Here is a 57,671-nt window from a genome sequence, read left to right on the forward strand (position 1 = left end):
ACATAGTCCACTGGAACACGAGCCGGAGGCAGGTAAGATTGAAGGGCCTGACCCCGGAGGAGTTCCGGAATCAGGCCCTCGCGGCCTAGTCGCTATTTAGGGCGTCCAAGATTTGGGACGCAGTTCAAGTGCGCAGCGGGGGCTTCCGACATGTCCGAGGACGATTGTGGGGCTAACGGGCAGGGGCCCGCCGAACCAAGTTAGGCAGCCGGGCAGATCTTCTTGAAGAGCTCGATGACGTCGTCGAGCGTCGCCTCGCGCGGGTTACCCGGGAAGCAGGCGTCAGCCATGGCGTCCTTGGCCAGGACCTCGATCTCGTCAGCCTTCATGGCCTCGCAGACGTGCGGGATGTTCACGTCGGCAGAGAGCTGCTTGACGGCGGCGATGGCGGCGTCGGCGGCCTCGTCGGTGCTCATGCCCGTGGTGTCAACGCCCATGGCGACGGCAACCTTGGCCAGACGCTCGGCGCAAACCGGCTTGTTGAACTCCATGGCGATCGGCAGCAGCATGGCGCAAGCGACGCCGTGCGGGGTATCGTAGTGAGCGGACAGGGTGTGGGCCATGGCGTGATCGATGCCCAAGCCGACATTGGAGAAGCCCATGCCGGCGACATACTGGCCAAGAGCCATGCCCTCGCGGCCGGAGCCGGGCTGGCCGGACTTGGCCTCGGCGACGGAGTCGCGCAGGTTCTCGCTGATCAGCTTAATAGCCTCAAAGTGGAACATGTCGGAGAGCTCCCAAGCGCCCTTGGTGGTGTAGCCCTCGATGGCGTGGGTCAGGGCGTCCATGCCAGTGGAAGCGGTAAGGCCGGCGGGCATGGAAGCCATCATGTCGGGGTCGACGACGGCGACCTCGGGGGCGTCGTTGGTGTCGACGCACACGAACTTGCGGACCTTCTCGGGGTCGGTGATGACGTAGTTGATGGTCACCTCAGCAGCGGTACCGGCGGTCGTCGGCACGGCGATAGTGAACACGGCATGGTTCTTGGTGGGAGCAACGCCCTCGAGGCTGCGGACATCGGCGAACTCAGGGTTGTTGATGATGATGCCGATGGCCTTGGCGGTGTCCATGGAAGAGCCGCCACCGATGGTCACGATAGCGTCAGCCTCGGCGGCCTTGAAGGCCTCGACGCCGTCCTTGACGTTCTGGATGGTGGGGTTGGGCTTGATCTCGGAGTAGAGGCTCCAAGCGATGCCGGCGGCGTCGAGCTCGTCGGTCACCTTAGAGGTAACGCCAAACTTGACCAGGTCGGGATCAGAGCAGACGAAGATCTTCTTGTAGCCGCGACGCTGGAGCTCGCCGGGGATCTCCTTGATGGCGCCGGAACCATGATAAGAGATGGTATTGAGAACGAAACGATTAGCCATTGATAGCCTCCTATCGTGTGCGGGGCACCCATTACGCCCCGCGCTATGAGTCCCATCCTAACGCTTTTGTAACAAAAAACACGCGAGAACATCAAAAGTGTTAAAGCGTTTCAACATATGATGAAAAATAATGCGGCGAAGGGACAGCCCCTTTGCCGCATTCGGTTACTTTCGGCAGCCCTCTTTCCAAGCCTCGGCCGCAACCTTCCAGCGTAAGCGCAAGTCGCGCTCGCGGTCGATGAACATGATGGCAAACGCGACAAACAGCAGCAAGCTCGCCACGACGATGGCGTGCAGGCCCATGCGCTCAATGCACCAGTTGCCCAACACGGCGCCAAACACAAAGGTAAAGATCACGCCAAAGTACAGCAGGCCGTTTTCCAAAAAGCCGCGCCTGTGGGTGATGATGTAATCATCCACGTTTTGTAGCGCGTTGCGCAAGTTGCCGATGCACATGGTCGTAGCGATGCCGTGACCGTGGATCTTGCGGAAGCTCTCTACCTGCATACCGCAGGCAAACGAAGTGAGGCAGTTGGCGAGCAGGTTGTAACCGCCGCCCGGGATAAAGCTCACGCCCAGCAAGATAACGGCTTCAAAAAACACCGTCACCTGGCGCCAGTGAATCACACTGCCAAACCGCTCGTGAACCAGGTCGGCAAGCATAATACCCACAGCAAACGACACCACAGGGAAGAAGTAGCGCCCCGCCAGCGCCCAGTTGCCCTCCGAGATGCTCACGCCCACGAGCAGGATATTGCCCGTCTGCGCGTTTGCGAAAACATGATCGCGCCCAATGTACGAATAAACGTCCATAAAGCCACCGGCGAGCGCCAAGATGATGCCCAGCTCGATGGACTCCGATATCTGTTTGGCACGCTGCATCGTCGTGCATCCTCCTTGTTGACGACTCTCTCGTGCGTTGGCGGAAACATAGCCGCCGTTCATACTGTAACCCATTGACAACATGGCATGCGCGCGAGACGGGCTCCCCAACGCGCAGATACACAGTCTGGAAACAAACGGCACCCGCATCGATACGCCGATCCGCCAACCCATGTACTCCACCAGTCTTTTTAGCCCCGTCCCAAAAAGACTGGTTACAATTACGTGCAGCATACAAACACCGGGAGGGATCGTGGCAAAAAAGCCTCAGCACGCTCAGAACAACCAGCGCAGTCAGCAGGGCAAACAGGGCCAGCAGCAAAAGCGCGGCGGTAAGGCGCAGGCCACGGTCGCCCGCACCAAGCATTCCCAAGCGACGCCCGCCCGCCCCTGGCGTCCGGGCCGCGATAAGTTTCTCCCCGTCAGTCGCGCCGACATGGATGCGCGCGGCTGGGACCAGTGCGACTTTGTCTACATCTGCGGCGACGCCTACGTGGACCATCCCAGCTTTGGCATGGCCATCGTCAGCCGCGTGCTCGACGCGCACGGCTACAAAGTGGGCATTATCTGTCAGCCCGACTGGACCGACCCCGCCAGCATCACCGTGCTCGGCGAGCCGCGCCTGGGCTTTCTCGTCAGTGCCGGCAACATGGACTCCATGGTCAACCACTACTCGGTGACCAAGCATCGTCGCCACACCGATGCCTACACCCCTGGCGGTAAAGAGGGGCACCGCCCCAACCGCGCCGTCACGGTCTACGGCAACCTCATCCGCCAAACGTTCAAGGACGCGCCCATCATCATCGGCGGCATCGAGGCGAGCCTGCGTCGTCTGGCCCACTACGACTACTGGCAGGACAAGCTCAAGCGCTCGGTACTGCTCGACTCGGGCGCCGACATCCTCATCTACGGCATGGGCGAGCACGCGATCGTCGAGATCGCCGACGCGCTCGACGCGGGACTGCCCGTCGATCAGATCACCTATATCAACGGCACCGTCTACCGTACCAACTCGCTCGACGAGGTCTACGACTACGACCTGCTGCCCAGCTGGGACGACCTTGCTGCCGACAAGCTCAACTACGCCCGCAGCTTTAACGTGCAGCAGCAGAACATGGATCCCATCACCGGGCATCGCCTGGTAGAACCCTACCCCAACAGCGTCTATGTGGTGCAAAACCCGCCGTCGGCGACACTCACCACCGACGAGATGGACGAGGTCGCCGAACTCCCCTACGCACGCGATTGGCACCCCGACTACGACGCCGCGGGCGGCGTGCCGGCCTTTGCCGAGATCAAGTTTTCCATCAGCTCTAACCGCGGCTGCTTTGGCGAGTGCTCGTTTTGCGCGCTCACCTTCCACCAGGGCCGCGTGCTGCAGATGCGCAGCCACGACTCGATCATGCGCGAGGCCGAGCTGCTCACGCGCGATCCCGAGTTTAAGGGCTACATCAACGACGTTGGCGGACCGACGGCTAACTTTAGCCGCCCGGCCTGTGACAAGCAGCTCAAGCACGGCGTGTGCAAGAACAAGCGCTGCCTATGGCCGAGCGTGTGCAAGAACATGGTGGTCGACGAAAGCGGCTACACGCAGCTGTTGCGCGATCTGCGCCAGTTGCCGGGCGTCAAAAAGGTCTTCGTCCGCAGCGGCATCCGCTTTGACTACACCATGGCCGACGCCTCGGACGAGTTTTTGCGCGAGCTGTTGGAGCACCATGTCTCGGGCCAGCTACGCGTGGCACCCGAGCACGTGAGCGATGCGGTGCTCTCCGTAATGGGCAAACCGAGCCGCGCCGTCTACGATGCGTTCTGTCGTAAATTTGAACGCTTGAACCGCGAATACGGACTCAAGCAGTACGTAGTACCGTATCTGATCTCGAGCCACCCCGGCTCGACGATGAAGGAAGCGGTGGAGCTTGCCGAGGCTGTGCGCGACATGGGCTACATGCCCGAGCAGGTACAGGACTTCTACCCCACCCCGTCCACGATGAGCACCTGCATGTACTACACCGGCGTTGACCCGCGCACCATGCAGTCGATCTATGTGGCGCGCGACCCGCACGAGAAGGCTATGCAGCGCGCGCTCATCCAATATCGCAAGCCCGAGAACTACAAGCTCGTGCGCGAGGCACTGGAAAAGGCTGGCCGTCGCGATCTGATCGGCTACACCAAGCATTGCCTGATTCGCCCCGTGCCGCCACGCCCGGGCGAGACCTCTGCCGGCGGCGGGCATGGCACCGGCAAGAAGGGCGGCAAGGCCCACGGTGGCGCCGGCAAGGGCCCCAAGGGCAGCAAGGGGCACGGCGGCATGTCGCGTGCGCAGAACACCGCCGGCCGCAACCGTGCAGCTCAGGGGCGTCAGGGCGCCAACGGAGGCGGACGCCGCAATTAGGGCAGCGGTGCTGTCGCTATGCCCATCTCGCATGCGTGGCGCAGTGAGCGCATCGCCTCCACGAGGATGATGCCGGCGATGGTGACCGTGATTACCACGTCGAACGGCGTGTTCACAAACCAGAGCAACGTCATGAGATACGACCCGGCATTAAAGGCAAAGTGTAGCAGGATCGTGTAGCGGAGCTTCCCGGTCGTCACGAGCACCCAGCCAAAAATGAGGCCGGCAGCGCCCGCATAGCAGCCCTGCACCCAGTTCATGTGCATAAAACCGAAGATCGCCGCCTGCAGCACGACCGCCGCGGCGATACCCCACGTGCTCGGGGCCGCCCAGGGCACCATGGCGCCGTCCTGCGCGTTCGCGCGGCGCCGGCGTTTCCAGAGCGGACGGCACTGCGGGTTAAACGCTCGGAGCGAAAACTCAAAAATGATACCGCGCACCAGCAGTTCCTCGCAAAACGGAGCGCCGAGCACCGTGGTCAGGACGGCCAGATAGCTCGTGTCGCCCATGCCCGTCTCCTCGACAAGCTCGCTGTAATCGGCCGCCGCCTCGGGCAACAGCGACAGCACGGCGTCGGTCACGTAGCCAACGACCACCTGCAGGGCAAGGCCGATCACGATAACGCAGGCGATGCGCCTCCATGCTTTGCCTGCTCCCCCGCCAAGCGGGCGCTCGCCCTGCCAGCGCACCATAAACGAGCGCGGCCACAGATAACGCCACCACAGCAGCGCCATCAAAAACGATACCGTCTGCGCGACGGCCTGAAGCAATTGAATGTCGAGGTCATCGATTGAAAAACCCATGAACACCGATGCGACGCCAAGGGCGGAGAACAAAACGACGCTCAGGGCTATATCGGCAGCGACGACGCCAAAACAGGCAAGCGCCCAAATCATCGCATTGAGCATGCCAACCTCCTCAAAACCGTTCCCTAGTTCTACCACAACTCGGCAGAGAGCTGATCCCATGGGGATGGAGGAAAACGGATCACTTATTGATGAGAATCAGGCGCAGTGCCAAAGGCCCCGTTGGGCGAAATGTCGAACGGGAAGGTGCCGCAGCGATTGAACGCGGCGATAAACATGCGGATGGCGTTGGACGGCGTGGTGCCCACGAGCTGAGTTGCCGCCGCGAAGGCCGCCTTTTCCTCGGGCAAGACCTTCGCGACAACCGGGGTCATGTGTTCTGCCATGGCGCTTCCTTTTTGAAACGACGGTGGTGCGGATAGATGCGGGCCACGCGGCTGGGCGACGGACTGTGAAGGCAACCCGATTGGCCCGCATCCTGAGTTTGTTTCTACGGCATTGGTATTACTTGGTATTCCTAAGTATTACCCCGCAGATAGAATACCACACCCGCCCCATGGGGACGGAGAAAAACGGATTATTATGTTGCTGAGTAAGTATTTAGAGCGTGATGATGTCCGAGATATTGAGGGCCCGAGCGTCAGCGGCATCGTGTGTGGCGAGTAGGAGCGTGCGACCGTCGAGCAGATCGAGCACGACCTCGGCCGTCGCATCGCGCGCGACGACATCCAGGCCGGTAAAGGGCTCGTCCAGAATCACCGCGCCGCCCGGGCACAGCAGTGCTCGGGCAATCTCGACGCGACGACGCTGCCCACCCGAGAGCTCGGCCACGCGAGCATGCAAATCGACCCCCGGCACCAACAGGCGCAGCAGGGCCGCGGCACCCGAGGCGTCCACGCGCGCGTCGGCGCACACCAGCACGTTTTCCAAAGCCGAAACGTCCTCAACCAAGCGCACGTCCTGAAACACCATGGAGCACGGCGCGCACTCCCCCGCAGCCAGCGCAAGCAACGTCGACTTGCCCACACCCGAGGCGCCCATCACGCAGGCGCGCCCACCGGCGGGCACACGGAGTGTCAGTCCGTCGAGCGCCGGAGCCCAGGGCGCCCGCTCGCCCACGGCGAGCGCAAGCTCCGCCGCAGCGCCGCCCCCGGCAGCCCCCGCACGCCCGCGAGCGCCGCGCCCATGCGCCCGCACGGCCACGCGCCACGCCACGGGTCCCGAAACCCACAGCAGCCACACCAGCACGCGCTCACACGCCCACGAGACGGCAACGACCAGCACGGTCCACGCCAGCAGATCAGCCGTCTCGATCAAAAGCTTCGCCTGATAGATGCGCTCACCCACGGTGCCCACCGCCATGCCGATGAGCTCGGCTGCCACGCCGGCCTTCCAGCTCATGCCAATCACGGCACGCGCACACGAAAGCACAAACGGCAGGACTTCGCGCCAGGTATGGGCGCAAAACAGTCGCCAGCCGCGCACGCCATGCAGACGGAACATCTGCTCCAGCGGTTTATTCACCTGTGCCAAGCCCTCGGCCAGCGAAAAATACACGCCCGGCAGCGCCATCAAAAAGACTGCCGCGATGCTCACGCGCGCCGACCCCAGCCAGATTAGCAACAGGACCACCACGCAGGCGACCGGTGTCGCCTTTACAAACGACAGCGCCGGAGCCACCAGGTGCGCAAACGCCCGCGAACGTGACGAAATCCCGGCAAGCACACCACCACACACCGCGGCAAGCGCCAGCCCGCCCAGTATCCGCGCGCCCGAGCCCGCCAAAATCGCCCAGGTACCGCCATCGCACACCAGGCGCAGAAGCGCCAAGGCAACAGCACCCGGCCCCGGCAAGATCAGCGGCTGCGCCACCAGCGACGCCGCAAAGATCCACACGGCAAGCCAAAAGGCGGCGACGGCACCTGCTGCCGCCACCGCCTTCATACGCTCTGTCATTTGTCGAGCAAACGCACGCACGGGCTACTCCAAGTAGCAGAAATCGTCAGCCGGAAGTTTACCACCCACGGCACTCGCGTCCGCGTCGGACAGCACCTGCAGATACCCGCTAAGTGCCGCCTTCATATCCTTGCCCGTCTGGCAGACAAGCATGCACCCGGGAATCGCCTTCTCGGCGATCTTGGCATTGTCCACGATGCCGGCATCGACCACGGCCTGCGCCCAGTCTGACGGCGCCGCATTGACAGCCTTCACGCTCGCCTCGTGGCAGCTCAGGAATTCCGCCACGGCCTCGGGATGTTCCTCGGCAAACGCGCGGCGCACCACGGTCACACCCGTCAGCAAGCGCGAGCCCGTGTCTCCTGCCAGCTCGTCCCACACATCGGTCAGGCTCACCGGTGCCGACAGCTTGCCCTCGCTCTTGGCGATAGCAGCGGTCTTGAACGGCTCCGGCAGCACGCCCACGGCAGACGGATCGGCAAGCAACGCCGACAGCACCTCGGTGGGCTCGCTCTTAAACTCGAGCGTCACCTGGCCGGTCAGGCCCGCGCGCTCCAGCAGGTAGTTCATGACGTACTCCGTCATGACGTACTCCGGCGTCGTGCCCTTGCCCGTCATGTAGACGGTGCGACCCGCCAGGTCGCCAAACGAGGCCACACTCGCATCGCCCGTCACAACGTTCAGCACGCCCAGCGTGTTGATGTCGATGACCTGCACCGCGCCCTCGGTCTTGTTGTAGAGCGCGCTCGCCACGTTGGCTGGCACCAGGGCAATGTCGATATCGCCCTGAATGACCTTGGGCACGATCTCGTCGGCGGCGGTGTTGATCGCAAAGTCGAACTCGTTGTCCGTCTCGCCGCTCGCCGCCTGGTCCATAAACCTCACCAGACCGATCGACGTCGGGCCCTTGAGCGAGGCGACGTGCACCTCGACCGGCCCCGCGGCGCCCGCAGCCCCGCCGGCAGCCGAGCCCGCGGCGGACCCGGCACCGGCAGACCCGCCACCACAGCCAACCAGCGCAAGCGACAACGCACCCGCGGCAAGCGCCGAGGCAAACCCCCGGCGCGTCATCTCAACAGTAAACGCGCGCATCGTTAGCACGTCCCTTCGTTAGGCATCGTCCATGCGTGATGGTCGGTGTGCAGCAGCTCCTCGGCCAGCGGCGAGAGTGGCTCGCCCAAGAACTCGCGGTAGCACGCCTGGACATCGGGATTCTCGTGCGAGAAGCGAATGTCCGCAGCGGCATCCAGGCCCCACAGCACCTGGCCGCGCTCAGCTGCCAGCTCGCAGCCGTCGTGGATGGGCTGACCGCCGCCACCGACGCAGCCGCCAGGACACGCCATGACCTCGACAAAGTCATAGCTCACGCAACCGTCGCGAATCGCGTCGAGCAGGCGGGCGGCATTGCCCAGTCCGTGCGCCACGGCGACGCGCACCCTGGTGCCCTCGATATCGGCCACTGCTTCCTTCCAGCCGTCCAGACCGCGCACGTCGGTGAAGAAGTCGGCGTCGGGGTTCTTGCCCGTCACCAGGTAATAGGCCGAGCGCACGGCGGCCTCCATCACGCCGCCCGTGGCGCCAAAGATCACACCCGCGCCCGTGCCAAAGCCCAGCGGCGTATCAAGCGGCTCCTCGGTAAGCGTGTCCACGCTCACGTGGCTCGCGCGGATCATGCGCACCATCTCGCGCACCGTCAGTGCAACGTCCACGTCGGGCGCGCCGCCCTCGCCCATCATGCTCGGCAGCGCACGCTCGGCCTTCTTGGCCGTGCACGGCATAACGGACACCACGAACAGACGCTCGGGCTCCACGCCCAGCACCTTGGCGTAGTAGGTCTTGGCGATGGCGCCGAACATCTGCTGCGGCGACTTTGACGTGGACAGGCTGTCGACAAACTCGGGGTAACGTGCCTTCACAAAGCGTACCCAGCCCGGGCAGCAGCTCGTGAACATGGGCCAGCCGTGGGTGTCGCCCTCGCCCTTGACGGCCTTCCCTAGGCGCTCGAGCAGTTCGGAGCCCTCCTCCATAATGGTGAGGTCGGCCGAGAAATCGGTGTCGAACACGTACTCAAAGCCAACGCGGCGCAGGGCGCAAGCCAGGCGCTCAACGGTGGCCTCCTCGCGCGGAATGCCGAGCTCCTCGCCCCAGGCGCTACGCACGGCCGGCGCAATCTGCACCAGTACGATCTTGTCGGGATCGGCGATGGCGTCGAACACGGTCTCGGTATCGTCACGCTCGCGCAGGGCGCCCGTCGGGCAATGCGTGATGCACTGACCGCACGCGACGCAATCGGTCTTGCCGATCGGCGCACGCCCGCGGGTGCCCACGGCGGTATGCGTGGCGCGGTTGGTCAGGTCCCAAATCCCTAAGCCCTGCACGCTCTCGCACACCTTGATGCAGCGCATGCATTTGATGCACTTGTCGTTATCGCGGATGATGGGGAAATCGAAGTCCCAGCCCTCGCGCGCCAGGTGCTGCTCGTACGGCAGATAGAAGATACCCAGGTCGTTGGCGATGGTCTGCAGGTTGCAGTTACCACTGCGCACGCAGCTCGTACAGCGCGAGTCGTGCTGGGACAGCAGCAGCTGCACGTTGGTGCGACGCGCCTCGCGGGCCTTGGGGCTGTTGGTGTGGACCACCATGCCGTCGAGCACGTAGTTGTTGCAGGCGGCAACCAGCTGGTCGCAGCCCTCAACCTCGACCACGCATACGCGGCAGCCGCCGATCTCGTTTAGATCGCGCAGGTAGCACAGGGTGGGAATCTGGATGCTGACGGACTTGGCCGCATCCAGGATCGTGGTGTGCTCGGGAACCACGACCTCGCAATTATCGATAGTGAGCTTGACCATGTTATGCGCTCCGTTTTCGGTGTTGTCGCTGACGGTGGTGTTGTTGGGCTCTACCATTCCAGGTTCCTCCCTCCGCGGAACGCGCCAAAGCCAAAGTGATCGCAACGCAGGCAGCGGCTCGCCTCCTGGCGCGCCTCCTGCTCGGTGAGACCCTGCTCGACCAGATCCCAATCGTGAATACGCTCGCCGGCCTCGCGCTCGCCCAGCTCGCAGCGGCCGCACTCATGCTTGCCCTTAAACTGGACGGTCGGCAGCTCGACCTCGAGCTTGATCTTGTGGTCAAAGCCCAGGTAGCGGTCGATATTTGCCGAAGCCACGCGGCCGGCGTTGATGGCACGGATGACGGTGGCGGGACCGGTCTGGCAGTCACCGCCGCTAAAGAGGCCATCGAAGTTGGGCACGGCGCCATCCGAATCGGTGACCACGCAGCCCCACTTACAAGCGATGCCCATGTCCTCAAACGGCCTGGAATCGATGTCCTGGCCAATGGCCACAAACACGCGCTCGCAGGGAATGACGCGCTCGGGCGTGGCGGCGGCACGCGGGGCCGGACGCCCACGACGGGGCTCGCCGATAATCTGCGGCTGCACGCGCAGGCCACTCACGCGACCTTCCTCGCCCGTCTCGATAGCGAGCGGGGCGGTCAACTCCAGCACCTCGCAGCCCTCGGCCTGGGCGCCGGCGATCTCGGCGTCCTGGGCCGTCATGTCGCAGATGCGACGGCGGTAGACGATGCTCACCTTTTCGGCACGGCAGCGCACGGCGGAGCGCGCCACGTCCATGGCCACGTTGCCGCCGCCGATGACGCACACGCGCTGGCCGCTCAGGTCGGGCAGCTCGTCGTCGCCGATGGCGCGCAGCATCTTGACGGCCGACTCCACGCCGAGCGCTTCCTCGCCCGGAAGGCCGAGCTTCTTATCGCTGTGGGCGCCAATGGCCAGGTAGACGGCATCGAACTCGTCGCGCAGGCGGGCAAGTTCCTCGCCGTTGACGGAGTGATCGAGCTCAACGTCGATGCCGGCGCTCAAGATCCAGTCGATCTCGGCCTGCAGGCGCTCGCGCGGCAGACGATAGCTGGGGATGCCATAGCGCAGCATGCCGCCCAGGTGGTGGCGCTGCTCAAAGATGGTCACCTTATGGCCCATCACGGCCAGGTAGTAGGCGCAGGAAAGGCCGGCCGGGCCGCCGCCGATCACGGCGACGCGCTTGCCGGTGTTGTCCACTACATGCGGCTTGTGGTCGTTGAGGTCACTGTGCTCGACGGCAAAACGCTTGAGGGCGAGGATGTTCATGGGGTCGTCGACCATGCCACGGCGGCAGTGCATCTCGCAGGGATGCTCGCACACCAGGCCGCAGACGAGCGGCAGCGGATTGTTCTTGCGGATGACCTTGACGGCGTCGGCATAGCGGCCGGCCTCGACCAGCGAAATGTACCCGGGAATGTCGACGTGCGCCGGGCAGCCCGAAACGCACGGGACGCGGGCCTCGCGGTCAAAGCCGCAGGAGTGCTCGCGGATGTGATGCTCAAAATCGTCGCGGAAGCCGCGAATGGCCGTGAGTGCCATGGCGCCAGCTTCGTAGCCGATGGCGCAGTCGCTCGAAAGGTAGATGGTGCGGGCGGTGCGCTCAATCAAGTTGAGCGTGGACTCGTCGGCGCGGCCCTCGAGCACATCGGCGAGCAGGTCGCTCAGCGCGCTCAGGCCCACGCGGCAGGGCGTGCACTTGCCGCAGCTCTGGGTGGAGCACAGATTGACGAGCGCTGCCGTAAACTCAACGGGGCACGGGGCGAGCGAACTCACCGCCAGACGGCGTCCGAGCGCATCGTGCAGGTCGTCCATGACGGCCTGAGCGTGGCTGCGTTCCATTACGTGCAGTCGAGCCATAAGATCCCCTCTCACATGGCAGCCCGGAGGCGAGGCCGGGCGAAGTTGCTACACGCACAACACTGACCTAAAAAGTTGTTAGGTCTCCATGCAGTTCGGCAGGCGGTATGAAATGTCACCCTCGGCGGTGAAATAGAACATTACTGCAGATAAATGCCATATTTGGTAAAACGCGTTACCAAATGACAATGCCCCGCCCACGCAATCACGTGGACGGGGCATTGCTCCAGGTATGCGGCCAGCGACCCTGTTGCTTTTACTTAAGCTCGGGCCAGTAACCCTTGTTGGCCTCGATCATGTCGTCGAGAACCTCCTTGGCGACCTTCATCGAAGGCACGGTCTTGTTCAGCGTAAAGGCCTTGAGCGCCTTCTCGTAAGAACCCTCGATCGTAGCCTCGACCACGAGCTTCTCGGAGTTCAGCTGCTGCATCATGAGGCCCTGTTGGAACAGAGGAATGTTGTCGCGGCTGATGACCTCGGGGCCATTCTTGCCAATGTAGGCAGGCAGCTCGACCATAGCGTCGTAGGGCATGTTGGGGATAGCGCCCTTGTTCTCGCAAATGACCAGGAAGCGCTGCTTGGTGTCGTTCTTCAGAGCGATAGCCAGATCGGCAATCCAGTCGCCGTGGCTGCCCGCATAGAACGTGCTCTCGTCGATCTCGCCCGTCTTCTCGTAGTGGTCGATGCCGTCGAAGAGGTTCTTCTCACGCGTCTCCTCAACCTCGTTAGCACGGGTGCGCTCGGGGTTGGAATGCTCGACGAACTCCTTCTGCTGCAGGTAGTAGTTCAGATACGTGTTGGGCAGGTACTCCGGGAAGCACTCCATGATCTCGTACTCGCCCTTCCAGACGTAGTACCAGCTGCCCTTGGTGTGGCGGTTCTGCTCGGGGTGCTCGTCAGTGGCCTCCTCGGGCTTCTTTGCCATGAGCGAGCCCATGCCCTTGAGGTAGGAGTCGGGCAGCAGAATCTCATGCTCCTTGATGTACTCGCGCAGCTGCGGGAGCACCTCCTCGCCCTTGTGGCGGATCGAGGTGAACCAACCAAAGTGGTTGAGACCAAAGTAATCGTACTCGACATCCTTCTTGTCGATATCGAGTGCGGCGCAAACCACATCGATGATCGCGATCGGCATGTCGCAGATGTTGATGATGCGAGCATTAGGACGCAGCACGCGGCAGCCCTCGGACACGATGGCGGCAGGGTTGGAGTAGTTGAGAATCCAGTAGTCCTTCTTGGCGTACTTCTCAACGTCATCGATCAGCTCGACCATGGGGAAGATGGTGCGCATGCCGTAGGCAAGGCCGCCGCAACCGCAGGTCTCCTGGCCCACGCAGCCATGGCGCAGCGGAATCTTCTCGTCCTGCTCGCGCATGGCGTAGCCGCCCACGCGCATCTGGGCAAACACGAAGCTCGCGTCGGCAAAAGCCGTCTCCTTGTCGGTGGTCACCGTGAGCTTGATGTCCAGGCCGAGGTCCTCGTGCAGAATCCAGTCCACGAGCACGCCGATCTTGCGCTGGCGCTCCTCGTTGATGTCGTACAGACGAATCTCGTCAACGTCGAGTTCGTCCTTGCGCAGAGCGATGGACTTGACGATGCCAGGGGTAAAGGTGGATCCGCCACCACACAGAGTAATGATCATTGTTTACTGCTCCTTCTCAATTGCGTTTTCGACCTTGTCGCGCATCTCGGCGACCTTCATGCCAAAGATGATCTGGATATTGTTGCCGTTGCGGTTGATGCCGCTGTTGGGCACGTGGTTGATGAGGTTCTCATCGATGAGGTCCGGGTTCTTAACGTTCACGCGAAGACGTGTAAAGCAGTTCTCGAGCTCCTCGATGTTGTCCTTGCCGCCAAGACCTGCGACCAGGTCGGCAATACCTGCATCGACGCCCTCTGCGGGAGCTGCGGCAACAGCGCCCTGCTTCACCGCGACAGACGCGGCGGCCTCGCCCTCGGCAACGGACTCGGCGAGCTCGGACTCCTCCTCGCGGCCAGGCGTGTGGAGGTTGAGCTTCTTAATAAGGAAGGTGAAGAGGAAGAAGTACAGAGCGGCGTTGACGACTCCGAGCACGAGCATCATCGGCCAGTTGGTCTTATCGACACCAAGGACCAGGTTGGAAACCACGATGTTGATGATGCCGCCTGCAGTCGAAGCGGGCACGGAGAGGACCTTGAGCAGGACCAGGAAGATACCGGAAAGAACCGAGTGAACAACAAAGAGCACGGGAGCGGCAAAGACAAAGAGGAAGTCCATGGGCTCGGTGACACAGGAGAGCACGGCGGTGATGATCAGCGGGATGATAACGGCCTTGGTCTTATCCTTGTTCCCCTTGTAAGCGGTGAAGATAAAGGCGAGACCGATACCGATGTAGGGCCACAGGTTGTTGAAGGTGTAGCTGTTGAAATAGGTGCTATCGGAGAAGGGCTGGCCCGTCATTGCCATCTCGGCAACACGGATGGGATAGGCGCCGGCGATAACCTGATCGCCCAGCGTCAGGGTGCCGCCCACATCGGAGAACTGGAACGGGGTGTAGATGAGGTGATGCAGACCGGTAGGAACGAGCAGCTTGTTGAGCATGCCGTAGATAAACAGACCGATGTTGCCCGACTCCTTAATGATGCCGGCAACGGAGGAGATGGCACCCTGAACCGGAGGCCAAACGATGCAGAAGCCAGCACCCATGATCCAGGAAATGATGATCATGATCAGGAACGGAAAACGAACGCCCGAGAACATCGAAAGGGCAATGGGGAACTGCTTGTTCGAGTACTTGTTGAACACGGCACCGGTGATGCAACCAAGAATGATGCCGCCAAACACGCCGGTATCGAGCACCTGAATGCCCATAACGGTGCTCTGGCCGGTTCCGGTAAGACCGAGCATGCCGCTCGCTTCGGCAAGAGAGCCGGTGGCGTTGAGCACGATGTTGTTAGCCTGCAGGAACAGGAAGAACGACATCAGGGCAATCAGCGAAGCATGGCCCTTGTTCTTCTTTGCCATGGCGCCGGCGATGCCCACGCAGAACAGAATCGAGAGGTTGTTGATGATAAACATCAGCGACTGATAGACAACGGTGCCCACAAGCTGGAACGGACCGGAGCCCAGTACGGGGATCAAGGCGCAAATGGTCTTGTTGGTCAGAATAATGCCCACGATGAGCAGAATGCCGGCAACCGAGAGATACATCATCGGCTGGACGATTGACTTCGCGAACACCTCCAACGGCGCTTTGAAATTGAACTTCTTTTTTGCGGTCATAGCGGTACTCCCCTTCCTTTTCCGCAAATTAAGACAGATGTGCCCTAGACAAGACCGTGAGCCCTGCCTTATATCAATCGATGTGTGGGCACGTTATGCCTAGAGACCAGGTTCTCCAAGCAGGTTAACAATGTGATATGCGAGATAACTCTTCTCGGCATCGGTAACGACAACGTTATAGGTAGACGACAAGTGGGCAGCTATGGCGTCCGCGCACGAGAATGCGCACGGATACGCCGTTTCATCGATTCGGAACAGCGCGTCGCCATTGATTTGCCCGGCCGCAGGATCGAGCGCTCGCTGTGCGAAAAACTGCAGGTGACGAACGAAACGCTCATAGGGCAGCGAGGTGTCATCGAGGGTCGTAGCATAGCGCTCGGAAACAATCGTGAGCACGTCGCGAACAAGCTGGACCGAGATGATGAGACGGTCGGAGCGTTGCGGCATGGTGGCGTTGACGATATGCAGCGTAATAAAACCCTGCTCTTCTTCGCTCATCTGGATGCCCATATACTCCTTGACAATCTGCAGCGCACGGCCCGCAAGCGCATACTCCTTGCGATAGAACTGCTGGATCTCGAGCTGCAACGGATTCTCGCAGGGGACGCCCTTGCGCTCGCGCTCCAAAGCAAGGCTGATATGGTCTGCGAGAGCAATGAGAATCTTGTCGTTGATATCAACATTGAGCTCTCGACGAAGCATCTGAACGATGTCCTCGGAAATCACGAGGTTGACGGTGGGGATGGACTCTAAAAGATGTGCCAAGCGGTCAATCGTACGCGAATCCTGAGAAGTTCCCTCCTGCAACGCGTAGGTCTTTTCGACCGATGCCTCGTCGATGGCATCGCCGGCATGACGGCCAAAGCAGAGGCCTCGACCGATGACGATGAGCTCAGAGCCATCGTCCGAAGTGACCATTGCGACGTTGTTGTTGAAAACTCGCTTGATAACCACGGTACCCACCACAAGAATTTACTCGGAAAGCCAGACGACAGGCTCTTTAACAGCAACAGGGCCGGAAGCGTGCTCACGAAGAGTCGAGTTCTCCGAACGCTCGCACACGATAACGAAGACCGTGGGATCGAAGCCGGCGGCGCGGACCGCGTCGAAATCGACCTCGACGAGGGGCTGGCCCGCGTCGACATGGTCACCCTGAGCAACAAGCGCATGGAAGCCCTTGCCCTCAAGTTTAACAGTGTCGATTCCGATATGCAGCATCACCTGAGCAGAGCTGTCGTCGGACATGATACCCAGCGCGTGCTCGGTCGGGAACAGCGCCGCGACGGTACCGGAGACAGGAGCGCACACCGTTCCCTCTTGGGGAACCACGGCAACGCCATCGCCCACGGCACGGCTGCTAAAAGCGGGGTCATTGGTTTTTTCCAGATGAACAAGCTCGCCGGAAACGGGAGCGAGGATTTCGAACTCGGAAGTTGCAGTCTTCTGCTCATCCGAACCGCCCATCAGGCGAGAAAAGAAACCCATGGTGGCATGTCCCTTCATAAATATAGCCCAACCAAAATCAAGCGAATGCGTCCATAGAGACACATCCGTTCAAAGACTTTGGTTAGGCCCACGTCCGAGGGACTCGGTAACCTTCCGCATTTCTTTTTACGGGAGCTATTGTAGACAAGCCCAAAGCCAGAACAATCATTATGACCGGTGAGCGGTATTTTTTCTTCGATAAACGGTATTTAAGCGGCACTTGGGGACGTTCCTTTTCTGCCGGCACCCAGGGACACTCCTTGCTCTGGCCCCATTGCACCAATTTCGTATGTGCTAGATGAAGAGTTCGCATTCCTTCCGCACGACGCAAACCTTGCTCAGCATCTGGGAAACAGCGGATAGCTTGTTGGGATCAAGCTTGCGAGCGCCTCGCGGACATACGGCGATGCAGCGCATGCAGGAGATACACGCCTCGTCAGCTGCTCGCTTGGGGTCGCCCTTGTCGATAGCGCAAACGGGGCACGCCGCGGCGCATGCACCGCAGGAGACGCAATCCTCTGTTGCCTCGGGTGCCATGCGGTGACCTCCAGCTTGTTTATAAGGACGATTGCCGGGAATAGAGGGCTCGGATGCATCCTCAGCCAACAGCTTCTGCTGAATTTGCTGCGCAAACTCTGCGAGCTGCGCCGCATCCTGCGCATCCGGTCGCCCAGCAGCAAACTGACGAGCAACGGAATGCTCAGCAATAGCAGAAACCGCTGCGACCACCCTAAATCCGGCGCGCTTCGCAACGTCCTCCAACTCTACGAGCGTGTCCTCAAACGCGCGGTTTCCGTATACACAAACCAAAACAGTCCGAGCCCCGTTGCCGCGCACTATGCCCAACCGGTCAGCCACCACAGCCGGGATTCTACCGGCATACGCCGGCACAGAGATTACGGCCACGTCGTCCTCAGTCATCGAGACGGCGCTGAAATCTAGCCCGCTATCGGTCAGATCGACGGTAACGGTATTTTTGTCCAGCGCCCCGGCCACAAGGCCAGACACCTTCCGCGTTCCACCCGTCGGACTAAGCACAATTTCGAATACGTCCATCGAGGCACCCTCCCCCTACGCCTGGCGACGCGTCAAGCCGTTTTCACATCCAGCCAGAGTATACGGTACGTGGGATCCACGTTTTGGTGCACCAAACACCCCAATGCACCCACCCTACGCTGTCTGCCTCTTCGTTTTGTATTTATTACGGTACAGATTGTATATATTTACGGGATACCGCCGTGTTCTCCTGAGGTACCCCATCCTGGCCCGTGCAAAAAACGGAGTATTCTGCAACGTGACCGCGCCAGCACCGCCGCGGGTGGGCAAAACTGTAGGGCGCCGTATCATTCTAAGTCCCGACATGGCGAGAATGACGCGCCCCTGCTCCGGAAAACGGCGAAATCTGACTCGGAACGCTCGCTAGGGATATCCGAAGGCCGCCGTTGGCAATACCGAATCGTATGCAACCAACTAGAGCTGCTGAATACTCCAAAAAATGCACGACGCACCCCATGGGACCCATTGCCGCATGACAGAAAATAGGTCCTCGGCATCCCCCAGATGCATTCCCGAGATAATCACGTTTGGATTAGCGATGGACACGGTAAACAAAAGGGCCCGAGCGTTGTTTGCTCGGGCCCTTTTGTTTGTCTCACGCTAGCGTGCGATGCGTATGTTATCTGCGCTTGCCGCCGCCGTCGCCGGGACGACGGGAGCTGCCGCCGCGATTGCCGCCACGATTGTTACCATAGCTGCCACGGTTATCGCGACCGCCGGCGCGACCGCCGCGGGAACCGGCCTGGTTGTCACCACGCCCGCCGCGGTAGCCGCCACGGCGCTCCTCGCGGGTGTCGTCGTAGTTGCGCCAATCATCGCGACGATCGCGGCTGGCACGCGGGTCGCGACGATCGCGCGACTCATTCGAACGACCGGCGCCGCTGCGGCCACCGTTGCCACGAGCACCCTCGCGACGCTCGCCGCCACGGACGCCGCGCTCGTCACGCGAACCACGGCCTTCGCCGCCACGGCCACTGCGCTCGTCATTGCGACCGGAACGACGACGGTCACCCGAGCCGCGCTTGCCGCCGCGCGAACCGCGGCCCTCGTCCTCGCGCTCAACACGACGACGGCCACCACGGTCCTCGTCCTCGCGGCGACGGCGATGCGCCTCGCCCTGGAACTGCTTGGCACGGCGCTCGGCACGGTTGCCGCGTGGGGTCTGCTCGACGGCAGCAGCACCCCCGCGCTCCTCGGCAGCTACCTCGCGGGCCACGCTCTCCACAGCCTCGTCCACGCGAGCCTGAACGCCCTCGCGCACGCGGGTCTTGCCGCCGCGCTTGGGACGGCCCGGACGCTCGCCGTCGCTGCGGCGCTCGTCGCGACCGCGGTTGGAACGACCGGCAACATCGCCGTAATCGTCGCCGTTGCGCTTGCCGTCGCGACGCGCCTGCTCAAGCTTCTTCTTGCTCTTGGACTTGCCGCGCTTGGTCTTCTTCTTCACCTTAAAGGCGGCAGGGTCGCGCTCGGGGTCAACCGCGGGCGGGTTGGGACCCACATGCAGGTCGCCGGCCCCGTAGATGTCGGCCGTCTTGTCCATGAGCTTCTCGATCTCGTAGAACTCATCGACATCCTGCTCGGTCACAAACGTGATGGCCCACCCCAGCTCGCCGGCGCGGCCCGTACGGCCAATGCGGTGGATATAGTCGGTCGGCTCGGCCGGCACATCAAAGTTCACGACGTAGCGCACGTCGCTGATGTCGATGCCGCGGGCGAGCACGTCGGTCGCCACCAGTACGTCGACGGTGCCGTCGCGGAAGGCCGAAAGCGCGCGCTCGCGCTGCGCCTGGCTGCGGTTGCCGTGAATCGCGGCGGCCTTGATGCCCTTACGCTCCAAGCGACGGCAGCAGCTGTCGGCGCGGTGCTTGGTGCGCATAAAGACGATAGTGCGCTCCGGGCCCTCCTTTTTGAGGAACTCGGGCAGCAGGTTGTTCTTGGCCTCGATGGACACCGGGAACACAAACTGGTCGACGGTGTCGGCGGTCGATGTAGCGGGCGCGATCTCCACGCGGGCCGGGTCGCTCACCAGGTCGGTGATCTCGCCCACGGCCTCCTCGTCGAGCGTAGCCGAGAACAGCAGCGTCTGGCGCTCGGCCGGCGTCTCGCGCACGATGCGGCGGACGGCGGGTAAAAAGCCCATATCGAGCATGCGATCGGCCTCGTCGAGCACCAGCACCTTGACCTCGTCCAGGTGGCAGGCGCCCTGCTCGATCAGGTCGACCAGACGGCCCGGCGTGGCGACCAGGATGTCGCAGCCGTACTTGAGCGCCGCGGTCTGGGGCTTGTAGCTCACGCCGCCCACGACGGTCACGGCAACATGGCCGGTAACGTCGGCGATCTTGCTCGCGACCTCGTCGATCTGCTGGGCAAGCTCGCGCGTGGGGGTGATGACGAGCATCAAGGGACCGCGACCGTTGCCCTCGGGCTTCTTGGCGCCGCGACGGCGGTTGCGGCCTCCGCGCTCGCGCACGGGCTTGGGCGGAGCGATGTGCTCCAGGTTGTTCATGGTCGGCAGCAAAAAGGCAGCCGTCTTGCCGGTGCCGGTCTGAGCGGCGGCAAGCAGGTCGCGGCCCTCGAGCACAACGGGAATCGAGCCAGCCTGGACAGGCGTGGGCGCCGTGTAGCCAAGGTTCTCGATGGCACGAAGCATCTCGTCCGAAAGTCCCAGCTCGTCAAAGGCGGGCAGGCTCTCGGTCGCGGACTCAACGGTCTCGGCGGCGCTGGCCTCGTCGGCAGCATCGAAGGCAGCCTGGGTCATGGCCTCGCGGGCCTCGTCCAGAATCTCGGCGTCCGTGACGTCGGATACAGAATTACGCATATGTTGTTGTTCCTTATCTGCACGCGTTATGGGCACGGCATGCGGCCGCGCGAGCGTGCTTGGTAGTGCGCTAATACATACAAAAACAGGTGCGCACAGAGAGGACGTTGCTCAGCACGCTGGCGATCGCTTTGGCAGCCCTATCACGCGCCGTCCAGACGCAGCGGCCCTAAGCGATGGAGCAGATTCGCCGCCGGTTAGTATACCCGCGCTTCGCATGCCCCCACGTAAACCACAGATGACGGGGCGGGCCCGGACCGATTGTCTCAATCTGTAACAATTACGGAGCAAAACCGGGTCTACATGTTACGGATCGAGACAAACGGTCGGCACGGTTCACAAACGTCTCAATCTGTAACAGTTACGGAGCAAAATCGGTCCCAATTGTTATAGATCAAGACAGAGGGGGATTTCCGTCCAGTCCAAACCAAATCTCTCGCTCTTCCTGCAATTTCGAACATGTGGCCTATAATGTTGCTTTGGTTACGCTACATATTGCGCAGCCATTTAATACGTCGCCCACCGGGGGCCATTAATTCCTATCGCCTTATTGGCCAGGAAGCAATCAAAGGAGGTATCCGTGGCAGCAGAGACGCCTTGCTCGGTCCTCTATAACGATATTCGCTCGTTCGGCGGTCTTAAACATCTCGAGATCGCCCGAATGCTCATCAATGGAAACTCTTATCTCGGCAGTACCCTGCTCGAGAAATGCTCTTCCAACCGCTCGTATCTCACCCGTTACATCGTCCATCGCGAGCCTGACCAGTGCGCGCCCGCCATCTACAGCGACTTTGCCGTCACCACGCTCAATCTTTCCGCGGCAATCTGCAGCAAGCTCGGCGGCGGCGAGTCCGCCTATCAGGCAATCGCCGAGCACTATCGCGGCCCGGCCGCCAACGAAATGATGTCGGCTCTCGCCAGCTACAAGTTGGACAGCCGCCTATATGCAAATGCCCTCAATCACATCGACAACTTTGACGGCAATGCCGTGCGCGAGAAGAGTACGCTTTACCTTATGCTCTTTGTGGCAACGGGGGCGCTCGCCGACCCCATCCAAGGCGTGGCTACCGTCGAGCGCTTTTGCGACAGCAAGACAGGCGGGCACTTTGGCACCACCGAAACTACCGTCGGACGTGGCTTTACTGGCAGCCTGGAGCAGCCGCGCACCGTCGCCCCCAACCTCGGTCTGCTCAGGACACATGCCGACAACTGCGTTGACATGCAGATCCACCCCCTTACGCGTGACCCGCGCGGCACGGTAATTGGGTCCTTGCCCAAAACCTCGCCCAGCATCACCGATGTAGGCGCCGACGCATCGCGCGAGCATCTCCGCATTTGGCTCGAAGGCGGACGCTGGTACGCCCAGGGCCTTGGGTCGACCAACGGCACAGTGCTCGAATCGGGTGCAGGCGACGGCGATATTGTGATTGAGCCGCCGCGCGACCAACGCGAGCCCGGCAAGATCTATCCCCCGGTGGAAATCGAAAACAGCGACAGGCTCCATCTGGGTCTCTATACGACATTCCTTGTCATTGTGGACTAGCGCGGACGGCGATCGAAAGACGGCCGCCGTCCGTCTTTTGTCTTCTACCTTCTGCGTCGTAAACGACAATACTCAGCGGTATACGTGGGCAGTGCGGTTATCATGGTACTTTACCGATATCCGCACTGCTCACGTATACGCGCGGCAACCCATGCCAGACAAAGGAACGCCATGGATACTACCGATAGCGCCTATGGCGACAAACTCATCCGTCTCGACACGTTCGATACCGCCGTGGCAGTCGACCCCAGTGCCGAGGACGACGCCAAGCGCCGGTTTATGACGCTTATTCTTCAGACGGCATACCGTGACGGCGGCAATATCGGGCACGTGCTGCGCGCGACCAACACGAGCGGCGAGGTCTTTGCCGTCAAGCTGCTCAAGGACAACGCCATCCTTTCCGACCAGACGCCCGATCGCTCTGCCGAGCAAGCGGCTGCGCACCTGGCCAGCACCGCCGCGCTGTTCGAGGAGTACCGTCATCTGTGTACCGTCTCGCACCTGCGCGGATTTCCGCGCGTCTATGGCTACGGATCGTGCGAGAACGACCCGCTCATCCTCATGGAGTGGGTCGAGGGCACCTCGCTCAAGCAGGCGCTGCCCTTGCTTCCGCACGACGCCTCGGGCGGGCTGACCACCCAGATGGTCGCCGCCGTCGGAAACGCCGTACTTCGCGCGCTCTTGATGACCCAAGGCCTCGTGAATCCGGTCATCCATCGCGACCTGTCGCCTGCCAATATCATGTTCCGCACCACCAGCCGAACGCTCGAGCAGCAGATTGCCGATTGCTCCTTTGACCCCTGCCTCATCGACATGGGCTCCGCGACCATGGCCCTCGGCGACGACACGATCACCCGGCGCGCCGACATCTGGCGCTTTGCCACGCCCGCATACGCCGCGCCCGAAATGCTCACGCAGGATATCGAAGGCATCGCGGCCCTTCGCCGCTCGCCCGCGATCGACGTCTATGCGCTTTCGAGCATTCTGTACCAGCTCTACAGCGGTCGCAAGCCGTTCGATGTTGAGTCGACGGGTGCCGCGGCGACCGGCTCGTTCTACCTCATAAAGACCAAGACCAAGCCGGCGCCGCTCGAGCCGCGCTGCGAGGGCGACAAAGCGCTTGTCCAGATCATCATGAAAGGCATTTCGGTCGAACAGGGCGATCGCCCTACCGAGCAGCAGATGCTCGAGGTGCTCTCGACATACCTCCCCGCTGCAGAATCTGAGGACCGCGAGGGTGCAGGAGACGAGGCCGCAATTGATATCGATTCTGGCACGCACCTTAAGGTCGACGTCGCCGGCGAGCGCGCGCGAGAGATCCTGGAGCAGGCCCGGCACGACGCCATGACCCGCCGTCGCTTTATTATCGGCGGCGTCGTTGCGGTCGTTGCGGGGCTCGGCGTCGTTGGCGCGGCAACCCATGGCTTTGGCATCCCCGACTACCTGGACGGCATCCGCGGTTCGCTTGACGACTACACTTGGGACCAGCTGCAGGAGATTTCGCTCAAGATTAAGGCCGCCGAGACCCGTAGCGAGGCACGCGAGATTGCCAAGCGCTACCACCTGCTCGACGCTGATGGGCATATCCCCTATCCGTGCACTAAGCGTGTGAAGCTCGCCAACGGGCTGGAGGTCGGCGCTCAGCTTGTGGGCATCCGCCACGACGAACTTCTGGACGGTACAGGCAAGGCCGGACTGACGTTTATGTTCGATGCGGGTATTGCCGAGCGCAACGCTGCGGCTGAACCGCCGAGCGCCGGCTGGGCAGATTGCGAGCTGCGGGAATGGCTCAACGGCGACGGCCTTAAGCTGCTGCCCAACGAGTTGCGCGCACTCATCAAATCCGTCAAAAAGATCTCAAATAACGTTGGCGCCGCCAACAGTGCATCGTGTCTGAGCGAGTTGCCCGCAACCCTTTGGCTGCCCGCCATGGTCGAGCTGTGCGGTACGCAACCGCCCGATTCGTTTGCCGAGGACTATCACTACCTGGCAGACATCTACAACGGCGAGGGCAAGGAGTACCAACTCTTCCGCGAGCTCAAGGTGAGCCCGTATTCCACGAACGAGACGATGGTCCGCCAGTGGAAGGGCAAGGACACTTGTTGGTGGGAGCGCACGGTGAGCCCCGACACATCGGAGAGCGAAGGCACGCTCTATATGAACCGCGTGGGGCACGACGGCGACGTCTTTACGTACGCAACGCCTGCGGAAAAGCCAAGCAAGCGAACCTGCGTGATCCCCGGGTTCTGCATCTAGGGAGCGGGCGTCTTGCCGTGACGGGACCCCTCCCCGGCAATTGTCTCGTTCTGTAACACTAGCTCGGCAGATACAGATCTAGATGTTACAGAACGAGACAAAACCCAACCCCGCGAGACAACATCTCAATCTGTAACAGTAAGGGGTCAAAAAACTCTCTAGATGTTACAGATCAAGACATTTGAGTTGACCGCGGACGCTCTGTCTCGATCTGTAACAGTTAGAGGTCATATTTGCTGCTAGATGTTACAGATTGAGACATTAAGTTTCCCGTCAACTGTTTGTCTAAATCTGTAACAGTTACGGCTCAAAAACCGGTTCAGACGTTACAGATTGAGATGTTTGGCAGAGACGGCCACCGATTGAGCAGCCGCCCTCATCTGTAATGAAAAGTCATACATTCCAACTATTACTGGACACCCCCAGGGGGTATGGGTGTATAGTATCGGCAGGTTAACAATTCCAACACCGAACTACAGAAAGGAGAAGCCATGGCTCAAGATAAGTTCGACGTGGGCGGCATGACATGCGCCGCCTGCCAGGCGCACGTGGACCGCGCCGTAAGCAAACTCGACGGCGTCCAAAGCGTCGCGGTCAACCTACTCGCTGGTTCCATGATGGTCGACTATGACCCCGCGCAGGTCTCCCCCGAGGATATCTGCACCGCCGTCGACCGCGCGGGCTACTCGGCCTCGCCCGTCGATGCGGGCACCGGCGCCGCTGGCTCAAACGGCAGCGTGCAAGCCAGGTCCGGCGCCGCCCATATGGAGTCGCCTACCAAAAAGCTGGAGGCCGCCGCTTCCGCCATGCGCACCCGCCTCATCGTCTCGATCGTATTCCTCATCCCACTGTTCTGCATAGGCATGGGGCACATGCTCGGTTGGCCGCTACCCGGCATTTTCACCGACCATACCCACAGCATGACGCTCGCACTCACCGAGTTCGTCCTGCTCATCCCCATCGTCTACGTCAACGACGCCTACTTTATCAATGGCTTCAAATCGCTGGTCCACGGCGCGCCCACCATGGACGCCCTCATCGCCGTCGGCGCCACCGCGTCCATTGCCTGGTCGCTCTACGCCATGTTTATCATGGCCGACCAGCTGGCCGCCGGGCAAATCCACGAGGCCATGATGACGAGCATGGGCAACCTGTATTTTGAGAGTGCGGGCACGATCCTGTCGCTCGTCACCGTGGGCAAATACCTCGAGACACGCAGCAAATCCAAGACCGGCGGCGCCATCGAGGCGCTGATCGACCTAGCACCCAAGACCGCGACCATCGTGGCAGAGGACGGCAGCGAGACCACCGTCGACGTCGACAGCATCCTTCCCGGCCAGGTCCTGCGCGTGCGCCCCGGCGAGTCCATCCCCGTCGATGGCGTGGTGCTCGAAGGCAGCTCGGCCGTGGACGAGAGCGCGCTCACCGGCGAGTCCATCCCCGTGGAAAAGACCGCCGGCGACACCGTCAACGCCGCCACCGTCAACCGCACCGGTTCGTTTACCTTCCGTGCCACACGCGTGGGCGCCGACACGTCGCTCGCCAAAATCATCCAGCTCGTCGAGGACGCCAACGCCACCAAGGCGCCCATCGCCCGCATGGCCGACAAGGTCGCTGGCGTGTTCGTGCCCGTGGTGTTTGTGATCTCGGCCGTGACCTTTGTGGTGTGGATGGCACTGACCGGCAGCGTGAACGAGGCACTCACCTCCGCCGTGGCCGTGCTGGTAATCAGTTGTCCGTGCGCGCTCGGCCTGGCCACGCCCGTCGCCATTATGGTGGGCACCGGCAAGGGCGCCGAAATGGGCATTCTGTTTAAGAGCGCCGAGGCGCTGGAGAACCTGCGCAGCGTGGGCACCGTGGTGCTCGATAAGACGGGCACGGTCACCCGCGGCAAGCCTGCCGTGACCGATATCGTGGTAGCCACGCGCGCCGACGGCTCGCCCGCCATGAGCGAAAAGGCGTTACTGAAGCTCGCTGCCGCGCTGGAGCGCTCAAGCGAACACCCGCTGGCCGAGGCGATTATGGCCGAGTGCGAGGCGCGCGGAATTGTCGCGCGCATGGTCGAGGACTTTGCCGCCGTGCCCGGTCGTGGCGTTACGGCGCGCGAGGGGCAAAACGCCATTGCAGCCGGCAACGTACGCCTGATGGACGAGCTCGGCGCGAAGGTGCCCGCCGACCTTGCCGAACAGTTCGCCGCCGAGGGCAAAACACCGCTGTTCTTTGCCAAGAACAGCGAGCTCGTCGGCACCATCGCCGTGGCTGACGAGGTCAAAGAGACGAGCGCCGAGGCCATCGCTGCGCTCCGCAAGCTCGGCGTCGACGTGCGCATGCTCACCGGCGACAACCGCGTGACGGCCGAGGCCATCGCCCGCCGCGTGGGCCTCGACCGTGCGCAGGTCATCGCCGACGTCCTCCCCGCCGACAAGGAGCGCCACGTGCGCGAACTGCAGGATGCGGGCGGCAAGGTCGCCATGGTGGGCGACGGCATCAACGACTCCCCCGCCCTGGCGCGCGCCGACGTGGGCCTTGCTATCGGCACCGGCGCCGACATCGCCAAGGAGGGCGCCGACGTGGTACTCATGCGCAGCGACCTCATGGACGTCGCCCGAGCCATCGAGCTTTCACGCGCCACGATCCGCAACATCAAGCAGGACCTGTTCTGGGCACTGTTCTACAACGGCATCGGCATTCCGCTGGCGGCGGGCGTGTTCTTCCCGCTCACCGGATGGCAGCTCTCGCCGATGTTTGGCGCCGCGGCCATGAGCCTGTCGAGCGTGTGCGTCGTAAGCAATGCGCTGCGCCTACGAACCTTTAAGCCTAAAGTGGCAAAATAGGTTCACCCTTAAGTCCATTTAGAACGGGTTTTCCAGGTGCCAGAGATTGACCTGAAAGAGGAGCGACGCGTACTTTGGTACGCGAGCGACGGCTTGAAGGTCAAGGTCGGGTGCCTGGGAAAGCCGACACAACAGAGAGGAATACCGATGCGATACACAATCAAGACTTCCGGCCTCATGTGCGGCCACTGCGACGCCACCGTCGAGACGGCGTTGCTCAACGTTGCCGGCGTGACCGACGCCGATGCCGATCACGAGACTCAGACCGTCCAGGTGGAGTGCGCCGACACCGTGACCGCCGAGCAGCTCGCCGCCGCTGTCGAGAGCGCCGGCGAGAAGTTCCACGCCCTATCCGTGACCGCCGCGTAGCAGCTACCAGAAGCATTCGACCCCATCGACCAGAAACGAGGACCCGCCATGATGGCAGACCACAAATCGGTGACCCGCATGCTCAAGACGGCACGCGGCCAGATCGACGGCATCCTGCGGATGGTCGAGGAGGACCGCTACTGCGTCGATATTTCCACGCAGCTCATGGCAACGCAGGCGCTCATTGCGCGCATCAACGCCGACGTGCTCAAGGCGCATATCGAGGGCTGCGTGACTTCGGCAATCGAATCGGGCGACGAAGACCTCAAGGCCGCCAAGCTCGCCGAGATCGAACGCGTCGTCGACAAGCTCTCCAAGTAATTGGGGCATTGGGGACGGACTGCTTTGCACCTTCTTGGTGCATCGGGGACAGGTATGTTTGCACCACCTTGGTGCAGATTGACCTGTCCCCCTTGCTCTAAATCGGGTATAAAGGCGTGCAGCATATCGAACGAAAGGCAATTTGCATGAATGACTTTATGAAGGGCCGCAATGGCGCCGATGAGCTCACCATCGTTATGGGCTTTTCCGGCATCGTCATCGCGATGATCGGATCGATAGCCCGCATCCAGTGGCTCAGCTGGATTGCCATCGCCGTCATCGTGATTGGCGTGCTGCGCGGCATGTCCAAAAATATCGATGCACGTCGCAAAGAGAACGAGGCCTTTGTCGCCGCGACTGCCAATGTTCCCGGCTTGGGCAAGTTCGTCGCCAGCTTGGGCAGCGGGGCCGCAGCGGCCAGCACCTCACGCGCGGCCGGCACCAGTAAGGAAGACTTTGAGCGTGCCAAGCGAACGGCCAAGAAGATGTGGAAGGGCCGCAAGACCACGGCATATCTCAAGTGCCCCAACTGCGGTCAGATGCTCTCCGTCCCCAAGGGCAAAGGCAAGATCCGCGTCACCTGCCCTAAGTGCCACGCCAAGATGGAAACCCGCTCCTAGCGCCCGCACGCGGGACAAATTAATCAGGTTTGTTTGTCCCAAATCTTAAGTATTTGTTCGATAAAAAAGCCGAGGCCTCGTGTTGAGACCTCGGCTTTTTGTATGCGGCAACGGTGCTGCCCCTTTGTCACATCTACGCCACACCGTCGCGGGCGAGCTCCTCGGCCAGCGCCTCGGCCGGCATGGCCATAATCGCGTCGAGCTCGGCATCCACCTCGGGGATGCGCTTCACCTTCAGCTTGCGCACCAGATCGCCGCGGCACATCACATGCATCGGCTCACGCAGAGCGCACAGGTCATCGAGCGGGTTCTTGCGCGTCACCAGGATATCGGCGGCCTTGCCGCACTCGATCGTGCCGGTCTCGCCGCCCAGCCCCAGCAGCTCGGCATTGACTTGCGTAGCCGTATGCAGCGCGAAGGCATTGCTCACGCCCACGTACTTGGCAAAATAGGCCACCTCGCGCCACATGTCGTACTGCGTCACGAACGGGCAGCTTGAATCTGTGCCAAGGCCCACCTTAATGCCAGCTTCCAGTGCGGCACGGGCGCTCTCGATGATGCCCGAGCACACGATGTCGCCGTTCTTCTTTTGCGTGTCAGTCGAATGAGTCTTTTCCGGATCGAGCAACACAAACGGCAGCGCCGGGCTGATCGTGCAGGTCACGCTCGGCGCGCGTCCCTCGAGCTGTGTGCCCGCGGCGCCGCGATACAGCTCCAGGATCTCGGGCGTCATCGGGGCGCCGTGCTCGATCGTGTCGACCCCGGCCTCAAGCGCGGCCTTCACGCCCTCGGTGCTCTCGACATGAGCCATGACCGGAAGGCCGACCTCGTGCGCCGCCTTGCATGCCGCCGCGGCGACATCGAGCGGCATGCGCAGCACACCCGGCTCGCCTACTTCGGTCGCGTCGAACACGCCGCCCGTCACGAACAACTTGATGACGTCGGCACCGCGCGCATACAGATCGCGCACCTGTTCGGCCGCCTCGGCGGGACTATTAGCCACCTGGGCGAACAAGCCCGCACCATGGCCGCCCGGCACCGTGACGCCCGTTCCCGGCGCCACCAGACGCGGACCCTGATACTTGCCGGCGTCGATGGCGTTGCGCACGGAAAGATCGGCAAACAGCGGGTCGCCCGCGCCGCGCACTGTGGTCACGCCGCTTGCCAGCTGCTGCTGGGCACTGCCCTTGAGGATGCGGCGGACGATGGCACGGCCCACGGGATTATCGAGTTTCTTCATCAGCGCTCCCGCATCGCCGGCCGAGACGGGCTTGCCCGAGCCGCACAGGTGCACGTGCATGTTGATGAGACCGGGCATGAGATACGCACCACCCAGGTCGATAACCTCGGCACCTGCAGGCGCCTGTGCCACAGCACTCGGCCCCATCCAGGTGATGACGCCGCGCTCAACAGTCACGGCCATATCGGGTTGCGGCTCCATATGTTCCGAACCATCCAGAATGGTCGCATTGATAAACAACGTGGAACGATCGGCAGATGCCATATCGAGCTCCTCCCTCACGATTAACTTGAACATTTGTCCATTATCACCTAGTCCCGCTGGATTGCTGCAGACGCATCGGTTAACGGAAGGAAGAGGGGATGTGGGGAGACGGAACACGTTGCAGTCCCACCCCAGCGACACCAGGGAAATGTCTCGATCTGTAACAGGTACAGGGTTATTGGGCCCCTTGATGTTACAGATCGAGACATTCGGTCGACGTTTCACCGGCTTGTCTCGATCTGTAACAATTACGAGCTCAAACAACCTCTAAACGTTACAGATCGAGGCAAAACCTCTCAGCGCCCATACCACTGGCATCTCCACTCCTCAGCCAATTCAACCTGCCGAGGAATACCCGCCAGCCTCATTTTCTCGACCAGCTTCCCCGGGTCTTTGAGTTCGCTAAACGTAAACCGAAGCACCTTATGCCCGAGCATTGTCAGATGAGATTCCCGCTGACGCTCTGCCACGAATGGGTCAACCGACTCCCGACCCTCGCCGCTCTGCAAGGTGTACTTCCCCTTTCCGTCGAGCTCGCCGATGACACACGTCCCGTCCTCGAGCCGCCAAAAATAGTCGACGCGAAACACCTGGCTCGGATCGAGCGGGTCGCGAAACTCCACCTGCAGCTCCGGAACCGGAAAGCCGTACGCAATAAAGAATGCTCGGAACCGAGACTCACCGCCGTTTTCAGACAGCCCGTCCGCATACGACGCAATCACCTGTGCCCTGCGATACCCTCGCCTGCCCTCGCAATCGGCGCGGAGGCGCTCGCACAAATCCCCACGTGATACGCCTTTCGCCCGCAGTGCAGAATCGGCAATCGCCAACCCGTAGGAGAACGGCGCACGCAGTAGGCAATCCTCCACCGTGCGCCAAAACGACGTCACCCGCACTCCATCAACATGCTCGAGTGCGCCCGCCATCTGCGGACGCAACAACCTGCACCCGCCGCTCAACGTCACCGAACAACCCGTCTTAACAAGAAAACGCGACCCAAGCAGATCATTCGGCACCTCCAGACCCCACAAAAGCGCCGCGTCATAGCCCCAAAACGCCCAATCGGGATGAAACTCTGCAAGCCCTTTGAGGGTACGCAGCGTTCGCTCCGCCGGCGTCAGCACACCCCAATCATGTTGAAAGCAGAACAAATACGGCTCGGGTTCCGCGATATCGTCGGTTCCAACATGACGCCGCAGCCACATGAGCTCGGCATTGTCATGCGTTGCGAGCAGCGCACCTTGCTCGGTCGCCTCCGTGAGTCGCGCGAGCATCCTATTCCGCGCCAACGTGTTGCGAGTCGTATGCTTGTGCTTGAAAACGGTATTAGACACTTCCATCACCACCACATCGGACAAATGGACCATCGTCACCGTTGCCTCCACCGACAAACGTCTTGATCTGTAACAAGAAGACCGATTTTTGGACTGTAGATGTTACAGATTGAGACATCCCCCCAGCCAGGTGCCAAACGTCTCGATCTGTAACAGTAAGACGTTCTCCAGGCCCCTAAACGTTACAGATTTAGACAAACCAGCGGCGCCCAAGCATTCGTCTCGGTCTGTAACAGATAGACTGGTTTTTGTCCCCAAACGTTACAGATCGAGACAAAAGGGCAGAAGGCAAGGCAGGCGACAACCGCCCATCCTCTACTCCCACTCCTGTTCGTAGATGTTGAGGGACTTTACGTACCGCCCCTGGGCGCCCATGATGTCGCGGACCAGACGCAAGAAGAAGCTGATGCACGAGGTGTCAAAGCCGTCCTGCAGATCCTCGGGATGCACCGCACCCGGTCCGTCGACCGCCGTGTCGTTCAGGCGCGCGATGTCATACAGGTAGAGCTGTCCCGCCGTAAGCCAGACATCGTCGACGCAGGCGAGGCGCACCGCAATCACGCCGTCGTTCCAATGCTCCTTCTGCACGATATGCGGGTCGTAGACATCAAAGCGATGATCGGTGCGCGTGTCCTTCAGCACGACCATGCCGGACGCAGGATTCTTGTCCAAAATGCCAAAGCGCGAGAAATACTGCGTGTCGCGTACCTGCTCGAGCCGCTTGAGCGAGGCAGGCGAAAGCGATGCCGGCGGCTCGTCAACATATAGCTCGAGCAGCGTTTTGCCATGGCGATAGGGGCGCTCAAACAGCAGCCAATCGGTAAACGCCATGTTGTAGGCCATGATTTCGTTTTGAGAAGGCCCCTCGCAATAGCTGAGCCACGGGTCGACAATGACCTCGAACTGTTCGCGTGCCGGCTCCAGGAATTGAAACTTCCGCAGCATCCAAAAGTGAGCCATGTCGGCAATATCGTTGCCGACGGCTTCAGCCAGCTCTGCTCGGTCAAAAGCGTGGTCAGTCATGGCATCCTCCTCAAACTGATGGACCTCAATTTGAGCTTACGAGGAGGGTGGGCAGCCACGACCAGCGCGGGCAAAATAGGCCTCCGGCTGCAAACCAGATGCTGACCAAACACTTGACGAAAAGCTTGACCGAAAATGCGCACCGCAACAAAACCGCAGGCAAACATAGACGGCCAACCCGCCCTTTTGAGCCAGATGCCTGCAGCCACCACAGAAACAACAGGTGACCACAGCCCAAGAAGTCGACAAATGAACATCCTTACGTCGACAAACGCGCAAACTGCTCGCAAATCCGCAAGGAGTGTCCCCGAATGCCGGCACAGACGATATGAGCAGGACATAAAAACATTGAGAGCCCCTGCTGCATGAAAGGCCGCGGATTAGGCCGACAATGGTGAGTGTCTAATTCAGCCGCGGCGGCCACGCCGCATTCATGGAAGGGGCTCCCATGCTCGATACTACCACCTTCGTCGGCCTCGACGTCCACGCCCGCTCGATAAAGGCCGTCTCCCTCGACGTCATGACCGGGGAGGTGCGCTGCGCGACCTTCGGCTACGACGCCGGCGCCGTCGCGGAGTGGGTCCGCTCCGTGGACCCCGGGGCCAGGTGCGTGTACGAGTCCGGGGTCACGGGCTTCGACCTGCAGAAGAGGCTCTCCGGCCTGGGGGTCGACTGCGTGGTCGGCGCCGTCTCGAAGATGATCAAGCCCAGCGCGGACAGGCGCAGGAAGAACGACCGCAACGACGCCGAGTTCCTCGCCCGCATGCTGTCGGTCGGCAACGTGGTCGAGGTGTGGGTCCCCGACGACGAGTGCGAGGCCGCCCGCGACCTGACCAGGGCGCTCGAGGACGCGAGGGACGACCTCTCGCGCTCGAAGCAGCGGCTCTCCAAGTTCCTGCTAAGGCACGGGCTCGTCTTCGACGAGAGGACGCCCACCGGCCGCAGGAAGGGCAACTGGACCCGGGCGCACTGGTCCTGGATCGAGTCGATTAGGTTCGCGGAGGGGGCCGACAACGACGCGCTCGCCTACTACGTCGACGCGGTCAGGCGGGCGGCGGAGGAGAAGGCGAGGCTCGAGGGGCTCGTCGAGGCCGAGGCCCGCAAGCCCAGGTGGCGGAAGAGGGTCGACTCCCTGCGCTGCCTCAAGGGCGTCGACACCGCTTCCGCCGCCGACCTCGTGTTCGAGGCCGGCGAGTTCTCCAGGTTCAGGAACGCCCGCTCGTTCGCCGCGTGGGTCGGCCTGACGCCCTCCGAGCACTCCAGCGGGGAGAGCGACCGCAGGGGCGCGATCACCAAGGCCGGCAACAAGCACCTGAGGAAGACGCTGGTCGAGGCCGCGTGGCACTACCTGACGTGCTCGGGGCGGCCGAAGGACCTCGCCAAGGGCCAGGCCCCGGACCGGGGCGTGTTAGCGCTACTGTAAAAACAACCATTTTGACCAACGCTCAACAACCAATCATGCCAACGCAATCCCGCCATTTGCGCCAACGCATTTTCACCATTTCCACCAACGCCGGGGCTTACGCTTCGATCGACGAGCGAACGATGCTTTCGGGAGGAGCGGGCCGTGGCGGAGAGGAACCTGATCGGAGAGTTGGACATGTACAGGGAAGCGGGCATAAAGCCCAACTTCAGCGACATAGCGAAGCGCTACGGCAAGGACAGGCACACCGTGGCGTCGTACTGGAGGGCCGAGGGCGGGCGGCCCCACGACGGGCGCGGCGACAGGGCGGGCTCGTTCGACGCGCACATCGAGGAGGTGGCCGCGGACGGGTTGATATAGGGAGAGGGCCTGACCCCATATCGTTGGGGCCAGGCCCGATTTTGCCTCTTGACAATGTCCTGCTCATATTAAAAGGAACGTCCCTAACTGTCGGCACTTAGGGACGTTCCTTTTGTGCCGGCAGTTAGGGACAGCCCTTGCCGATTCGATTGTTGAATATCTCCGTGACTACTTTACAGTTCCAGTGCCTCGGCGACTTCGGCTGCGCAGGCCAGGGCATCGGCCATGGCACTCACCACGAGCGAGCTGCCGTTGCGGGCATCACCCGCCACATACACCGGCGCGGCATCCGCGGCGACGCCCTCCGTGCGAGCCGCGAGATGCGAGCCCTCGGCAGCCATCACCGGCAGCGGACGACCAGCGGTGGCAACAGGCACGCTCACCGCATCGAACACACCGTACTCCGGACCCGTAAAGCCGCAGGCGATGAGCACCAGCTGCGCTGGCACCTCGTGCTCAGAGCCCGCGATGCGCTCGGGCTTTCCCGCCGACCAGTCCAGATCGACCACGCGCAGACCCGCAGCCGCACCCTTCTTGTCCAGCAGCACCTCGAGTGTATCCACGGCCCAGGCACGCATCTCGCCACCCATCGCAGCGATAGCCTCCTGCTGGCCGTAATCGGTCTTCTTCACGTTGGGCCACTGCGGCCAGGGGTTGCCTGCCGCGCGCTTATCGGGCGCAGCCGGCAAGAACTCAAACTGGCGCACGCTGCGCGCGCCCTGACGCACCGCGGTACCCACGCAGTCGTTGCCGGTATCGCCACCGCCAATGACCACGACGTCCAGGCCGCGTGCGTCAATAGCAGGCTCACCGCCATCGAGCACCGAGACGGTCGAAGCCGTCAGGTAGTCCACCGCGTACACCACGCCCGGAGCATCCACGTTCGCAGCCGAAAGACCGCGGGGCGCACGGGCTCCGGCAGCCACCACAACGGCGTCGAAGCCGTCGAGCTTGGCAGCCACCGCAGGATCGCTCACGTCGGCATTCAGCTCAAACACAATGCCCAGCTCGCGCATGAGCGCCACGCGACGCTCGACCACAGACTTCTCGAGCTTCATGTTGGGAATGCCGTACATGAGTAGGCCGCCGGGGCGGTCGTCGCGCTCAAACACCGTCACGCGAGCACCGCGACGCGCAAGCTCCCATGCTGCCACCAGGCCAGCCGGGCCGGAACCAACCACGGCGACCGAGGGCGCGTCCTCCCCTGCCGGCTCAAAGCGACGTGGGCCGCCGTTTCCCCACTCATGGTCGCTGATCGCACGCTCGTTATCGTGAATCGTCGTGGGTTGGCCGTCGACCGAGCCCAGGTTGCACGCGGCCTCGCACAGTGCCGGGCACACGCGGCTCGTGAACTCAGGCATGGGCGAGGTGAGCGACAGGCGCTCGGCAGCCTCATCCCAGCGGCCGCGGTACACCAGCTCGTTCCACTCGGGAATCAAGTTGTGCAGCGGGCAGCCGCTCGGACGTGCCTTGCCAAAGCTCGCGCCCATCTGGCAAAACGCCACGCCGCACATCATGCAGCGGCTCGCCTGGGCGCGACGTGCGTCGTCGTCGAGCTCCACGTACAGCGGATCGAAATCACGGCTGCGCTCCTCCACGGGGCGAAGCTCGTGGGTCACGCGATCGATATCAAGAAAAGCACCGGGCTTACCCATGGCACTTACGCCTCCTTCTTGGTCGAAGCAACAGAGCTGGCGGCCGCGGACGCAGCACCCGCAGCACCGCCCGCAATATCGAAGCGAGCGACATCCGCGGCGCTCGCGCGACCGGTCACAATGTCAAACGCCAGTTCCTCTGCCTGCGCATGTGTCTTGCCGGCAGCCTCGCTCGCAGCGACAATCGCCAACACACGCTCGTACTCGGTCGGAATGACCTTCACAAAGTGCTTGCTCATCGTCTCAAAGCTGTAGAGCAGCTTGATGCCGCGCGGGCTCTGCGTCGCGTCCACGTGCTCCTGGATGAGCTCGCGAATCTGCGCCAGCTCGCCGGCAGTCGGGGCCTTGAGCTCAACGCTCTCGTGGTTCACGCGGGCATCGAGCGTGCCGTACTGGTCAAAGACATAGGCCACGCCGCCCGTCATGCCGGCGGCAAAGTTCTGCCCGACCTCGCCCAGGATGAGCGCCAGGCCGCCCGTCATGTACTCACAGCCGTGGTTGCCGCAGCCCTCGACCACCACGGTGGCACCGGAGTTGCGTACGCCAAAGCGCTGGCCGGCCAGGCCGTTGATGAAGCCGTGGCCACTCGTGGCGCCAAAGAACGCAACGTTACCCACGATGATGTTTTCGTCGAACTTATAGGTCGCATGCGGGTTGGGGCGCACCGACACCTCGCCGCCCGAAAGGCCCTTGCCAAAGTAGTCGTTGGCGTCGCCGCACACGTTGAGCGTAATGCCGCGCGGCAGGAAGGCGCCAAAGCTCTGACCGGCCGATCCATCGCAATCGATGGCGATGGAGCCGGCGGGCAGGCCCTCGGGATGTGCCTTGGTCACCGCGTTACCCAGGATGGTGCCCACGCAACGGTTGACGTTGGCGATATCAGCGCGGAAGCGAATCGGACGCAAGTGGGCACGGGCATCGGCCGTATAGGGCACGAACAGCGTGGAGTCGAGCGTCTTGTCGAGCTCGCTGTCCGCGGCCATCTGCGGCAGGAAGTGACGACCGTCGGCACCCGGGATATGGGCACCGAACTCGCAGGTCGCGCTCGCCAGCACGGGCGACAGATCGAGCAGGTTGGCCTTACGGTTGCCCGGGACCTCAATCTGGCGCAAGCACTCGGGATGGCCGACCATCTCGTCGACGGTGCGGAAGCCCAGGCTCGCCATGACCTCGCGCAGCTGCTCGGCAACAAAGAGCATAAAGTGCTCGACGTGCTCGGGCTTGCCGCGGAAGCCGCGACGCAGGCGGCAGTTTTGCGTAGCGATGCCGGCCGGGCAGGTATCCTGTTGGCAGTCGCGCTGCATGAGGCAGCCCATCGAGATGAGCGGCATAGTCGCAAAGCCAAACTCCTCGGCGCCCAGCAGGCAGGCGACGGCAACATCGGTGCCGTCCATGAGCTTGCCGTCGGCCTCGAGCACCACGCGCGAGCGCAGGCCGTTTTGCAGCAGCGTCTGCTGAGCCTCGGCAAGGCCAAGCTCCAGCGGCAGACCGGCGTGCCAGATCGAATCGCGCGCAGCGGCACCCGAGCCGCCATTGTGGCCGCTGATCAAAATCTTGTCGGCAGCACCCTTGGCAACACCGGTGGCGATGGTGCCGACGCCGGCCTCACTGACCAGCTTGACCGACACGCGCGCGCCGGGGTTGGCGTTCTTAAGGTCGAAGATGAGCTCGGCCAGGTCCTCGATAGAGTAGATGTCGTGGTGCGGCGGAGGCGAGATCAGGCCGATGCCGGGCGTGGACTGACGGACCTCGGCAATCCAAGGGTAGACCTTCTTGCCGGGCAGGTGGCCGCCCTCGCCGGGCTTGGCGCCCTGGGCCATCTTAATCTGAATCTCGAAGGCGCTGCACAGATAGCGGCTCGTCACGCCAAAGCGCGCACTTGCCACCTGCTTGATCGCGGAGTTCTTGGAGTCGCCGTTGGCCAGCGGGGTCTCGCGACGCGGGTCCTCGCCGCCCTCGCCTGAGTTGGAACGGCCATGCAGACGGTTCATAGCGATTGCCATGCACTCGTGCGCCTCTTTGCTGATGGAGCCGTACGACATGGCGCCGGTGTTAAAGCGGCGGACGATGTTGAGCGCGGGCTCGACCTCGTCGAGCGAAACCGGCGTGCGGCCGCTGGCATCAAAGTCGAGCAAGTCGCGCAGGCGCACGGCACGGCCGGTACGGTGCAGACGGGCGCTGTACTCCTTAAAGGTGCCGTAGCTGTCCTCACGGCAGGCGGTCTGGAGCAGGTAGACGGTCTGAGGGTCGATCAGGTGATCCTCGCCGCCGAGCGGACGCCACTTGGTCAGACCCAGCGTGGGCAGCTGATCGGGAGCCGGGCTCTTAAGGATAGCGAGCGCGGCGTCGTAGCGCTCGTTTTGCTCGCGCTCAACGTCCTCGACACCCATACCGCCCACACGGCTCACCGTGCCGGCGAAGTACGCGTTGACGAACTCCGGCGTAAAGCCCACGACCTCGAAGATCTGCGCCGAATGGTAGCTCTGCACCGTGGAGATGCCCATCTTGGACATGATGGAGACGATGCCGGCGGTCGCAGCCTTGTTGTAGTTGGCGATGCCCTGCTCGGCCGTCACGTCCAAATCGCCGCGTGCCGCCAAGTCACGAATGCACGCATGCGCGTTGTACGGATAGATACCGCTCGCGGAGTAGCCCACCAGCGCCGCAAAGTCGTGCGGAGACACGGCGTCGCCACACTCCACCACGATATCGGCAAAGGTGCGCACGCCGGCGCGGATCAGGTGGTTGTGCACGCAGCCCACGGCAAGCAGCGACGGCACGGGCACCTCGCCCGCTCCGGCGCGATCGCTCAGCACCACAATGTTCACGCCGTCGCGGACCGCAGCCTCAACGTCCTCGGCAAGCTGTTTGAGCGCAGTCTGCAGCGCGCCCTCGCCGGCATCGCGGCGGTAGACGGCACGGAAACGACGGGTCTTAAAGCCAACACGGTCGATGGCACAGATATGCTCGAACTCTTCTTCGTTGAGCAACGGGCGCTCCAAGCGCACCAGCTGACAGGCCGTGCGGGAATCCTCGAGCAGGTTGCCGTGGTTGCCCAGGTAGAGCGTGGTCGAGGTGACCATATGCTCGCGCAGGGCGTCGATCGGAGGATTCGTGACCTGGGCGAACAGCTGATAGAAGTAGTCAAAGAACGAACGCGTCTTCTTGGACAGGCAGGCCAGCGGCGCGTCGATGCCCATCGAGGCGAGCGGGGCCTTGCCCTGCTGGGCCATGGGACGCACGACCTCGTCAACATCATCCCAGTGATACCCGAGCTTAGCCATGCGCACGGCGGCGGACACCTCGGCATCCTCGGCGGGCGCGGGCGCGGCGGGCTCATCGAGCGCGTCGACGGTCAGCGTCTCCTCGGCAATCCAATCACGGTAGGGCTTTTCCTTGGCGTAACGGGCGCGCAGCTCGTCGTTGTAGATGACGCGGCCGCGGGCAAAATCGACCTCGAGCATCTGGCCCGGCCCCAGACAGCCGCTCGTCAGGATGTTCTCGGGGCTCACCTCGATGGTGCCCACCTCGCTTGCCAGCATAAAACGACCGTCGCGCGTCACATAATAGCGGGCGGGACGCAGGCCGTTACGGTCGAGGGCGGCGCCCAGGGTACGGCCATCGGTAAAGGCGATAGCGGCAGGACCGTCCCACGGCTCCATGAGCATGGACTGGTAAGCGTCGTAGGCGCGGCGTTCCTCACCCAGGTTGTCGTTGTGGTCCCATGGCTCGGGCAGCAACATGGACGCGGCACGCGTGAGCGGACGGCCGTTCATGACCAAGAATTCGAGCACGTTGTCCAGAATCGCGGAGTCGGAGCCCTCGCGGTTGATGATCGGCATCACGCGCTCAAGATCATGCTGCAGCACGGGGCTGTACAGGTTGGGCTCGCGGGCACGAATCCAGTTGACGTTACCCTTGAGGGTGTTGATCTCGCCGTTGTGGATGATAAAGCGGTTGGGGTGCGCACGCTCCCAGCTGGGCGTGGTGTTGGTGGAGTAGCGCGAGTGGACGAGCGCCACGGCCGTTTTGACGGCGGCATCGTTGAGATCGATGAAGAAGCGGCGCATCTGCGTGGCGACGAGCATGCCCTTGTACACGATAGTGCGCGAGCTCATGGAGCACACGTAGAAGATCTTGTCGCGCAGGGCGAACTCGGCGTCGGCCTTCTTCTCGATGGTGCGGCGGCACACGTACAGGCGGCGCTCAAAGGCGTCACCCGCCGGCGTATCGTCGGGACGGCCCAGGAAGGCCTGCAAGATGGTGGGCATGCAGGCACGCGCCGTCTCGCCCAGGTCGTGCGGGTCGACGGGCACCTCACGCCAAAAGAGCAGCGGCACGCCGGCCTCGGCGCAACCCTCCTCAAACACGCGGCGGCCATCCTCTACGCCCTTGTCATCCTGCGGAAAGAACAGCATGGCCACGCCATAGTCGCCCTCTGCCGGCAGAATCTGGCCGCACTTTTGAGCCTCTTTGCGGAAAAAGTGATGCGGAACCTGGAACAGGATACCGGCACCGTCGCCGGTATTCTTCTCGAGTCCCGTGCCGCCGCGGTGCTCCAAGTTAACCAGAATGGACAGCGCGTCATCCAGAATCTGATGATGGCGCTCGCCATTGATATCGGCAAGAGCGCCGATGCCGCATGCATCGTGGTCGAATTCGGGGCGATAAAGGCCCTGCTGCTGAGCGGAATCTGCCTGCATCGCGATCCTCCCCTAGGTGTTTAGACAGTCAGTTGACTAGGCATACTAGGAGCATCGCCGGCCCGCTGTGTTTCCCACCCGTTTCGAAACAATCGCGTAACGCACGCCCTACGAGTGGGTGCCGCAGGTTGAGCATGCACCCGAGGTGTCGATTGAGCTCATCGACAACGCCACCTTCCGCGTGCCGGGCGGTCTGTAAACTCACTGCATCTAACATCTCAATCTGTAACACCTAGGCCCAATTTCCATCCCTAGTTGTTACAGATCGAGACATTTCGGCAGCCCCCTTCACCATCCCATTCAAATACAACAATTTTGTTAGTCTTGGTTAACTTTTTAGCATAAAACGGGTATCCTTTGCGGCGTCAAGCAAACGGCACGCACACCGTGCCAGATCAAGGAGGCCCCTATGGCGCACCAAGCAGACCAGCAGACGATGCAACTCGTCCTTATCCGTCACGGAGAGTCCGAGTGGAACAAGCTCAACCTGTTCACCGGCTGGACCGATGTCGAGCTCACCGACACGGGCCGCGAAGAGGCGGCGGCAGGCGGCCGCGTCCTCAAAGAAGCCGGTTTCGACTTTGACGTCTGCTACACTTCGCGCCTCAAGCGCGCGATCCACACCCTCAACATCGTGCTCGGCCAAATGGATCGCGAGTGGTTGCCCGTCATCAAATCCTGGAAGCTCAACGAGCGCCACTACGGTGCGTTGCAGGGTCTCAACAAGGCCGATGCCGCCGCGGAGCACGGCGACGAACAGGTGCTCATCTGGCGCCGCTCCTTCGATGTCTGCCCGCCGGCACTCGAGCCGGACGACGCGCGCGACCCCCACACCCAGGAGCAATACCGCGACATCGCGCCCGACCAGCTGCCCTATACCGAGTGCCTCAAGGACACGATCGCCCGCGCCTGGCCTTATTTCGAAGACGAGATTCGCCCCCAGATGCTCGCCGGCAAGCGCGTACTCATCGCCGCACACGGCAACTCCCTGCGCTCACTCGTCTTGAAGCTCGAGCACCTCACGCCCGAGGAGATCCTCAAGGTCAACATCCCCACCGGCGTGCCGCTCGTCTACACCTTCGACACCGATTTCAACGTCCTCGACAAGCGCTACATCGGCGACCCGGCGACCATCGCCGCCAAGATCGACGCCGTGGCCAATCAGGGCAAAGCGCACAAGTAGCCCCAACCCAAATCCGACGCGTGGCGCCGCACGACCCAGATGCGACGTCACGCCGCCCATACGCAGGAGCGCACCATGCTCAACCATCTCAAACAACATTTTGGCTCCCGACGCACCGGTGGTCACGGAGGCCTAGACATTGCGCGGCATATCGGCCCCGGGCTGCTCGTGACCGTCGGCTTTATCGACCCGGGCAACTGGGCCTCCAATATGGCCGCGGGCTCGCAGTTTGGCTACGCGCTGCTGTGGATCGTCACGCTGTCCACGATTATGCTCATTGTGCTGCAGCACAACGCGGCGCACCTGGGTATCGCCACGGGCGCCTGCCTTGCCGAGGCCACGACACGTTACCTCCCCCGCTTCGTTGGACGCACGGTACTCGCCAGTGCCTATCTCGCGACTGTCGCCACCGCCATGGCCGAAGTCCTGGGTGGCGCGATTGCCCTTCAAATGCTCTTTGGGCTGCCCGTGCGCGCGGGCTGCGTCATCATGGCGGCAGTATCGATGGCGATGCTCATGACGAACTCCTACAAGCATGCCGAACGCTGGATCATCGCCTTCGTCGGCGTGATAGGACTCTCGTTTTTGGCCGAGCTTGCACTAGTCAAGGTCGACTGGCCGCAAGCCGCCGCAAGCTGGATCACGCCCAGTATGCCCACTGGCTCTGCCGCGATTATCGTGAGTGTCCTGGGTGCGGTCGTAATGCCCCACAACCTTTTTCTGCACTCCGAGGTCATCCAATCCATGCACTTCGAAGGCCAAGGCGAGCAAGTTATCGAAGAACGCTTGCGCTACGAGCTCTTTGACACGCTCTTTTCGATGGGCGTGGGCTGGGCAATCAACTCGGCCATGGTCATCCTGGCCGCAACGACCTTCTTTGCGCACGGCATGGTCGTAGACGACCTCGCCGTCGCAGCGGCCACGCTCTCCCCCATTCTGGGCCCGGCGAGCTCGACCATCTTTGCGGTAGCGCTGCTGTTCGCGGGACTATCGAGCAGCGTGACAGCGGGCATGGCGGCGGGAACCATCACTGCGGGCATGTTCGACGAGGAATACGATATCCACGACCGACATTCCTCGATCGGGGTGGCGGCCTGTTTCGTCGGCGCAGTGACGGCGTGCCTGGTCGTCCCAAATCCTTTTGAAGGTCTCATCTGGAGTCAGGCACTGCTGTCGCTTCAGCTGCCGATTACGGTCTTTGTGCTCATACGGCTCACCAGTTCACCCCGCGTCATGGGCAAATACGCCAATTCGCGCCCGCTCAACGCGCTGCTCGTAGGGATTGGTGCCATCGTGACGATTCTCGATGTCGTGTTGTTGACAGGGATGTAATGGGGCACCTACCTAGGCAAACGTCTCGATCTGTAACGTCTAGACCCGCTTTTGATGTCTAGATGTTACAGATCGAGATCATTCCGAGGGTCAGCTCCGTTTGTCTCAATCTGTAACAAGTGGGCCAAATTTCCACCGTTAGATGTTACAGATTGAGACAAAAGGTCGGCCGGACTCACAACAGACAGGATCGGCCAACAGCAACCGCGATCCCTTGGGGGCGGAGGAAAAGGGCCCCGGGCGAGAATTCGACCGAGGCCCTTGGACAGAGCTATGTTCGGCTTTCGCCGTGTGTCTGCGAACTACTCCTCGACGAGCTCAAACTGATCGGGACCGACGCCGCAGACCGGGCACACGTAGTCCTCGGGCAGCTCGGGCGTGTCGACCTCAACCTCGTAGCCACAAACGATGCACACGAACTTATACGTCTTCTTCTCCTCAGCCATGATGTTCTCCTCTCGAACGCGACTGGTGATGTACTTCGCTTATTAGTATATGTTATCAATAACATAATGCAAGTATTTTTAGAACATTTCTAGCCTTGATACGAGGACGCCTTCGGAGGCGTCTTGCCCTTCAGGACCTTATGGTAGTAATCGTAGGTGAGCGGCGTCTCGTCGCTCAGGTGCTCGGCATCCTCGACCTCGCCGATAAACAGTAGATGCGTGCCCACATCCACAGTGTCGATCAAACGGCAGCTAAACAGGGCCGTCGCGTGCTCGGGCACATAGGGCATGCCTAGAGCCGTCTCGCGGGTCTCGTATTTGGCAAACTTGTCATAATCGCTGCTGGTGCGGAACCCAAAGTTACCGATGTAGAGCATGTCGGCGGTCTGATCGATCACGGTCAGCGCGAACGCTTTGGCCGATGCGATGACGCCCGAGGTGACGTTGTCCTTGTTCACGGCAACCGAAATGCGCGGCGGCATGGACGTTACCTGCACCGCAGTGTTGATGACGCAACCGGCGCGCAGCCCGTCTGCCGCGGCGCTCACCACGTACAGACCGCTCGGCATGGTAAAGAACGCAGTTTTGTCCATAACGATCACTCCCCTAACCCGGGTTGGAACCTCATGGATGTATGTACCCACAAAAAAGGCGGTGCCCATAACGGATGCCGCCTTTGAGACATATGTGTCAGAACAGTAAGAAAGATGAGACGCCCGCAGTTGCGGTGAAATAGGGACTGAATAGCCCCTCAAACAGGCAAAACAGTCCGTATTCCACCGCAACTTATACAGAACGCCTAGCGATTGTGCTCCTTGAGGGCGCGGTCGATCTCGCGCTGGACATCGCGCTTGGCCATATCCTCGCGCTTGTCGTAAAGCTTCTTGCCGCGGCCTAGGCCCAGCAGCAGCTTTACGCGGCCGTCGGTATTAAAGTAGAGCTCCAGCGGCACCAGCGCATAGCCGCGGTTGCGCAGCTTACCGTCGAGAAAGTCAATCTCCTTGCGGTGCAGCAGCAGACGACGGCGGCGATCAGGGTCGCGGTTCCACACGCCACCATGGCTATAAGGGTGGATATGCAGGCCCACGAGCCAGCACTCGCCGCCACGAATCAGTGCAAAGGTATCGGTAATCTGGCACGCGCGCTCGCGAATCGACTTGACCTCGGTACCGCTCAGCTCAATACCGCACTCAAACGTCTCATCGATAAAGTACTCGTGATGTGCCGAGCGATTCTTGGAAATGAGCTTGCGCTCGCGCTTACTGGGCATCGCCGGCCTCCTTGGCGCCATCGGCGTTTGAACCCGCAGCCTCGCGCTTTACCCTGCGCTCGGCATTAAGCTCGGCATCGCTCTCGCGCACCAGCTTGATAATCGCCGCGCATGCCTCCTCGCCCACCAGGTCGCGGGCACGGACCGTCAGACGCGTAGCCTCCTGCTTGTCGCCGTCGCTTGCAGCATCGGTCGCGCACATGATCAGGCAGATGGCGATCTCGGCCGAAGGCGAGGTCGGCACGCCCTGCAGGGCGAGCTCACCCATCACATGGTCGTCACTCTCGTCCGCGGCATCCGGATAGGTGGTATGGATCTTGTTGAGCAGGCGCGTCGTATGCGCATCATTGGGCGCCAGGCGCAGCGCCAGACGCGCGCAGCCCACGGCTGCCGAAATGTTCTCGGTCTCGGGCTCCAAGAAGTACTGACCCAAGTTGGTGTAGGCACGTGCGGCGCACTTACCGTCGCTCGCGCGCTCCAGCACCGAGAACGAGAGCGATGCCCACTCCTGCTTGTCCTCGAGCGCGCGGAACAGCTCGGCCAAGTCCAAGCGATAGTTGCAGTTCATGGGATCCCAACGCACGGCCTGCATCAGGGCATTCCGAGCACTCACATAATCCTGCTGGCGAATGTAGGCAAACGCCATGTCGGAGTACAGGCGGTCAAAGGGAGCCTCGACCTGCACCAGCTCGCGCGGATCCTTCTCCACGCGGCGATAGGCCAGGCGCTCAAACTTGCTGTCGAAGCTAAAGTACTGGCGCTTCTCCTCCGTCTTGCACTCAGCGTCGATATACTCCTCGGCGAGCTCCACCAGACGCTCAAGCAGCGGCGTCGCCGTAGCCAGGTCGCCCTGCGCCAGATAGTTCTCGGCATACGTGATGTCTTCCAAGCTGATAGGCAGGTCCATGACAACTCCTCGGTCCGGGCGGCAGACTCAACGCGCGCCTTAAATATCGGTCAATACACAAAACCCGGGTCTCTTACGAGGCCCGGGCGTTCAATTTTGGTAGCCCGTACCAGATTCGAACTGGTGATCTCCGCCTTGAGAGGGCGGCGTCCTAAACCGCTAGACGAACGGGCCATATGTAGCAAATGCAATGGCTGGGATGGAGGGAGTCGAACCCCCATTGACGGAACCAGAATCCGCTGTCCTGCCATTAGACGACATCCCAATGACTGCATCGCTGCGCTCGGCTGTGCCTTTGCGCAAGAAAGAAATATACGGGAAGTCCGGCCGTGACGCAAGCCCCAATTTTGACTTTTTTGAAATTCAGTCAAATACGGCCGACACGTGAAGGACCTGTGAAGCGCCAGCGACACGTACGGCGCCAAAGCCCGTAAAACATCCCGCATCTACCGCTGGTAGATTACAACAATGCAGCACTCACGGCTGATGGCACAATCGAACCGTCATCATTGCACGGATATCGAGGCGCCATGGACGAAGAGCTTGATTACCTATGGGAGACCCTGGGCCTCGAGATCACTGCTGACCTTTGGCCCGAACGGGACAAAATCCATCCCACCCTGCGCCCCGCCATCACGGTGATGCAGGCAAAATACCGCCGTGCATCCTTTTTGATCATGCGGATGTCATGGCACGCGGGACTCCCCGACCTTAAGCGAATCCAGGCAAGCCTCGTCGAGCTGTCCGGTATGCCGACTGTCATATCCGAGGCGCACCTGGAGCAGCGCCAACGCGAGCGACTGCAACAGCAGCGGATTCCCTTTATCTGCCCCGGTGTTCAGGCATATCTGCCCTTTATGGACGAGGAGTACTGGAGCGGCAAGCCCAACAAGCACGTAAAGGTCTACGGTCCGCACGAATGGGCACAGCTCAAGGATTGAGCCGAGCGAGCCCTCCGATGGAAAACACGTCCCACCCCGAGCGCTCAAAACGGGTCGCACTTTCCGCAGCCGCTACAGCAGCGCCTCGGTCCAAGCTGCTTCCCTAAAGCCGGGAATCGCAAAGTCGTCGCCCACCAACAGCGGACGCTTGACCAGCATGCCGTCGGTCGCCAGCAGCTCGTAGCACTCCCGATCCGTCATGCCCGCATCTAGACGCGCCTTCAGGCCCAGCTCTCGATATTTCATGCCCGACGAATTAAAGAAGCGCCGCACCGGCAGTCCCGAACGAGCAATCCAGGTCGCAAGCTCATCAGCCGTGGGATTGTCCAAAACGATATCGCGGTCGATATACTCTACCCCGTGTTCGTCCAGCCATGCCTTGGCCTTCTTACAGGTCGAGCACTTGGGATATTCAACAAACAGTACGGTCATGGGAATCCTCCGAATATAGATCGGCCAACGCAGGCACACGCCACACGAGGCGCCTTCGTATGATGGGCCAATTGTAGCCCACGGGTCACACGCTAAACGAACCGTACCCCGAATCCGCGTTTGATGAACGGCAGCAGCTCCATTGCCTCGGGCGTGATATGGCCCGCAACGTTCATGCGCTCGTCACCGGGAAGATCGACCCGCGCAATCTCAAGCTCGCCTTCGTAGCGCCCATATCCGCTATTGCTCACAGCGATCGACCCCGCCTTTCGCGGCAGGCCGGCTCCGGCATCCGTCGGCACGGAATCCGGCTTAAGCGTCGTACGCGACTCCTGAGACCTAAAGATGAGGGTGCTCGAATCGGGTCGGTCGTGATGAATCTGCCCACGCACATAGGCATAACCGGGCTCAAGCTCGCATTGCAGGTCCACGTATCCGGCGGAAACTTGAGCAAACTGCACCCAGCCCGCATCGGAAAGATCGGGGTCGCCGACCAACACAATGTCGCAATCGGCGCCATGTGCAAGCTCAAGCATATTGAGGGCGACCTTTGACGCGCGACCGCGCTGCGTCTCGACCGTCGGCAGTCCCTCGAATACCGGCCCGCGAACGTTGGCATCGCCCGGCACAAAAGCCATGATTTCGAATCCAAGCGCCGCAAGACGAAGATTCACCCGAGCAATGTCCTCCAGAGCTAAACCGGTATAAGGCTTGGGGTAAAAATTGTGGCAGGCGGCAAAACGAGTCACATCGGCACCGGCCTCACGCCACGATGCGATTTCATCAGAACTCACCGTCGATGCATTGACCACAATGCGAAATACACCGGACAGCTCCGCGACCCGCCGGGCGCTAAAGCCATAGTCCAAACGAAGGTATTCCAACCCCAGATCGCGCAGGTCCTCGATGCGCTCAAGCCCGAGCAAATCGCACGTGCGCGGCCCCACATCGGCAATGAGCGCAATGCCGCGGGCGGAAAGCAGCGACAGCACATGACGGACCTTATCGGCATACGCCGCTCCCCCATCCTCGGGAATATGCAGCGAGGTGAACGCATAGCGCGCACCCGCCGCGGCACCGTGTTCAATCGTCCGCTCAATATCCTGCAGAGGGTTGGAAAGATAAATCGAAATACCCGTTTTCACGCTTCAACACTCCTTTAAAAAAGGCCGGCGGAGCAGTTAGCCCCGCCGGCACAACCATAGCATCAAGAAATCTGCCGCGCGCCGCGAGCCCTGAGCAACACGGCTCGCGATATCAAACTACTCGCCAAAGAACTCGTTGATCTTCTGCTCGTCGACGCCAAAGAACCACGTCAGGACAAAGCCGGCGGCATAGGCAAGCAGCATAGCGGCAACGTAGCCGAGCTGCTGACCAGGAACGACGATCAGCAGGCCAAACAGACCGGAAACGCCCTGAGAAACCGTGCCGATGTGAAGCAGCGCCGCGAGCGCGCCGCCAAATCCGGCACCCAGGCAGGCCGTTACAAACGGACGAACGAGCGGCAGCGTAACGGCATACATCAGAGGCTCGCCCACACCGAGGATTCCAACGGGAATGGACTCTGCGACGTACTTCTTGAGCTTGGCGTTCTTGGTCTTAAAGTACAGCGCCAAACCGGCACCGACCTGGCCGCCGCCAGCCATCATAAGGATGGGGAGCAGGTAATTGATGCCCTTGGTAGCGCCGTCGGGATCGTTGAGCATAGCGTGGATCGGCGTGAGCGCCTGATGCAGGCCGACGGAAACCAGCGGCAAGAAGCCTGCCGACAGGATATAGCCGCCCAGGACGCCCAGCTTCTCGAAGATAAAGGTCAAAACGCTAAAGATGGCAGTCGTCAGCCATGCGCCAACCGGCTGGATGACGAGCATCAGAGCAAAGGCGCCGATGATGAGCACCAGCAGCGGGGACAAGAATGTGTCGAGTGCGTTGGGCATAACCTTGCGAATCTGACGCTCCATCCAGGCAAAAAATGCGCCAGCGATAAGAGCCGCGATCATGCCGCCCGCTGCGGGGCTGTACTGCGCATTGGTGAGCGGCAGCAGAATGGCAGCGGCAGGATCAGCCGCGCCAGGCGCAAGCAGGGGCATGGCACTGTTGGCGATACACATCATGCCGGCGATGCCGCCCAGCGCAGCGGAGCCACCAAACTCACGCGCCGCGTTATAGCCCACCAAGATGGGCAGATAGGCAAACAGGGCCCAGCCCATGGAACGAATGCCCTGGTACCACCACTCGCCTGCAAGCGCGCCTGCCGTCGAGACGTTAATGACGTTGCAGATACCGTTGATGAGGCCAGCCGCAATGATGCCGGGAAGCAGGGCGACGAAGACATTGGAAATCTTCTTGAGGAAGGCCTGAACCGGCTTGGACTCGTACTTGGCCTTCTGCGCGGCCTTGTTTGTGGCCGCAGCGTCAACCACGCTCTCGTCGGCAACGCCTTTCGCAAGGCCGGTGAACTTGGAGAACTCCTCGAGCACCTTATTCACCTTGCCCGGACCCAACACGATCTGCATCGTGTCGTCCTCGACCAGGCCCATCACGCCGTCGAGTGCCTTAATGCCCTCCGTGTCAACGTTGCCCGTGTCTTTGACGGTCACGCGCAGGCGCGTCATGCACGCCGCGTTTGCCAGCACGTTGTCTTTACCGCCCAAAAGGTCCAGCAGCTTTTGAGCCAGCTCTTTGTTCGTCATAACTCCTCCTTGTATTGGGTATCTCGTCTGGATGTCGTATCAGATCACGCCGCGCACCTATTGGGCATCGGCATTGCTCTTCTCATGGCCACTCACCGCAGCACGGACATGGCCTCGCGCCCGCCCAAGAGCTACCGCAGCCTGCTCGGCATCGCAGTCCAGCAGCACCGAGACAATAGCGGTTTTTACGTGGCCGCCGGCATCTGCAAGCGCCTGAATAGCGCGCTCGCGCGTGCAGCCGGTCGCCTCCATCACGATGTTCTGGCCGCGCACCACCAACTTCTCGTTCGTCTGCTGCACATCGACCATCAGGTTTTGGTATACCTTGCCGATCTTGACCATGGCACCGGTTGAAATCATGTTGAGGATGAGTTTTTGAACCGTTCCCGCCTTGAGCCTCGTTGAGCCGGTCAGCACCTCGGGACCGGGCACGGGTTCAATGGCAAGATCTGCGCTCTCCCCGATCTTTGACCCTTGGTTGCAGGCAATTGCAATGGTCTTGCACCCAGTTGCCTTGGCGTACACAAGGCCGCCCACCACATAGGGAGTACGGCCGCTTGCCGCCAGGCCAACGACAAGATCCTTGTCCGAGAGTCCACGCTCCCGCAGGTCGCTCGCGCCAAGTTCCTCGCTGTCTTCGGCACCTTCGACAGCCTTGATAAACGCCGTCTCGCCTCCGGCAATGAGCCCGACAATCAGATCGGGTGACACGCCAAACGTGGGCGGACACTCCGAAGCGTCGAGTACGCCCAGACGACCGCTGGTGCCTGCGCCCATGTAAAAGACGCGCCCGCCGCGCTCGAGTGCCTCAGCAGCCCAGTCGATTGCTGTGGCAACCTGGGGCAGCACTTTTGTGACCGACTGGACGGCACGAAGATCCTCATCATTCATCGTCGTGACGATTTGCAGCGATGTCATCGTATCGAGGTCCATAGACCTTTGATTACGCTGTTCGGTCGTGAATTTTGTTAAATCGAGCATTTCATTCACCTCATCTTTCCTGTTTCTCGATGTAGTTTTGCTTAATGACATGTGTCGCCCGTTCGTAGTCGCTGGCAACGTAAGCAGCGTACAGGGCATCGACAACCATAAGCTGGGCCATACGCGAAGCCATGGCACCGCTGCGGACCAAGGGCTCACTCGCAGCGACGCCGAGCACGGCATCGGCCATGGTGGCAAGCTTGGATGATCCATCTACTTTGGTCACGGCCACAACGGGACAGTTGTGACGTTGGGCCTCGGCGGCGCAGCCCAGCACCTCTTGCGTCAAGCCCGAGTAGCTAAAGGCGATTGCCATATCGCCCTCATGCATGTTCTTGGCACACAAGAGCTGATCATGCCAGTCGTCGTACAGATGGCACTCTTTGTCGACACGCATGAGCTTTTGCGCCAGATCGTGCGCGACCAAACGAGAGGCACCGATACCGAACAGATTGACCGCGCGTGCCCGCTTAAGATAGGCCGCACATCGCTCCAAGACGGTGTAATCGAGCGTTCGCGCCGTCGCTTCGATCGTGCGCACGTTGCTTTTCATCACCTTCCCCACGATACGTTCGACGCTGTCATCCATGGAGATGTCCTCGAGGGCAACGTCTTTCTTGTCACCCAAGAGCGCCAGCTCGGCAATCAGTTCGCGCTTGAACTCCTTGTAGCCCGCAAAACCCAAGCGCTTGCAAAAGCGCAAAATGCTCGAGGGCGAGGAGAACGTGGCATCGGCAAGACCGCGGACGGACAGCCCGACCACCTCGTGCGGATGAGCGCTTACATATGCGATGACATTGCGTTCCGCCGGGCTCGCGCTGAGCTCACGCTCGCGAAGCCGCAAAAGCAATCCGTTTGCCATCTCAAACACCTCCGTTGAGAAGAATTAAAGACCAACGAACGATTCGTACCGGATATAAACAGCTTTTACGGTACATTGTGCCGCATCGCGGCGCACAAAGGGCGAGCGTTCTACCGCTCGCCCCTCAAATCCGACCGCTCGGAAATACGCGCGACACAAAATAATTCAACAAGATCGCATTATCAAAAACGGGCTTGTTACCGGCTAGCGCCTCGCATGGGCGCCGATCGGCCGAGTCGCATGGCGCACCAACACCGCTGCCAGCAATACCAACAGCATGGCGGTGACATAGCCCGCAGCATCGAATCCTAAATCGATAACGTCGAAATGCCTGCCGGGAACAAAGATCTTATGTACCTGATCGCCAACGGAGCAGACGGCGCAAAAGAGCAACACGGGCACGCAACGGGAGCATACGCTCCACGGACGCCTGGAAAAGCAAACCACGACCACCGAGGCGAACAATCCGACGAAGAAAAACTCTACGGTATGGGCAACGCGACGGACGTTCGTGCCCACCCACATGCGAATGGAAGCAAGTCGGCCAGACCGGACATTCGAAGCAGCCGAATCGGTGCCCCCGGTCATCCCGTTCTCGGTCTGAGCTTCACCCGCGACATCGGCAGCCTGTACGCCCGTAGCTTGACCCTCCACCACACGCGCGGTGGACTCGCTCAGCAACGACGTCTCCACCGCATTTTGCTCCGTCAGCACCCAGATGCCCGCCAGCGTTGCAGTAAACAGAACGATCGCGGTCCATCCGATTATTTGTTTTACGCGCGCCAAGGGCCTACCTCCTTTTTTGAATATCAGCGAGTGTAGCCCCAAATGGCATCGTCACCGTATCAAAATTTGAATCGCAACAGGAAGCGCCAAAGCGGCGCAAACCCCTACCCCGCCTCGCGCATCCAGCGATCGAACGTCCCCACGCACACGCCCAGGCACTTTGCTGCCTGGCTGCGGGTAATATCGCCTGCCTCATAGCTATCGCGTACCAGCTCAAACTGAGGAGGGCACGGCTTGCGAGGTCGACCGAAACGGACCCCTCGCGCCCGCGCCGCTGCAATCCCCTCCGCTTGGCGCCGATGGATATTCTCGCGCTCCACCTGCGCCACGTAGCTCAGCAGTTGCAGCACAATATCGGCAATCAGGGTATTGGTCACATCCGGCGCGCCGCTGGCCCTGGCGCGCGTGTCAAGCAATGGCATGTCCAACACCACAATGGCAACCCCGAGCTCCTTGGTAATGCGACGCCATTCCTCAAGAATCTCGGAGTAATTACGGCCAAGTCGGTCGATAGAAAGCACCACCAGCACGTCCCCGTCTCCCAGGACGTGCAGCAGCTCGCGATAGCGCGGTCGATCGAAGTCCTTGCCGCTCGCATGGTCGGCATAAATATTCGCCGAGCCCACGCCATAGGCGCCCAGCGCATCCAGCTGCCGATTAAGATTCTGATCGCGCGAACTCACCCGCGCATAACCATACACCGTCGCCATCTCATCCCCGCTTTCTTGTAAACCTGCCAAAAAGGGACAGGTTTATTTTGGTAGGTTTTACCTCTCGAATAGCAGGTAAGCGGGCGGCCGAGCAGACGGCAAGGTAGCCATGATCCAAATGCGGAGGGCGGCCCCGAAAGACCGCCCTCCGCTCTCCCGCCATGAGTCGAGATTTGGCTAATGGATAAGCTTAAAGTCCAAGTGCCCACGCGTGGTATTGACGCGCGAGACCTCGATAATCACGCGCTGGCCCAGTTCATAGCGAGTCCCCGTGTCGGCGCCCGTCAGCGTAAGCGCATCCTCGTCGAACTCGAACCACTCGTTGCCCAGGCTCTTGATCGAAACCAAGCCTTCGACCTGCGTCAGGTCCAAGCGCACAAAGAGGCCCATGCTGCTAACCCACGAGACGGTTCCGGCATAGCGCTCGCCCAGACGGTCCTCATAGTACTGGGCAATCTTGATCTTTTGCGTCGCATGGCTAGCGGCATCTGCCGCGCGCTCGGCATCGCTGCATGCGCGGCAGATCTGCGGCAGAATGCGCGGCAGCGACTCGCGCCCCTTGCCGATCAGCCGCGGCGTACGGACCAGGGCGTCCTTGCCGCCGAGCTGCTCATAGGCCAACTGCAGTTTGAGCACGCGGTGCACCACCAGATCGGGGTAGCGACGGATGGGACTCGTAAAGTGACAGTAGCACGGCGCGGCGAGCGCAAAGTGGCCCTCGTTGCGCGGCTTGTACAGTGCGCGCTGCATGCTGCGCAGAAGCAGCGTGTTGACGAGCGGTGCGTTGGCCGTACCGGCGGCAGCATCAACTGCAGCCTGTAGCTCATCGGGACTCCCCAGGGCGATACCGGCAGCACGGCGATCGTCGATGATGCCCAGCTGCGCCAGCGCAACGGCGGCACCGTGCAGGCTATCGGGGCTCGGATCCTCATGCACGCGATAGCAGGCCTCGATATCACGGTCTGCCAGCCACTCTGCAACGCACTCGTTGGCGAGTAGCATGGCTTCCTCGATAAGCGACGTGGCACACGAACGCTCGCGCGCCACAATCTGCACGGGTACTCCGTCCTCATCCAATAGAGCGCGAATCTCGGCCGTGTCAAAATCGACTGAGCCGCGGGCACGACGAATACGACGGCGAAGTTCGGCGAGTTCGTTGGCGGCGACAAGGAAATCGCCGAGGTCGACGTTATAGCCGCGAGCAGTTTCCTCGCACGCAAGACCGCGCTCAAGCGCCTCCTCGCGCGAGGCCTCAGCAGCCGCAACATCCTCAGCGGCGCCTTCCAGCACCCCATACTCCACCGCGCCGGCACGCACCAGCAGCGCCTCGGCGCCGTCATAGTCCATACGCACACGCGAGCGAATCACGCTGGGGTACGGATCGTAATGCCGCACGCGACCCTGCGCATCGAGTTCAATGTCAACGGTAAACGCAAGACGGTCCTCGTCAGGGCGAAGCGAACACAGGTCACAGGACAGGCGTTCGGGCAGCATGGGAAGCACGCGATCGGCCAGATACACCGATGTCGTACGATGGCGAGCCTCAAGATCGATATGCCCGTCCCAAGCCACATAGTGAGAAACGTCAGCGATATGCACACCCAGCTTGTAGCCACCCTCGGGCGTGCGCTCAAGCGAAATGGCATCGTCAAAGTCGCGCGCGTCGACCGGGTCGATCGTGATGACAAAGCGGTCGCGCAGATCGCGGCGGAGCGGGTCCTTAAGCGCCGCGGACACATCGAGCGAAAGTCCCTCGGCCTCGTCCAGCGCGGCCTCGGGATAGCTATCGGTATAGCCGTAACGCGCCATCACGTATTGAACGCCCAAATCGGGCGCGTCATCTCCGCCAATGCGGCGTTCGATCGTCACGGTGCCCGATTCCAGGCGCGTCGGGTAGGTCAAAATGCGCGCGACAACGGCATCACCCGGGTGGACGCCCAGACGATCCGCCGAGGTATCCTCGGGCAGAATGAAGAAGTCGGCCTTCAGGCGCGAATCGAGCGGCTCGATCACACCGAGCGGACCAGCGGTCTGGTACGTACCCACCACGCTTATGGCTGCGCGCTCAACCACGCCTTCGATCACGGCGCGCCGCTCACCGTGCGGGCTGTTCTTAATGCTCACGGCAACGGTATCGCCATCCATGATCTCGCACTTACCGCGGCCCATAACCTTGTAGTCGCCGCTCTCGGTTATGACATAGGCGCCATGCTCATGGAGCTGCACGCGCCCGGTCAGGCTCGGACGGCGTTCGCTGCGCACCGGCCCACGCTTATTGCGAGCACCGCGCTTATGCTTGTTATTGCGCCCCATGGCGCCTCCTTGCTATCGATGACGAACTCCAAAGAGTCTACCCAAATGATTCGCTTTCCTGCCGTCCCCTAGAGATCAAAAAACGGGCCACCCCATAAGAGGCGACCCGTTGGAAGGGATGAATTCCAGGCATGCCTACACGCGCAGGTAGCGGCGCATGGCTATGGCAGAACCAAAGAGACCGATAATCACACCGACCAGAATCAGCGCAGCATAGGTCACCAGGTAGTACTGCATCGGCAGGGCAAACGACATCCAGCCGATGCTCTCCTGCAAACGCGGAATCATCAGATTGCGCAGCAGCTCCAGAACGCCGATGGAAAGCAGCGAGCCCAAAATGGCCTGCAGTACGCCCTCGGTGATAAACGGGCCGCGAATGAAGCCGTTGCTGGCGCCGACCAGACGCATAATCGCAATCTCACGACGACGCGCCGTGATGGACAGGCGAATCGTGTTGTTGATGAAGATGAATGCGATAAAGGTCAAAAGGCCAACGAGCACCACGGCGGCGATGCGGATGTAGTTGGTCACCTGGAACAGGCGGCTCACTTCCTCTTGGCCGTACAGCACGCTCGCGTTGACGTCGCCGTCATCCGCGATCTTCTGGAAGTCGGCGTTCTTCTTGAGCTTCTGGGCCGTGCTCTCGACCTTGGACGGATCGTCCATCTCAATTGCAAACGAAGCCGGCAGCGGGTTCTGGCCATCGAGCGCGCTCATGGTGGCGTCGGCGTTGCCCGACATCTTGCTCGTATACTCGGCCAGCGCGTCGTCCTTGTCCTTATAGGTCACGGACTTGACGTTATTCCACGTCTTAAGCTCGGCCTCAAAAGCCTGAACATCGGCCTGATCGGCGTCATCGCTAATGAACGCGTTGATGACAACCTGATCCTCGACGGTGCCGATCACGGAGTTCAGCATCGCGGAGCCCATGATGAACAGGCCGATGATAAACAGCGAAAGGAAGATCGTGATGACGGCGCCGAGCGAGGTAGTCCAGTTACGGAAGAAGTGACTGATTGCCTCTTTGAAGGAGTAGCCCACGTTAGTTGGTGCCATAGTTGCCGTAACCTCCCCTCTCCTGGTCGCGGATAACGTGGCCGCCCTCGAGGGCGATCACGCGACGGTGCATGCTATCGACCATCTCGCGGTCGTGCGTGGCGACGATCACGGTGGTGCCGGTGCGGTTAATACGCTCGAGCAGCTTCATGATGCCCAGCGAGATCGCCGGGTCGAGGTTGCCCGTGGGCTCGTCACAGATCAAAAGCGGCGGGCGGTTGACCATGGCGCGGGCAACGGCAACGCGCTGCTGCTCGCCACCGGAAAGCTGGTCGGGCAGCGAGTCCATCTGATCGGCCAGACCGACCAGACGCAGCACCTCCGGCACCTGGCTGCGAATGACGCCCTTGGGCTTGCCGATGCACTGCAGGGCAAACGCCACGTTTTCGTAGGCGGTCTTTTGCGGCAGAAGCTTAAAGTCCTGGAACACGGCGCCAATCTGGCGGCGCAGGAACGGAACCTTGCGGTTCTTGATCTTCATGAGGTCCTGACCGGCAACCAAGATGCGGCCGCTCGTCGGCTTGACGTCGCGGTTGAGCGTCGACAGCAGCGTGGTCTTACCCGAGCCGGAATGACCGACCAGGAAGACGAACTCGCCCGGATAGATCTCGATGTTGATGTCGTCGAGTGCAGGCTTGTTGGGCTGTGCCGGATAGATCTTGGTGACATGCTCCATAAGGATGACGGGCTCGACACCGGCCTGCTTGGCCATCTTCTTGCGGCTGGCTTGCGGATCGATGGGCGCAAACACCGACGTAAAATCGGGGTTGTTGAGCGCGTTATCGAGGCTTGCGACCTCGGCGGCCTGATCGCTCTCGACCACCGGGGCAGCAGGCTGCGTGGGATCGGGAATAGCGGCAAAGAGACCGGACTGCGCAGGCTGAGGAACCGGCGTCACAGGGGCCATGGGGTCGGGAATGCCGGCCATGGTAGGCTGCGGCGTGGCGGCGCCAGCCTGAGGCTGCTCCACGCGAGCGGTCACGGCCTGAACGGGCTCAAAACCCGCCGTGCCGGAAAGCGCGACATCGCTGGTGGGATTGTAGGCAAAGGGATCGGATGCC

45 protein-coding genes and 2 tRNA genes (1 of these 47 running past the window's edge) are annotated in these 57,671 nt (G+C 61.5%); 12 read left to right on the forward strand and 35 right to left on the reverse strand.

Annotated elements, in window-relative coordinates; genetic code table 11:
* Positions 1 to 200 precede the first annotated feature (200 nt).
* Together fucO and AAAT03_RS08545 are read right to left on the reverse strand one after the other, a co-directional pair.
* Positions 201 to 1,367 carry a lactaldehyde reductase gene (fucO, locus tag AAAT03_RS08540; protein ID WP_161194836.1) on the reverse strand — a complete coding sequence of 389 codons (1,167 nt, stop codon included), beginning with the start codon at positions 1,365 to 1,367 and terminating at the stop codon, positions 201 to 203.
* Between the two features lie 165 nt (positions 1,368 to 1,532).
* Complete coding sequence (locus tag AAAT03_RS08545; protein WP_118377270.1) at positions 1,533 to 2,249, reverse strand: YoaK family protein; 717 nt, start codon at positions 2,247 to 2,249, stop codon at positions 1,533 to 1,535.
* A 253-nt stretch (positions 2,250 to 2,502) separates the two neighbouring features.
* On the opposite strand from AAAT03_RS08545, the gene AAAT03_RS08550 reads away from it, so the two are divergent.
* Complete coding sequence (locus AAAT03_RS08550; protein WP_271739411.1) at positions 2,503 to 4,641, forward strand: YgiQ family radical SAM protein; 2,139 nt, start codon at positions 2,503 to 2,505, stop codon at positions 4,639 to 4,641.
* Here AAAT03_RS08550 and AAAT03_RS08555 read toward each other — a convergent pair.
* The 12 genes from AAAT03_RS08555 to AAAT03_RS08610 all read right to left on the reverse strand — a co-directional run bounded on the left by AAAT03_RS08555 (position 4,638) and on the right by AAAT03_RS08610 (position 20,753).
* Positions 4,638 to 5,549 (reverse strand): type II CAAX endopeptidase family protein, encoded by a 912-nt coding sequence (locus AAAT03_RS08555; RefSeq protein WP_349103106.1) that lies wholly within the window; start codon positions 5,547 to 5,549, stop codon positions 4,638 to 4,640. The genes AAAT03_RS08550 and AAAT03_RS08555 overlap by 4 nt on opposite strands.
* A gap of 83 nt (positions 5,550 to 5,632) precedes the next feature.
* Entirely contained in the window at positions 5,633 to 5,833 is a 201-nt protein-coding gene (locus tag AAAT03_RS08560; RefSeq protein ID WP_117583961.1) for a hypothetical protein, read from the reverse strand.
* A gap of 214 nt (positions 5,834 to 6,047) precedes the next feature.
* Positions 6,048 to 7,424, reverse strand: coding sequence for an ATP-binding cassette domain-containing protein (locus tag AAAT03_RS08565; RefSeq protein ID WP_349103107.1), 1,377 nt, complete (start codon positions 7,422 to 7,424; stop codon positions 6,048 to 6,050).
* 3 nt (positions 7,425 to 7,427) lie between these two features.
* On the reverse strand, positions 7,428 to 8,495 hold the full coding sequence (locus tag AAAT03_RS08570) for an ABC transporter substrate-binding protein (protein WP_349103108.1): 1,068 nt from the start codon (positions 8,493 to 8,495) through the stop codon (positions 7,428 to 7,430).
* Positions 8,496 to 8,497: 2 nt separating this feature from the next.
* Complete coding sequence (locus AAAT03_RS08575) at positions 8,498 to 10,252, reverse strand: [FeFe] hydrogenase, group A (protein ID WP_161194838.1); 1,755 nt, start codon at positions 10,250 to 10,252, stop codon at positions 8,498 to 8,500.
* 50 nt (positions 10,253 to 10,302) lie between these two features.
* The gene (locus AAAT03_RS08580) at positions 10,303 to 12,135 is read right to left on the reverse strand and encodes an NAD(P)-binding protein (protein ID WP_161156351.1); all 1,833 of its coding nucleotides are present in this window, start codon (positions 12,133 to 12,135) and stop codon (positions 10,303 to 10,305) included.
* A gap of 256 nt (positions 12,136 to 12,391) precedes the next feature.
* On the reverse strand, positions 12,392 to 13,774 hold the full coding sequence (locus AAAT03_RS08585) for a 6-phospho-alpha-glucosidase (RefSeq protein WP_161194831.1): 1,383 nt from the start codon (positions 13,772 to 13,774) through the stop codon (positions 12,392 to 12,394).
* Positions 13,775 to 13,777: 3 nt separating this feature from the next.
* Entirely contained in the window at positions 13,778 to 15,394 is a 1,617-nt protein-coding gene (locus AAAT03_RS08590) for a PTS transporter subunit EIIC (protein ID WP_124786033.1), read from the reverse strand.
* A gap of 99 nt (positions 15,395 to 15,493) precedes the next feature.
* The gene (locus tag AAAT03_RS08595) at positions 15,494 to 16,348 is read right to left on the reverse strand and encodes a PRD domain-containing protein (protein WP_349103109.1); all 855 of its coding nucleotides are present in this window, start codon (positions 16,346 to 16,348) and stop codon (positions 15,494 to 15,496) included.
* Between the two features lie 18 nt (positions 16,349 to 16,366).
* A complete protein-coding gene (locus AAAT03_RS08600; protein ID WP_158563755.1) occupies positions 16,367 to 16,879 on the reverse strand; it encodes a PTS glucose transporter subunit IIA in 513 nt (170 codons plus the stop codon).
* Between the two features lie 294 nt (positions 16,880 to 17,173).
* On the reverse strand, positions 17,174 to 17,875 hold the full coding sequence (locus AAAT03_RS08605; RefSeq protein ID WP_347486592.1) for a 4Fe-4S binding protein: 702 nt from the start codon (positions 17,873 to 17,875) through the stop codon (positions 17,174 to 17,176).
* A gap of 679 nt (positions 17,876 to 18,554) precedes the next feature.
* Positions 18,555 to 20,753, reverse strand: coding sequence for a DEAD/DEAH box helicase (locus AAAT03_RS08610; protein WP_192934500.1), 2,199 nt, complete (start codon positions 20,751 to 20,753; stop codon positions 18,555 to 18,557).
* A 580-nt stretch (positions 20,754 to 21,333) separates the two neighbouring features.
* Between AAAT03_RS08610 and AAAT03_RS08615 the strand changes: the two genes are divergently transcribed.
* The 6 genes from AAAT03_RS08615 (at position 21,334) to AAAT03_RS08640 (ending at position 28,696) form a co-directional block, all read left to right on the forward strand.
* Positions 21,334 to 22,296 carry an FHA domain-containing protein gene (locus AAAT03_RS08615; protein ID WP_117774302.1) on the forward strand — a complete coding sequence of 321 codons (963 nt, stop codon included), beginning with the start codon at positions 21,334 to 21,336 and terminating at the stop codon, positions 22,294 to 22,296.
* Positions 22,297 to 22,467: 171 nt separating this feature from the next.
* Positions 22,468 to 24,552 (forward strand): DUF6273 domain-containing protein, encoded by a 2,085-nt coding sequence (locus AAAT03_RS08620; RefSeq protein ID WP_158557006.1) that lies wholly within the window; start codon positions 22,468 to 22,470, stop codon positions 24,550 to 24,552.
* 491 nt (positions 24,553 to 25,043) lie between these two features.
* Positions 25,044 to 27,386 carry a heavy metal translocating P-type ATPase gene (locus AAAT03_RS08625; RefSeq protein ID WP_349103110.1) on the forward strand — a complete coding sequence of 781 codons (2,343 nt, stop codon included), beginning with the start codon at positions 25,044 to 25,046 and terminating at the stop codon, positions 27,384 to 27,386.
* Between the two features lie 147 nt (positions 27,387 to 27,533).
* On the forward strand, positions 27,534 to 27,755 hold the full coding sequence (locus AAAT03_RS08630; RefSeq protein ID WP_349103111.1) for a heavy metal-associated domain-containing protein: 222 nt from the start codon (positions 27,534 to 27,536) through the stop codon (positions 27,753 to 27,755).
* 48 nt (positions 27,756 to 27,803) lie between these two features.
* Positions 27,804 to 28,076, forward strand: a complete 273-nt coding sequence (locus tag AAAT03_RS08635) for a metal-sensing transcriptional repressor (RefSeq protein ID WP_006235337.1) — start codon at positions 27,804 to 27,806, stop codon at positions 28,074 to 28,076.
* 146 nt (positions 28,077 to 28,222) lie between these two features.
* A complete protein-coding gene (locus tag AAAT03_RS08640; RefSeq protein WP_349103112.1) occupies positions 28,223 to 28,696 on the forward strand; it encodes a hypothetical protein in 474 nt (157 codons plus the stop codon).
* Between the two features lie 133 nt (positions 28,697 to 28,829).
* Here the strand turns inward: AAAT03_RS08640 and AAAT03_RS08645 are convergent, their stop codons facing one another.
* The 3 genes from AAAT03_RS08645 to AAAT03_RS08655 form a co-directional block, all read right to left on the reverse strand.
* Positions 28,830 to 30,200: an amidohydrolase family protein gene (locus tag AAAT03_RS08645; protein WP_349103113.1), complete on the reverse strand. Its 1,371-nt coding sequence runs from the start codon at positions 30,198 to 30,200 to the stop codon at positions 28,830 to 28,832.
* Between the two features lie 296 nt (positions 30,201 to 30,496).
* Positions 30,497 to 31,573 carry a hypothetical protein gene (locus AAAT03_RS08650; RefSeq protein ID WP_349103114.1) on the reverse strand — a complete coding sequence of 359 codons (1,077 nt, stop codon included), beginning with the start codon at positions 31,571 to 31,573 and terminating at the stop codon, positions 30,497 to 30,499.
* Between the two features lie 276 nt (positions 31,574 to 31,849).
* Positions 31,850 to 32,557 carry a hypothetical protein gene (locus AAAT03_RS08655; protein WP_349103115.1) on the reverse strand — a complete coding sequence of 236 codons (708 nt, stop codon included), beginning with the start codon at positions 32,555 to 32,557 and terminating at the stop codon, positions 31,850 to 31,852.
* Between the two features lie 448 nt (positions 32,558 to 33,005).
* Between AAAT03_RS08655 and AAAT03_RS08660 the strand changes: the two genes are divergently transcribed.
* Complete coding sequence (locus tag AAAT03_RS08660; RefSeq protein WP_349103116.1) at positions 33,006 to 33,980, forward strand: IS110 family transposase; 975 nt, start codon at positions 33,006 to 33,008, stop codon at positions 33,978 to 33,980.
* A gap of 144 nt (positions 33,981 to 34,124) precedes the next feature.
* Positions 34,125 to 34,340 carry a hypothetical protein gene (locus AAAT03_RS08665; protein ID WP_349103117.1) on the forward strand — a complete coding sequence of 72 codons (216 nt, stop codon included), beginning with the start codon at positions 34,125 to 34,127 and terminating at the stop codon, positions 34,338 to 34,340.
* A gap of 173 nt (positions 34,341 to 34,513) precedes the next feature.
* On the opposite strand, the gene AAAT03_RS08670 is transcribed toward AAAT03_RS08665, so the two are convergent.
* Together AAAT03_RS08670 and gltB are read right to left on the reverse strand one after the other, a co-directional pair.
* Positions 34,514 to 35,995 carry a glutamate synthase subunit beta gene (locus AAAT03_RS08670; protein ID WP_349103119.1) on the reverse strand — a complete coding sequence of 494 codons (1,482 nt, stop codon included), beginning with the start codon at positions 35,993 to 35,995 and terminating at the stop codon, positions 34,514 to 34,516.
* 5 nt (positions 35,996 to 36,000) lie between these two features.
* Positions 36,001 to 40,698 carry a glutamate synthase large subunit gene (gene gltB, locus AAAT03_RS08675; protein ID WP_349103120.1) on the reverse strand — a complete coding sequence of 1,566 codons (4,698 nt, stop codon included), beginning with the start codon at positions 40,696 to 40,698 and terminating at the stop codon, positions 36,001 to 36,003.
* 409 nt (positions 40,699 to 41,107) lie between these two features.
* On the opposite strand from gltB, the gene gpmA reads away from it, so the two are divergent.
* The gene (gpmA, locus tag AAAT03_RS08680; RefSeq protein ID WP_349103121.1) at positions 41,108 to 41,881 is read left to right on the forward strand and encodes a 2,3-diphosphoglycerate-dependent phosphoglycerate mutase; all 774 of its coding nucleotides are present in this window, start codon (positions 41,108 to 41,110) and stop codon (positions 41,879 to 41,881) included.
* Between the two features lie 75 nt (positions 41,882 to 41,956).
* Positions 41,957 to 43,213, forward strand: a complete 1,257-nt coding sequence (locus AAAT03_RS08685; protein ID WP_349103122.1) for an Nramp family divalent metal transporter — start codon at positions 41,957 to 41,959, stop codon at positions 43,211 to 43,213.
* A 302-nt stretch (positions 43,214 to 43,515) separates the two neighbouring features.
* Here AAAT03_RS08685 and AAAT03_RS08690 read toward each other — a convergent pair whose 3' ends face one another.
* From AAAT03_RS08690 to AAAT03_RS08715, 6 genes are all read right to left on the reverse strand, one after another.
* Positions 43,516 to 43,659, reverse strand: a complete 144-nt coding sequence (locus tag AAAT03_RS08690) for a rubredoxin-like domain-containing protein (protein WP_117638060.1) — start codon at positions 43,657 to 43,659, stop codon at positions 43,516 to 43,518.
* Between the two features lie 89 nt (positions 43,660 to 43,748).
* Complete coding sequence (locus tag AAAT03_RS08695) at positions 43,749 to 44,252, reverse strand: flavin reductase family protein (RefSeq protein WP_124786020.1); 504 nt, start codon at positions 44,250 to 44,252, stop codon at positions 43,749 to 43,751.
* A gap of 206 nt (positions 44,253 to 44,458) precedes the next feature.
* A complete protein-coding gene (gene smpB, locus AAAT03_RS08700; RefSeq protein ID WP_124786019.1) occupies positions 44,459 to 44,929 on the reverse strand; it encodes an SsrA-binding protein SmpB in 471 nt (156 codons plus the stop codon).
* Positions 44,919 to 45,836, reverse strand: a complete 918-nt coding sequence (locus AAAT03_RS08705; protein ID WP_349103123.1) for a hypothetical protein — start codon at positions 45,834 to 45,836, stop codon at positions 44,919 to 44,921. The genes smpB and AAAT03_RS08705 overlap by 11 nt, the downstream gene beginning before the upstream one ends.
* Before the next feature lie 97 nt (positions 45,837 to 45,933).
* Positions 45,934 to 46,010, reverse strand: a tRNA-Glu gene (locus tag AAAT03_RS08710).
* A gap of 17 nt (positions 46,011 to 46,027) precedes the next feature.
* A tRNA-Gln gene (locus AAAT03_RS08715) sits at positions 46,028 to 46,101 on the reverse strand.
* Between the two features lie 265 nt (positions 46,102 to 46,366).
* Here AAAT03_RS08715 and AAAT03_RS08720 point away from each other — a divergent pair.
* Positions 46,367 to 46,777 (forward strand): hypothetical protein, encoded by a 411-nt coding sequence (locus tag AAAT03_RS08720; protein WP_117629499.1) that lies wholly within the window; start codon positions 46,367 to 46,369, stop codon positions 46,775 to 46,777.
* Between the two features lie 72 nt (positions 46,778 to 46,849).
* On the opposite strand, the gene AAAT03_RS08725 is transcribed toward AAAT03_RS08720, so the two are convergent.
* The 10 genes from AAAT03_RS08725 to ftsE form a co-directional block, all read right to left on the reverse strand.
* Positions 46,850 to 47,209, reverse strand: coding sequence for an arsenate reductase family protein (locus AAAT03_RS08725; protein WP_117583016.1), 360 nt, complete (start codon positions 47,207 to 47,209; stop codon positions 46,850 to 46,852).
* Between the two features lie 92 nt (positions 47,210 to 47,301).
* Positions 47,302 to 48,354: a MupG family TIM beta-alpha barrel fold protein gene (locus tag AAAT03_RS08730; protein WP_349103124.1), complete on the reverse strand. Its 1,053-nt coding sequence runs from the start codon at positions 48,352 to 48,354 to the stop codon at positions 47,302 to 47,304.
* A 117-nt stretch (positions 48,355 to 48,471) separates the two neighbouring features.
* On the reverse strand, positions 48,472 to 49,902 hold the full coding sequence (locus AAAT03_RS08735) for a PTS transporter subunit EIIC (protein WP_349103125.1): 1,431 nt from the start codon (positions 49,900 to 49,902) through the stop codon (positions 48,472 to 48,474).
* 57 nt (positions 49,903 to 49,959) lie between these two features.
* A complete protein-coding gene (gene murQ, locus AAAT03_RS08740) occupies positions 49,960 to 50,883 on the reverse strand; it encodes an N-acetylmuramic acid 6-phosphate etherase (protein WP_349103126.1) in 924 nt (307 codons plus the stop codon).
* A gap of 10 nt (positions 50,884 to 50,893) precedes the next feature.
* Positions 50,894 to 51,745 carry a MurR/RpiR family transcriptional regulator gene (locus AAAT03_RS08745; protein WP_349103127.1) on the reverse strand — a complete coding sequence of 284 codons (852 nt, stop codon included), beginning with the start codon at positions 51,743 to 51,745 and terminating at the stop codon, positions 50,894 to 50,896.
* 204 nt (positions 51,746 to 51,949) lie between these two features.
* Complete coding sequence (locus AAAT03_RS08750) at positions 51,950 to 52,531, reverse strand: VanZ family protein (protein WP_117641029.1); 582 nt, start codon at positions 52,529 to 52,531, stop codon at positions 51,950 to 51,952.
* Between the two features lie 104 nt (positions 52,532 to 52,635).
* Positions 52,636 to 53,241: a recombinase family protein gene (locus AAAT03_RS08755; protein ID WP_055310347.1), complete on the reverse strand. Its 606-nt coding sequence runs from the start codon at positions 53,239 to 53,241 to the stop codon at positions 52,636 to 52,638.
* A 177-nt stretch (positions 53,242 to 53,418) separates the two neighbouring features.
* Positions 53,419 to 55,554, reverse strand: a complete 2,136-nt coding sequence (locus AAAT03_RS08760) for an RNB domain-containing ribonuclease (protein WP_349103129.1) — start codon at positions 55,552 to 55,554, stop codon at positions 53,419 to 53,421.
* Positions 55,555 to 55,689: 135 nt separating this feature from the next.
* Positions 55,690 to 56,610: a permease-like cell division protein FtsX gene (ftsX, locus tag AAAT03_RS08765; RefSeq protein WP_089572231.1), complete on the reverse strand. Its 921-nt coding sequence runs from the start codon at positions 56,608 to 56,610 to the stop codon at positions 55,690 to 55,692.
* On the reverse strand, positions 56,597 to 57,671 hold the 3' portion of the coding sequence (gene ftsE / locus AAAT03_RS08770) for a cell division ATP-binding protein FtsE (RefSeq protein ID WP_349103130.1). Its footprint extends 146 nt past the window's final position; the window shows 1,075 of its 1,221 coding nt (coding positions 147-1,221); its start codon lies off the right edge, out of view; its stop codon occupies positions 56,597 to 56,599. The genes ftsX and ftsE overlap by 14 nt, the downstream gene beginning before the upstream one ends.

The organism is Collinsella sp. CLA-AA-H167, assembly GCF_040095305.1.
GTDB lineage: Bacteria > Actinomycetota > Coriobacteriia > Coriobacteriales > Coriobacteriaceae > Collinsella.

Bases quoted from the DNA above. Each gene is read 5' to 3' on its own strand.
- AAAT03_RS08590 (WP_124786033.1), bottom strand. From the start codon at position 15,394: ATGACCGCAAAAAAGAAGTTCAATTTCAAAGCGCCGTTGGAGGTGTTC.
- AAAT03_RS08685 (WP_349103122.1), top strand. From the start codon at position 41,957: ATGCTCAACCATCTCAAACAACATTTTGGCTCCCGACGCACCGGTGGT.
- AAAT03_RS08575 (WP_161194838.1), bottom strand. From the start codon at position 10,252: ATGGTCAAGCTCACTATCGATAATTGCGAGGTCGTGGTTCCCGAGCAC.
- AAAT03_RS08660 (WP_349103116.1), top strand. From the start codon at position 33,006: ATGCTCGATACTACCACCTTCGTCGGCCTCGACGTCCACGCCCGCTCG.
- AAAT03_RS08610 (WP_192934500.1), bottom strand. From the start codon at position 20,753: ATGCGTAATTCTGTATCCGACGTCACGGACGCCGAGATTCTGGACGAG.
- AAAT03_RS08640 (WP_349103112.1), top strand. From the start codon at position 28,223: ATGAATGACTTTATGAAGGGCCGCAATGGCGCCGATGAGCTCACCATC.
- fucO (WP_161194836.1), bottom strand. From the start codon at position 1,367: ATGGCTAATCGTTTCGTTCTCAATACCATCTCTTATCATGGTTCCGGC.
- AAAT03_RS08655 (WP_349103115.1), bottom strand. From the start codon at position 32,557: ATGACTGACCACGCTTTTGACCGAGCAGAGCTGGCTGAAGCCGTCGGC.
- AAAT03_RS08755 (WP_055310347.1), bottom strand. From the start codon at position 53,241: ATGGCGACGGTGTATGGTTATGCGCGGGTGAGTTCGCGCGATCAGAAT.
- AAAT03_RS08695 (WP_124786020.1), bottom strand. From the start codon at position 44,252: ATGGACAAAACTGCGTTCTTTACCATGCCGAGCGGTCTGTACGTGGTG.
- murQ (WP_349103126.1), bottom strand. From the start codon at position 50,883: ATGCTCGATTTAACAAAATTCACGACCGAACAGCGTAATCAAAGGTCT.
- AAAT03_RS08625 (WP_349103110.1), top strand. From the start codon at position 25,044: ATGGCTCAAGATAAGTTCGACGTGGGCGGCATGACATGCGCCGCCTGC.
- ftsX (WP_089572231.1), bottom strand. From the start codon at position 56,610: ATGGCACCAACTAACGTGGGCTACTCCTTCAAAGAGGCAATCAGTCAC.
- AAAT03_RS08725 (WP_117583016.1), bottom strand. From the start codon at position 47,209: ATGACCGTACTGTTTGTTGAATATCCCAAGTGCTCGACCTGTAAGAAG.
- AAAT03_RS08720 (WP_117629499.1), top strand. From the start codon at position 46,367: ATGGACGAAGAGCTTGATTACCTATGGGAGACCCTGGGCCTCGAGATC.
- AAAT03_RS08670 (WP_349103119.1), bottom strand. From the start codon at position 35,995: ATGGGTAAGCCCGGTGCTTTTCTTGATATCGATCGCGTGACCCACGAG.
- AAAT03_RS08630 (WP_349103111.1), top strand. From the start codon at position 27,534: ATGCGATACACAATCAAGACTTCCGGCCTCATGTGCGGCCACTGCGAC.
- AAAT03_RS08545 (WP_118377270.1), bottom strand. From the start codon at position 2,249: ATGCAGCGTGCCAAACAGATATCGGAGTCCATCGAGCTGGGCATCATC.
- gltB (WP_349103120.1), bottom strand. From the start codon at position 40,698: ATGCAGGCAGATTCCGCTCAGCAGCAGGGCCTTTATCGCCCCGAATTC.
- AAAT03_RS08635 (WP_006235337.1), top strand. From the start codon at position 27,804: ATGATGGCAGACCACAAATCGGTGACCCGCATGCTCAAGACGGCACGC.
- AAAT03_RS08745 (WP_349103127.1), bottom strand. From the start codon at position 51,745: ATGGCAAACGGATTGCTTTTGCGGCTTCGCGAGCGTGAGCTCAGCGCG.
- AAAT03_RS08600 (WP_158563755.1), bottom strand. From the start codon at position 16,879: ATGGGTTTCTTTTCTCGCCTGATGGGCGGTTCGGATGAGCAGAAGACT.
- AAAT03_RS08585 (WP_161194831.1), bottom strand. From the start codon at position 13,774: ATGATCATTACTCTGTGTGGTGGCGGATCCACCTTTACCCCTGGCATC.
- AAAT03_RS08760 (WP_349103129.1), bottom strand. From the start codon at position 55,554: ATGGGGCGCAATAACAAGCATAAGCGCGGTGCTCGCAATAAGCGTGGG.
- AAAT03_RS08735 (WP_349103125.1), bottom strand. From the start codon at position 49,902: ATGACGAACAAAGAGCTGGCTCAAAAGCTGCTGGACCTTTTGGGCGGT.
- AAAT03_RS08570 (WP_349103108.1), bottom strand. From the start codon at position 8,495: ATGCGCGCGTTTACTGTTGAGATGACGCGCCGGGGGTTTGCCTCGGCG.
- smpB (WP_124786019.1), bottom strand. From the start codon at position 44,929: ATGCCCAGTAAGCGCGAGCGCAAGCTCATTTCCAAGAATCGCTCGGCA.
- AAAT03_RS08690 (WP_117638060.1), bottom strand. From the start codon at position 43,659: ATGGCTGAGGAGAAGAAGACGTATAAGTTCGTGTGCATCGTTTGTGGC.
- gpmA (WP_349103121.1), top strand. From the start codon at position 41,108: ATGGCGCACCAAGCAGACCAGCAGACGATGCAACTCGTCCTTATCCGT.
- AAAT03_RS08645 (WP_349103113.1), bottom strand. From the start codon at position 30,200: ATGGCATCTGCCGATCGTTCCACGTTGTTTATCAATGCGACCATTCTG.
- AAAT03_RS08580 (WP_161156351.1), bottom strand. From the start codon at position 12,135: ATGGCTCGACTGCACGTAATGGAACGCAGCCACGCTCAGGCCGTCATG.
- AAAT03_RS08620 (WP_158557006.1), top strand. From the start codon at position 22,468: ATGGATACTACCGATAGCGCCTATGGCGACAAACTCATCCGTCTCGAC.
- AAAT03_RS08555 (WP_349103106.1), bottom strand. From the start codon at position 5,549: ATGCTCAATGCGATGATTTGGGCGCTTGCCTGTTTTGGCGTCGTCGCT.
- AAAT03_RS08705 (WP_349103123.1), bottom strand. From the start codon at position 45,836: ATGGACCTGCCTATCAGCTTGGAAGACATCACGTATGCCGAGAACTAT.
- AAAT03_RS08560 (WP_117583961.1), bottom strand. From the start codon at position 5,833: ATGGCAGAACACATGACCCCGGTTGTCGCGAAGGTCTTGCCCGAGGAA.